We start from the raw sequence: 55,949 nt of genomic DNA, 5'->3' as shown, positions 1-55,949 counted from the left end.
ACCGCATCCGCCCGAGCGTCCGTCACACCGGTCGCTTCAGCAAGATCGACTACCCGCACTGGAAGACGGCGCCGCATGTGGCCGAGCATTCGCTGGCGCTCGGCCAGTTGCGCTGGAACCCGCTGCCGGTGCCGGCGGAGAAACTGAATTTCCTTCAGGGCATCCGCACGATGACGACGGCGGGCGACGCGCCGACGCAGACCGGCATGGCGGCACATGCCTATGCCTTCAACGCCGACATGGTGGACGACTACTTCTTCAATGCGGACGGCGAGCTCTTGATCGTTCCGGAAACGGGCGCGATCCAGGTCTTCACCGAACTCGGCAAGATGAATGTGGAGCCCTCGGAGATCTGCATCGTGCCGCGCGGCACCATGTTCAAGGTGACACGACGTGGTGAGGAGAAGGTCTGGCGCGGATACATCTGCGAAAATTACGGCGCCAAGTTTACGATGCCGGATCGCGGCCCGATCGGCGCCAACTGCCTTGCAAACCCGCGCGATTTCAAGACGCCGGTCGCCGCCTTCGAGGAGAAGGAAACGCCCTGCCGCGTGCATGTGAAATGGTGCGGCGGCTTCCACGTGACCGAGATCGGTCACTCGCCGCTCGACGTCGTTGCCTGGCATGGCAACTACGCGCCCTATAAATATGACCTCAAGACCTATTCGCCGGTCGGCGCCATTCTCTTCGACCATCCGGATCCGTCGATTTTCACGGTGCTGACGGCACCCTCTGGCGAGGAGGGCACGGCGAACATCGATTTCGTGATCTTCCCGCCGCGCTGGATGGTGGCGGAACACACCTTCCGGCCGCCCTGGTATCACCGCAACATCATGAGCGAATTCATGGGGCTGATCTATGGCCGCTATGATGCCAAGGAGGAAGGCTTCGTGCCTGGCGGCATGAGCCTGCACAACATGATGCTGGCGCACGGGCCGGATGCATCAGGGTACGACAAGGCAACGAATAGCGAGTTGAAACCGGTGAAGCTCGACCATACGATGGCCTTCATGTTCGAGACCCGCTTCCCGCAGCAGCTGACCCGCTTCGCCGCCGAACTGGAGACGTTGCAGGACAACTACATTGACTGCTGGAGCGATCTCAAGAAGCGGTTCAACGGGACGCCGGAAGGCGATTGGTCTTGAGTTCACGCCTGGTTTTGCTCGGCAGCAAGGGTGGTCCGGCGATCCGGCCGGGCGGCCCGTGGCCGACGTCGTCTCTGCTTCAAATCGGCGGCCGGACTGTTGTCGTCGATTGCGGTCTCGGCGTCACCCGCGGGCTGACCAATGCCAGTGTCGCGCTGAAGACGCTGGACCTGATCGTCATTACCCATCTGCATTCGGACCATGTGCTCGAGCTTGGGCCGCTCATTCACACGGCTTGGACCGCGGGGCTATCGCAGCCGGTGCGCGTCTTCGGCCCCGCCGGCACCCGCGCCTACTGGCAGGGCTTCCTGCAATCGATGGCCTTCGATATCGACATCCGCATCGTCGATGAGGGCCGGCCGGATCTGCGCGCGTTGGTCGAGGTCATAGAGTTCTCCGAAGGCGAAATCTTGTCGGAGAGTGGCCTGACGCTCTCGGCGCTGCGCGTCGACCATCCGCCGGTTACCGATTGTTTTGCGCTTCGGTTCGACCATGCGGAAGGTTCTGTCGTGTTCTCGTCCGATACCGCCTATTTCCCGCCGCTTGCCGATTTCGCCAAAGGGGCCGACATTCTCGTGCATGAGGCGATGCTTGCCGAAGGCGTCGACCGGCTGGTGGCGCGCACCGGCAATGGCGCACGGTTGAAGGAGCATCTGCTGGCGAGCCACAGCTTTGCCGGAGAAGCGGCCGCGATCGCAACGGCCGCGGGCGTCGGCCGGCTGGTGCTGCACCATCTGATCCCTGCCGACGATCCCGAGATTTCGGAAACGGACTGGATCGCGGCGACCCGCAAAAACTGGGCGGGCGCCTTGACGATCGCCGCCGACGGCCTTGTTGTGAAGATTGCGGACGATTCGTCCGCCTAAGCGCGGTTTCGTCCGAAACTGCGTGAACAATGAAAAGATTGAGAGGGAGGACTGCATGAAACTGGCGACACTCAAGGACAGTACGCGCGACGGAAAGCTCGTGGTCGTCTCTCGCGATCTTACCCGCTGCTCGGAAGTGGGGCACATCGCCCGCTCGCTGCAGGCAGCGCTCGACGATTGGGCGCATGCCGGTCCGCGGCTTGCGCGCGTGGCGGAGGGAATCGAGACCGGCTCGCAGCCGACGATCCGCTTTCACGAGCACGACGCCCTGTCGCCATTGCCACGCGCTTACCAATGGGCCGACGGTTCGGCCTACGTCAATCACGTCGAGCTGGTGCGCAAGGCCCGCAATGCCGAGATGCCTTCGAGCTTCTGGACCGATCCGCTGATGTACCAGGGCGGCTCCGACAGCTTCATCGCACCGCGCGATCCGATCCCGCTTGCCGACGAAAGCTGGGGCGTCGACATGGAGGGCGAGGTTGCCGTCATCGTCGACGATGTGCCGATGGCTGCAACGATCGAAGAGGCGCGGGCGGCAATTCGTTTCATCATGCTGGTCAACGACGTGTCGTTGCGCGGCCTGATCCCAGCCGAGCTCGCCAAGGGCTTCGGCTTCTTCCAGTCGAAGCCGTCGTCTGCCTTCTCGCCGGTCGCCGTTTCGCCGGATGAGCTGGGTGATGCCTGGGATGGCGGCAAGCTGCATCTGCCGCTTTGCGTCGACCTGAACGGCAAGCCCTTCGGCCGCGCCGATGCCGGCGTCGACATGACCTTCGATTTTGCGCAACTGGTTGCCCACGCGGCCAAGACCCGGCCGCTTTGCGCCGGCACGATCATCGGCTCGGGCACTGTTTCCAACAAGCTCGATGGCGGCCCGGGCAAGCCGGTTGCCGAGGGCGGTGCCGGTTACTCCTGCATCGCGGAAGTCCGGATGATCGAGACGATTGCCGGCGGCGCGCCGAAGACCCAGTTCCTCCGCGTCGGCGATGTCGTGCGCATCGAGATGAAGGACAAGACCGGTCATTCGATCTTCGGCGCGATCGAGCAGACCGTCGAAGCCTACAACCGGGCTTGATACGGCCGACCTACAAGAACGGGCAAAGGCATGAGCGAGATCGTCCTCTACGATTACTGGCGTTCGTCGGCGAGCTATCGGGTGCGCATCGCGCTCAACAGCCTCGGCGAAAGCTATCGTTCAGTGCCGGTCGACCTGCTTGCCAAGGCGCACAAGGCGCCGGAGCATCTGGCCCGCCACCCGCAGGGGCTCGTGCCTGCCCTCGACATCGATGGCGAGCGTTTCACGCAATCGCTCGCCATCATCGAATATCTTGCCGAGACGCGAGTGGCGTCCGGCTTCCTGCCGGTTGACGCCATCGGCCGTCAGCGGGTGCGCATGCTGTCCTATGCGGTTGCGATGGACATCCACCCGGTCTGCAATCTCGGCGTGGTTTCCTATGTCATGGCCAATGCGGAGGACGGCGAGGCGGCGCGGCGCAACTGGATGCGCAAGTTCATCGGCGAGGGGCTCGCTGCCTTCGAACGACTGCTCGATCATTCCGCGACCGGCCGTTTCTGTCATGGCGACAGCCCGACCATGGCGGATTTCTGCCTGGTGCCTCAGGTCTACAATGCCCGCCGCTGGGATGTGGATCTCAGCGCCTGCCCGCGGGTTGTGGCAATCGATCAGAATTGCGCGGAGATCGAGGCTTTCGCCCGCGCGCACCCGGACCGCACACCGCGCTAGAGCCGCGGGGCCTCCTGCCTGATCCTTTCTCCAGGCACCAGCGAGAGAACCCATATCGTGCCGCCGGCGCCGTCTGGCCAGTTCCGTCAAGCGAATGTCGCGAATGGATCGACGGCGGCGAAAAGGCCGCGCTAGTTTTTGTGTGACTGGCCGTATAAGGGGGGCCGGAAAAACCTCTGGAGCGAGAGACCTACCGATGAAAAGCTATGTGCTGAACGTCAGCTGCAAGACCACCCGTGGCATCGTCGCCGCCATCACCGGCTATCTCGCCGAAAAGGGCTGTTACATTTCAGACAGTTCGCAGTTCGATGACCTCGAAACCGGCCTGTTCTTCATGCGGCTTACCTTCATTAGCCAGGAAGGCGTGACGCTCGACGAGCTGAAGGCCGGCTTCGAACCGGTTGTCAAGCGCTTCGATATGAATGCTGAAATCCGCGACAGTGAAGAGCGCATGAAGGTGCTGCTGATGGTGTCGCGTTTCGGCCATTGCCTCAACGACCTGCTCTATCGCTGGAAGATCGGCGCGCTGCCGATCGACATCGTCGGCGTCGTCTCCAATCACTTCGACTACCAGAAGGTGGTCGTCAACCATGACATCCCCTTCTACTGCATCAAGGTGACGAAGGAGAACAAGCCGAAGGCCGAGGCCCAGCTGCTCGAGCTCGTCGACCAGACCGGCGCCGAACTGATCGTGCTTGCCCGCTACATGCAGGTCCTGTCGGATGCGCTCTGCAAGAAGATGTCGGGCCGGATCATCAACATCCACCACTCGTTCCTGCCGTCGTTCAAGGGCGCAAACCCCTACAAGCAGGCCTATGAGCGCGGCGTGAAGCTGATTGGTGCGACGGCGCACTACGTCACCGCAGACCTCGATGAAGGCCCGATCATCGAGCAGGACATTGCTCGCATCACCCACGCCCAGAGCGCGGAAGACTATGTGTCGATCGGCCGTGACGTTGAAAGCCAGGTGCTCGCCCGCGCCGTACACGCCCATATCCACAATCGCTGCTTCATCAACGGCAACCGCGTCGTCGTCTTCCCGCCGAGCCCGGGTTCCTACGCTTCCGAGCGCATGGGCTGAGGCGCGAGGCAAACTGCCTGCAAAAAACAGAGACGCCGCCGGTTCGACCGGCGGCGTTTTTCGTAGGTTGAAGCGCGAGGCGGCCGGAAGGCCGCGCTGCGCTATTGCAACAGCTCCAGCCCGACCGCCGTCGCCTCGCCGCCGCCAATGCAGAGCGAGGCAATGCCGCGCTTGACGCCCTTGGCGCGCATCGCGTGAAGCAGGGTCACGATGATGCGGGCGCCGGACGCACCGATCGGATGGCCGAGTGCGCAGGCGCCGCCATTGATGTTGACGATATCGTCTGACAGGCCGAGATCACGGATCGCCGCCATCGCCACCACGGCGAAGGCCTCGTTGATTTCGTAGAGGCCGACGCTGCCCTTCTCCCACGCGAGCTTGGCCATCAGCTTGTCGATCGCGCCGATCGGCGCGGTCGTGAACCAGGCCGGCTCCTGCGCATGGCCGGCATGGCCGGCGACGATCGCAAGCGGCGTCAGTCCGCGCCTTTCCGCTTCGCTGGCGCGCATCAGGATCAGCGCCGCTGCCCCGTCGGAGATTGACGACGAATTGGCTGCCGTCACGCTGCCGCCGTCGCGGAAGGCGGGTTTCAGCTTCGGGATCTTTGCCGGATCCGATTTGGTCGGCTGCTCGTCGCGATCGAGATTGGCGGTCTGTCGCTTTCCAGCGCCGCTGACCGCCACAGTCTCCTCGGCAAAGGAACCATCCTCGGCCGCCCGGTTGGCGCGATCGAGCGAGCGCAGCGCGAAGGCGTCCTGATCGGCGCGCGAGAACTGGTAATGTTCGGCCGTGTCCTCGGCATAGGTGCCCATCAGCCGGCCGGAATAGGCGTCTTCGAGGCCGTCGAGGAACATGTGGTCCTTGACCTCGCCATGCCCCAGGCGGAAGCCGCCGCGCGCCTTTGGCAGCAGATAGGGGGCGTTGGTCATCGACTCCATGCCACCGACCGCAAGCACCGACGCGCTGCCGGACAGGATGGCATCATGGCCAAGCATCAGCGCCTTCATGCCGGAGCCGCAGACCTTGGAGATGGTCGTCGACGGCGTTTCTTTGCCGAGGCCCGCGCCAAGGGCTGCCTGGCGCGCCGGGTTCTGGCCGATGCCGGCCGGCAGTACATTGCCCATCAGCACCTCGTCGACGGCATCAAGGCCAGCGCGATCGAGTGCTGCCTTCAGCGCGATGGCGCCGATTTCGGGCGCGGTCAGATCCTTGAGGCTGCCCTGAAAGGCGCCCATCGGGGTACGGGCTGCCGAAACGATGACGATCGGGTCAATTCTGTTCATGTCTTTCTCCCATACGGCAAAAGGCAATTGTTGAAGCGGGCGGGCGCCACATGTGTCCTTCTCCCCGCATGGCGGGGAGAAGGTGGCCGGCAGGCCGGATGAGGGGCCATTCTACAACGCGAGGCGTCAGATATGCAGTGCGTGCCCGAGCGCCTTCAGCGCCGACTCCTGGAAAGCTTCCGATTGCGTCGGATGCGCATGGATCGTGCCGGCGATGTCTTCGAGCCGCGCACCCATCTCGATCGCCAGGCTGAAGCTCGCCGACAGTTCCGAGACGCCGTGGCCGACCGCCTGGATGCCGAGCACCAGATGGTTGTCGGCGCGGGCGACGATGCGGACAAAGCCGTCCTCGGCAAGCGTCGTCATGGCGCGGCCGTTCGCCTGGAACGGGAACTGGCCGATCTTGATCTCGATGCCGCTGGCGCGGGCCTCGTCGGGCGACAAGCCGGCGGTGACGATCTCCGGATCGGTGAAGCAGACCGCTGGAATGCAGCGCTTGTCCCAGCTGCGCTTATGACCGGCGACGATCTCCGCCACCATTTCCCCTTGCGCCATAGCGCGGTGCGCCAGCATCGGCTCGCCGGTGACGTCGCCGATCGCGTAGATGCCGCGCATCGAAGTGCGGCACTGGTCGTCGACGCGGATGAAACGGCCGGTGCGGTCGAGGTCGATTTCTTCCAGGCCGAAGCCTTCGGTCACCGGCTTTCGGCCGACGGTGACGAGCACCTTTTCGGCAGCGACATTGATGGCGCGGCCGTTGTGTTCGGCTTGCAAGCTGCCGGTCTCGGCGGAGTAAGACTTGGCGACCGTCTGGGTGAAGACTTCAATACCGAGTTCGCCAAGGCGTTTGCTGATCGGCTTCGTCAGATCGGCGTCGTAGAGTGGCAGGATACGCGGCTGCGCCTCCAGCACGGTGACATGGCTGCCAAGCTTGGCAAAGGCGGTGCCGAGTTCGAGGCCGATATAACCGCCGCCGATAACGGCGAGGCTCTTCGGCACGCTCTTCAGCGACAGGGCCTCGGTCGAGGAAATGATCGGCCCGCCGAAGGGCAGGTCCGGCAGCTCGACAGGCGCGGAACCGGTGGCAATCACGATCGCTTCGGCGCGGATGCGCTGCAGCCCGGTTTCGGTTTCGACATCGACGGTCTTGCCATCGATGAAGCGGGCCGCGCCGACGACCGCTTTGACACCGGCCTTCTTCAGGAGGCCGATCACCCCGCCGTTAAGCCGACCGACGATACCGTCCTTCCAGGCGATGGTATGGGCGAGATCGATCGAGGGGTTGGCAAGCGACAGGCCGAGCGGGCTGCGGCCGGAAGCGGCCGCGCGCAGCTTGTGAAACTCTTCGGCCGCGTGGATCAGGGCCTTGGAGGGAATGCAGCCGACATTGAGGCAGGTGCCGCCGGCCTTGGCCTTTTCGACGATGACGGTGTCGATGCCGAGCTGGCCGGCGCGGATGGCTGCGATGTAACCGCCGGGGCCGGCGCCGATCACGAGCAGCTTGCAGGAGATTTCCTTCATGATCGCCTCAGGCCTCCACGAAAATAAGCGCCGGCGTTTCGAGCAGGGTCTTCAGCCGCTGCACGAACACGGCCGCATCCCAGCCGTCAACGACGCGGTGATCGAAGCTCGAGGACAGGTTCATGATCTTGCGCGGCACGAACTGCGTGCCGTCCCAGACCGGGCGGATCGCCAGCTTGTTGACGCCGATGATCGCGACCTCCGGATGGTTGATGACCGGCGTGGAAACGATGCCACCAAGCGCACCGAGAGACGATATCGTAATCGTCGAACCCGTGAGCTCGTCGCGGGTGGCCGTACCGGTGCGGGCGGCTTCCGCCAAGCGATTGAGCTCGTTGGCGCAATCCCAGATGCCGCGCGCTTCGGCATGGCGCACGACCGGAACGGTGAGACCGGCCGGCGTCTGCGTTGCGATGCCGATATGGACGGCGTGGTGGCGATGGATGATGCCGGGCCCGTCGTCGAATATCGCGTTGACGGCCGGCTGCTCGGCAATGGTGCGCACAAGCGCGCGCATCAGGTAGGGCAGGATCGTCAGCTTCGGCTGGTCCGGCTTGCGGTCGCGGTTCATGGTCGCGCGCAAGTCTTCCACCGCGGTCATGTCGACTTCCTCCACATAGGTGATGTGGGGAATGCGCGAGGTCGAAAGCGACATCTTCTCGGCGATGCGGCGGCGCAGGCCGGTCACCTTGATTTCGTCGACGGCGGTCTTGCGCTGCAGGCCTGCGGGCGCCAGCGCCGGCTGGGCGCCGCGGGCGATGAACTGGTCGAGATCGTCATGGGTGATGCGACCGGCCGGGCCGGTACCAGTCACCTGGCGGAGATCGACGCCGCTTTCCTTGGCGCGCAGACGCACGGCCGGCGAGGCCAATGCCTTCTCCAGCCGTTCGCCGGCGGCATGTGCGCCGTTGGCATGGACACCGTTCACGGCCGGTGCCTTGGCTTCGACCTTGGAGGGCTGGGCTGGCTTGGCAACGGGCACGGGCGCCTCGACCTTTGCCGCCGGCTTTTCATCCGCCTTGGCGTTCGGCTTTTCTTCCGCGGGAGCAGTCGCCCCGCCTTCGCCTGATATCTCGATGCGCACGAGCGGCGCCTTCACCGCGACGGTATCGCCCACCTCTGCGCCGAGCCAGAGCACCGTGCCGGTGACGGGCGAGGGGATTTCGACGGTCGCCTTGTCGGTCATCACGGCCGCGAGCACCATGTCCTCGCGCACGGGATCGCCGGGCTTCACATGCCATTCGACGAGTTCGGCCTCGGCCACACCTTCGCCGACATCGGGCATCTTGATTACGAATTCGCCCATGTCAGGCCTCCATCACTTCGACAAGCGCGCGTCCGACGCGCGCGGGGCCGGGGAAATAGTCCCATTCCTGGGCGTGCGGGTAGGGCGTGTCCCAGCCGGCGACACGCACGACGGGCGCTTCGAGATGGTAGAAACAATGCTCCTGGACGAGGGAAGCCACTTCGCCGCCAAACCCCGATGTCAGCGTCGCCTCGTGCACGACGACGCAGCGCCCTGTCTTTTCCACCGACTTGACGATGGTATCGAGATCGAGCGGCAACAGGCTGCGCAGATCGATCACCTCGGCGTCGATGCCGGTTTCCTCGGCTGCCGCGAGCGCTACATGTACCATGGTGCCATAGGCGACGACTGTGACGGCAGAACCCTCTCGGCGGACTTCCGCCTTGCCGATCGGGACGGTGTAGTGGCCTTCCGGCACCTCGCCGAGATCGTGTTTCGACCAAGGAATGACCGGCCGGTCATGATGGCCGTCGAACGGGCCGTTATAGAGCCGCTTCGGCTCCAGGAACATCACCGGATCCGGATCTTCGATCGAGGCGATCAACAGGCCCTTGGCGTCATAGGGATTGGAGGGCACGACGACTTTCAGGCCGCAGACATGGGTAAACAGCGCTTCCGGGCTCTGGCTATGCGTCTGGCCGCCGAAGATGCCGCCGCCAGTCGGCATGCGCAGCACGATCGGACAGGTGAAATCGCCGTTGGACCGGTAGCGGATGCGGGCGGCTTCCTGGGTGATCTGGTCGTAGGCCGGGTACATGTAGTCGGCGAACTGGATCTCGACGCAGGGCTTCAGGCCATAGGCGGCCATGCCAATTGCCGTGCCGACGATGCCGCTTTCGCTGATCGGCGCGTCGAAACAGCGGGTCTTGCCGTATTTCGCCTGGAGGCCTTGGGTGCAGCGGAAGACGCCGCCGAAATAGCCGACGTCCTCGCCGAAGACGACGACATTGTCGTCGCGCTCCATGGAAACGTCCATGGCGCTGCGCACGGCTTCGATCATTGTCATTCTGGCCATATCAGTAACCTGCCTTCTGCCGCTGGCGGCGAATGTGCGGCGGCATCTCGGCATAGACGCCCTCGAAGATATCGCGCACCGAGGGCTTGCCGCCGGCATGCAGCGTGCCGTGGCCTTCGGCCTGTTTCTGTGCCTGGATCACTTCGTCGAGGATCTCGGCTTCCGCCTGGGTGTGGCGCTCTTCCGACCATGCGCCGCGCAGGATCAGGTGCTTCTTCAACCGTAGGACCGGATCGCCGAGCGGCCAGGCCTCCGATTCCGTTTTCGGGCGGTAGGCGCTCGGATCGTCGGAGGTCGAATGGGCGCCGACGCGGTAGGTGACGTATTCGATCAGCGTCGGGCCGAGGTTGCGACGGGCGCGCTCGGCCGCCCATTTGGCAACGGCGTAGACGGCGAGATAGTCGTTGCCGTCGACGCGAAGCGCCGGGATGCCGAAGCCGAGGCCACGGGCGGCAAAGGTGCCGGAGCCGCCGCGGGCAATACCCTGGAAGGTGGAGATCGCCCACTGATTGTTGACGATGTTGAGGATGACAGGCGCCTTGTAGGTGGAGGCAAAGACGAGCGCCGAGTGGAAGTCCGATTCCGCCGTCGAGCCGTCGCCGATCCAGGCGGCAGCGATCTTGGTGTCGCGCTTGATCGCCGACGCCATCGCCCAGCCGACCGCCTGGACATATTGGGTGGCGAGGTTGCCGGAGATGGTGAAGAAGCCATGCTCCTTGGAGGAATACATGATCGGCAGTTGGCGGCCGCGCAAGGGGTCGCTCTCGTTCGAGAAGATCTGGTTCATCATCTCGACCATGGGGTAGCCGTCGGCGATCAGAAGACCGGCCTGTCGATAGGTCGGGAAGTTCATGTCGCCCTTCACCAGCGCCTTGCGGAAGGCGCAGCTGACGGCCTCTTCGCCCAGGTGCTGCATATAGAAGGAGGTCTTGCCCTGGCGCTGCGCCATGACCATGCGCGCGTCGAAGGCGCGCAGCAGCATCATATGCCTGAGGCCTGAGAGCAGTTCATCATCCGAAAGCAGCCCGGCCCAGGGACCGACCGCCTCGCCGTCGCGGTTAAGCACGCGGATGATCGAATAGGCGAGGTCGCGCATCTCTTCCGGCGCGACGTCCACTTCCGGGCGCGGCACGGAGCCGGCCTTCGGGATCTTGACGTTGGAGAAATCCGGCTGACCACCGGGCCGAACGGCAGGTTCGGGGACATGCAGACTAAGTCGATCGAGATCGCTCATGCGGTTTCCGGCCTCCTCCGGAGTGCGCAGTGCACCAAATCAAGAGTGGTTCCAGTCGAACCGCTCTTCATGTCTGTTCTCACGCATTTCCGGACGCAAGGCGCTAGGACCTATGCTGGAAACGCTCTGGGTCGGGATAATGATGGGCCTGAGGTGTACGAGGACGTGCAATGTGACCGGCAAGGCTCCTCCGCCTAAGGTCTGCACAGACTCCTCCTAAAAGCCCCCGCTCTCCCGACGGGAATGCTCACAGACTGCCACGAGTTCCGGGGCTTATGAAGGTCTTTCGGCGTTGCGGGGCAGGGGCAAGCAAAGAAAGATAGAATCCTGCCGGGAGTGCGCCCACGCGTTGTGTTGCGCATATTCCTGCCGGTCGTTGCTTGTAATTTTCTTTCGCGGCCGTTCGGCGCGGATGGCGTCAAACCGGCGGGGCAAGCGTGATCGGCGTGCCATCGAAGTAGCGCGAGAGCCGGAACGGCGCCGGATCGACGATCGGTTTTGCGCCGGTCACGAGGTCGGCGACGAGGTGTCCGGCGCCCGGCCCGATGCCGAAACCGTGGCCAGAAAAGCCCGTCGCGATGATGAGGCCCGGAAGGCTTTCGGCGGGCGAGATGACGGGGACGGCATCGGGCGTCACGTCGATCAGCCCGGCCCAGATCTGCTGCACCTTGGTTTCGCGCAGCAAGGGCAAGGCCTTTGCGGCGGCATCGAGCGCATGCAAGGCGCGGCGCGAATCCGGATTGGGATCGAGCACGCGATGGCGTTCGAAGGCGCCCGGCCGGTCGAGCGGTACGGCGCCGATCTCGAACAGTTCGTTCCAGCTCTGGGCGCTGATGCCGAGTTGAACAGCGTCGCCCTCCGCCTTTCGCGCCGGCTGGAAATCACGGAAGAAGGCGAAGCTGTCAGGCACGATCGCGTGCAGATTGGCAGCGCCATCGGCGATGGTGTAGCCGCCGTCGAGGCGTTTGCGATAGGCATAGGTCGCGGTTGCGCCGGCCCCTTCCGGCCCGCCGGAGACTGGCCCGGTTCTCAACACCGTGTTGCGCACCTTCAGCTGCGGCAGCCTTATGCCGAGGCCTTTGAGGAAGAGCCTCGACCAGGCGCCGCCGGCAACGATGACCGTCGATGCCTCGATGCGGCCTCTTTCGGTCACGACGGCGGAAATCCGCCCGGCCGCCTTCTCGACGCCGCGCACGGCGCTGCCGGTGAGGATACGGGCACCGGCGCGGCGGGCACCGGCGACGATCGCGGGCACGGCCTTCTGCGGTTCGGCCCGGCCGTCGCTCGGCGTGAAGAGCCCGCCTTCGTAGCGGACGGCGGCGCCCGGCATCATCGCTTCTGTCGTGTCGGAGCTGAGTTGCACGCTATCCACGCCGTAGGGTTTTGCCATGGCGAGCCAGGCGTCGCGGTTGGCGACGTCGCGCTCGTTCTCGGAGATGTAGAGGATGCCGCTGCGGCGAAAGCCGGTCTCGCCATCGACGCGGGCGTCGAGCGTGTCCCAGATCTTCAGCGCCTCGATCGCCAGCGGAATCTCGCGCTCGTCGCGGCCCATGACCCGCACCCAGCCCCAGTTGCGGCTCGACTGTTCCGCTCCGGGCGTGCCCTTCTCGCAGAGCACGACATCGACGCCGCGTTCGGCCAGAAAGAGAGCGGTGCTCACGCCGATGATGCCACCGCCGACGATGACGACGTCGGCCTTGGAGGGCAGGGCGGTATCGGTGGCGATGGGATCGAGTGTCGGACCTGGCATGGGAAGGTGCTTTCGGGCAAGGGCTTGTCGGGACCATCGGTACATGTCGAAGGCGCGAGATCAAGACCTGCAATCTGGCAGTCGGCGGCAGGCGCCCGGTTGCGAGCAATCTTTTATCGTGAACCGGTCCGGTTCGCCGCGAGGCGGCCTTTCGGATTCCTGCGCGTACTTCTATGCTCTCCCGCATGAGTGAGAGCCGCCCCGATCTTCGCCCCGTCCTGCGCATCGATTTTCCGCCCGCCGACCGGCTCGGTCGCGGCAAGATCCTGCTGCTCGAACTGATACGCGACACCGGTTCCATCTCCGCCGCGGGGCGGGCGATGGACATGTCCTATCGCCGTGCCTGGCTGCTGGTCGATGCCCTGAACCGGATGTTCAGCGAACCTTCGGTAGAATCACAGCGCGGCGGCAAACAGGGTGGCGGCGCATTGGTGACGCCGTTCGGCGAGGAGCTGATCCGTCGCTACCGGCAGATGGAAGAACGGGTACAGGCCGCGATCGCCGAAGATCTCGCCTGGCTCGAGTCCGTGCGCGGCAGCGATGCACCGTTCGGCACGGACGAGGTCGTTTCGGACGACGCCTAGTGCATGTCCCCTTTGAGGGGGGAAATGCAGGGTGGCGCTCTAGTGATCGATCGCCACCGACTTGATGACGGCATAGACGGTCCTGCCGGGAACGAGCTGCAACGCGTCGCGGGAAAAGCGGGTGATGCGGGCGGCAATCGTCGCATCACCGCAATTGACCCGGACATCGACGCTGCCGTCTTCCTCCGTCGCGATCGTCAGGATGCGCCCTTCGAGCACGTTGAGTGCGCTGATCTCCACCGGTCTTGCTGTCGCCAGCATGACGTCACGCGCGGCGATGTGCAGGCGAAGCTTGCTGCCGGGGGTGGCGCTGACGCCAGCAATGCGCAGCCGTTGGCGCCCGACCCGCACGGTCGTCAGCTCGTGGGACGGATCGGTTCCCTCGGCCTCGCCTTCCAGCAGAACACCGGCCTCGCGCCGGCCGGTGGCAAGTGTCGCTGCAGGCGCGCTCAACACTTCGGCTGCCGCACCCGATGCGGTGACCCTGCCGTTTTCGAGGACCACGACGCGCCGGGCGAGCCGGGCGACCTCGCCGACGGAATGGCTGACATAGACGATCGGAATCCCGGCATCATCGCGCAGCCGTTCGAGATAGGGCAGGATCTCAGCCTTGCGCGCCTCGTCGAGGGCGGCGAGCGGTTCATCCATCAGCAACAGGCGCGGTGCCGCGAGCAAGGCCCGGCCGATCGCGACGCGCTGCCTTTCGCCGCCTGACAGAGCCGAGGAGTTGCGTTCAAGCAGGTGGCCGATGCCGAGCATCTCGACGATGCGTGCGAAGTCGCCACCAGTGCCGCTCTTGCCGGAAAACCAGCGGCCATAGGCGAGGTTGCGGCGCACGCTCAAATGCGGGAAGAGCCGCGCCTCCTGAAAGACATAGCCGAAGCGGCGGCGGTGCACCGGTGTGAAGACCCGGTTCTCGCTGTCGGCGATGACGTCGCCATCGAGCAGGACGCGGCCGCTTTGCGGTTTCAGCAGGCCGGCGATGATATTGATGAGCGAGGTTTTGCCCGAGCCGGATCGGCCGAACAGTGCCGTCACGCCGCCATCCGAGGTGAAGGCGGCGTCGAGCGAGAAATTGCCGAGTTGATGATGGGTTTCGACGGTGAGGCTCATTGGGCGGCCACCCGGCGTGCGGCGAAGGCGGCCAGCAATTCGGAGAAAATGAGCGCGGCCATGGAGATGACGATCGAAATGATCGTCAGCCGCATGGCGCCGGCATCGCCGCCGGGCACCTGGGTGAAGGTGTAGATGGCGGCCGACAGCGTTTGCGTTTCGCCGGGGATATTGGAGACGAAGGTGATCGTCGCGCCGAACTCGCCCATGGCCTTGGCGAAGGCGAGGATCATGCCGGCGATGATGCCGGGAATGATCAGCGGCAGCGTGATCGTGGCGAAGACCCAGACCGGACTGGCGCCGAGCGTGGTCGCTGCATCTTCGAGCTTGCGGTCGACCGCCTCGATCGACAGGCGGATGCTGCGCACCATCAGCGGAAAGGCCATGACGCCACAGGCAAGTGCTGCACCCGTCCACCGGAAGGAAAAGACGAGGCCGAAATAATCGGCGAAGAAGGCGCCGAGCGGTCCGCGGCGGCCGAAGAGCAGGAGAAGCAGAAAGCCGGTAACGACGGGCGGCAGGATGAGCGGCATGTGTACCAGACCGTTCAGGATAGTCTTGCCCCAGAAACGCCCGCGGGCGAGCAGCATGGCAACCGCGAGCGCAAAGGGCAGGCTGCAGATCATCGCGACGGTTGCGACGCGCAGGCTCAGCAGGATCGCCGTCCATTCCGCATCGCTCACTGCAAGCCAGTCCAACGGATATCGCTCCCCCGGTACGAGGCCCACCGGATATGGCTGTCCGCCTACTCCGCCGCTGTGCCTCTGACAAATGATAACGTCGCCCGCGTTTGGGCGCGGGCGACGCGTGACGATAGATGCTTCGCCTGTCTCTGGACAGCCGAGATCTGCCGTCTTTTCAGGTCAATTATTTCAGGACCGTGAAGCCCTGCTTTTCAAAGAGTTCCGCAGCCTTGGCCGACTTGACGAAGTCGACATAAGCGGCGGCATCGGGGCTCTTGCTCTCGGTGGTGATCGCGATCGGATAGATGATCGGCGGGTGGCTGTCTTCCGGGAAGGTGCCGACGACTTTCACGCCCGGGTCTGCCGCAGCGTCGGTCTGGTAGACGACGCCGTAGGGCGCTTCACCGCGCGAGACGAGCAGGAGGGCGGCGCGAACGCTTTCGGCGCCGGCGACCTTGGGTTCTACGGCCTTCCATGCGTCGAGCTTTTCGAGTGCAGCCTTGCCGTATTTGCCGGCCGGAACGGAATCGACGGCACCCATGGCGAGGCGACCGTCACCGAGGATGGCTGCGAGATCGAAGCCCTTCTTGATCTCGACCGGGGCAGCGTCCTTTTTGCCGGAGACGAGCACGATGCGGTTGCCGAGCAGGTTTGCGCGGGTGTCGTCCTTGATCAGCTTCTTCTCGGCGAGATAGTCCATCCAGGCGAGGTCAGCAGAGATGAAGACATCGGCAGGTGCGCCCTGTTCCACCTGCTTGGCGAGTGCAGAGCTGGCCGCGTAGGAGACGGTCGTTTCCTTGCCGCTTTCCTTCTGCCACTCGGCATTGATTGCATCGAGCGCGTTCTTCAGGCTCGCGGCGGCAAAGACCGTTACCTTCTCTTCAGCCTGCGCGGCTGTCGGCAGAACGTTTGCGCCGACCCAGGCGAGGCCGAGTGTCAGCACCAGGCCCTTCAGCCAGTCTCTTCTCTTGATCATCGATTTCCCTCCAACGATGCGTGATATCTCTCAGGATACAACGATATCGCCTCCTGATTACCGTTGTATCTGTTGAAATACAATGCTGTTGAGTGAGGCTAGCGCATTGCCCGCAAAGTCGCAGCGATACGGCAAAACCCGTGTAACATTCGGTGGAAGCGGGTGACAGGTCTTGCGATGGCGGTCGGCGGGCCTAGATTGCGGGCCTCGAAGACAACAGATGGACCGGAGGTGCAATGGAAACGGCGGTAAAGCTCGAGGAGAGCTGGAAGGCAGCGCTGGCGCCGGAGTTTTCCAGCGCCTACATGGCAGAGCTCAAGCAGTTCCTGCTGGTCCAGAAGAATGAAGGCCGCCAGATCTTCCCGCGCGGGCCTGAATATTTCCGCGCCCTCGACCTGACGCCGCTCGACAAGGTTCGCGTCGTCATTCTTGGCCAGGATCCCTACCACGGCGATGGCCAAGCGCACGGGCTTTGCTTCAGCGTGCGCCCCGGTGTCCGGACGCCGCCATCGCTCGTAAATATCTACAAGGAACTGAACACCGACCTTGGCATCCCGCCGGCGCGCCACGGTTTTCTCGAAAGCTGGGCGAAGCAGGGCGTGCTGCTCCTGAACAGCGTGCTGACGGTGGAGCGCGGCTTGGCCGCCTCGCACCAGGGGCGGGGCTGGGAGCGGTTTACCGATGCGATCATTCGCGCGGTCAACGAAGCTGAGCATCCGGTCGCCTTCATGCTCTGGGGTTCCTACGCACAGAAGAAGGCGGCCTTCGTCGATCGCTCGCGCCATCTGGTGCTCCGCGCGCCGCATCCCTCGCCGCTCTCGGCCCATTCCGGCTTCCTCGGTTGCCGGCATTTCTCCCAGGCCAACGCCTTCCTGGAATCGAAGGGTTTCGACCCGATCGACTGGCGCTTGCCCGACAATCCGGTTGCCGCGGAGATCAACTGAGGTTGCGTTGACGCTGCTGGCGGTTTCGCTGTCGCGCGAAGAGCTTGCGCCGACGGCAGCGATGCGCCTAAGACGCCAAGATAAGGATGGCGGAGACGGACATGCGCAAAATTCTGATCATCGGCATCGGTTCGGGTAATCCGGAGCATATAACGGTGCAGGCGATCAACGCACTGAACCGAGCCGACGTGCTCTTCATCCCAACCAAGGGCTCAAAGAAGACCGAGCTTGCGGAAGTGCGCCGCGACATCTGCGCGCGCTATGTGACGCGCCCCGACAGCCGCACTGTCGAATTTGCGGTGCCTGTGCGCCGCACCGAGGGCGTCAGCTATGACGGCAGCGTCGATGACTGGCACGCCCGGATCGCTGAAATCTACGAAGGGCTTCTGACCAAAGAAGTGGGCGAAGCGGGAACCGGCGCGTTCCTCGTCTGGGGCGACCCGATGCTCTATGACAGCACCATCCGCATCATCGAGCGCGTCAGGGCGCGCGGGAAAGTCGCCTTCGACTATGACGTCCTCCCGGGGATCACCAGCCTGCAGGCGCTCTGCGCCAGCCATCGCATCCCGCTGAACCTCGTCGGCAAGCCGGTGGAGATCACCACCGGGCGCCGGTTGCACGAAAGCTTCCCCGAGAAGAGCCAGACCTCCGTCGTCATGCTCGACGGCGAGCAGGCATTCCAGCGGGTCGACGATCCGGACGCCGAGATCTTCTGGGGCGCCTATCTCGGTACGCCGGATGAGATCGTCATTTCCGGTCGCGTGGCTGAGGTGAAGGACCGGATCCTCGAAACGCGGGCGGCAGCGCGGGCGAAGATGGGGTGGATCATGGATATCTACTTGCTGCGCAAGGGCGCTGATTTCGAGGAGTGACGGCGCGGCTGTAGCCGTCTCTTGATTGATCTCACTCAAGGATCGCCGCTGTGTTATAGCGTCTCTGGAACGGGATGAGGAAAGTGGCGCGGTTTTCGGCTCGCCCCGCGCTTGATGTTTGATCGAGGCGCCCTCAGGGAGGAGGGCCTTTGATGACGGATTTGATGACCAGTTGTGCCATTCCATCGACCGGAGAAGCCGGCGCCAGCGCCTCGATGCGGCGCGGCGCCTGCCCGTCGCTGGCGGCACCCATGCAGACCGGCGATGGCCTGCTCGTGCGGCTAAGGCCAACGGATGACAGCCTGACGCTGTCGAAGGTTATCGCACTTGCCGCCGCTGCGGAGCGTTTCGGCAATGGCATCATCGAGATCACGGCGCGGGGAAACCTGCAGCTTCGTGGGCTGACCGAAGCGTCCGTGCCGGCGCTGGCGCAGGCCATCGGTGATGCCGAAATCACGATCATCGAAGGCCTGGCGATCGAGATGCCGCCATTGGCCGGGATCGACCCGGCGGAAATCGCCGATCCGCGACCGATCTCCGCTGAGCTTCGTGAAGCGTTGGGAGCGCTGCGCGTGCCCTTCAAGCTCGCTCCCAAGCTTTCCGTCGTCATCGACGGTGGCGGCCGCTTCGGTCTTGGTGCCGTAGTTGCCGACATTCGATTGCAGGCGCTTTCGACGCCTGCTGGCGCCCTGTGGCTGCTGTCGCTTGGCGGCACCGCGGCGAAGGGAGCTGTTGTCGGAGCGCTGACCGGCGATGCGGTCGTACCGGCCGTGATTACCGTTCTCGAGAAACTGGCGAGCCTCGGCACGACGGCGCGAGGGCGCGATCTGGATCCTGTGGAAATCCGCTCCCTCTGTCGCGCCGAAGCATTCTCCGACTGCCTGGTGGTTCCGAGTTCCGTCCCGATACCCGGCATTCATGAGCTGGATAACGCCGGCACCGTTCTTGGTCTCGGCCTTGCCTTTGCCCAGGTGGATGCCGCCGCACTGGCGACCTTCGCCCACCAGGCGCAGGAGTTGGGCGCTCATGCGATCCGCCTTGCGCCGGGGCATGCCTTTTTCGTGCTCGGCCTGGCGTGTGAAGCCGCGGTGGAGGCGCAGAGCCTGGCAGCGCCGCACGGCCTTCGCATTGCGGAACAGGATCCGCGCAACGCGATCGCCACCTGTGCGGGCAGCAAGGGCTGTGCGTCGGGGCGGATGGAAACCAAGGCCATGGCAGGGCGCGTCGTTCAGACGGCGCCTGAGTTGCTTGATGGATCGCTAGTCGTACATCTCTCCGGCTGCGCCAAAGGTTGTGCGCGACCGAGGCTGTCGGAGTTGACACTCGTCGGTGCGCCATCAGGATACGGGCTTGTCGTAAATGGGGCTGCCAGCGGCGCTCCAAGCGCCTACACCGATGAGAATGAAATAGAATCCGCGCTTGCCCGGCTCGACCGGCTGGTGCGGCAAAACAAAGACGCTGGCGAATCGGCGCAGTCCTGTCTTACACGGCTCGGAGCTGCGCGCGTCTCGGCAGCGTTCGAACAGGGATAGACATGCCTGAGTATGATTACATTCGCGATGGCAACGCCATCTACGAGCGTTCCTTCGCCATCATCCGCGCCGAGGCCGATCTTTCGCGCTTCTCCGAAGAGGAAGCGGATCTGGCGGTGCGCATGGTGCATGCCTGCGGTTCCGTTGAGGCGACCAGGCAGTTCGTCTTCTCTCCCGATTTCGTAAGCTCGGCCCGCGCGGCGCTGAAAGCCGGTGCGCCGATCCTCTGCGATGCCGAGATGGTTGCGCACGGTATCACCCGTGCACGGCTGCCGGCCGGCAACGAGGTGATCTGCACGCTGCGCGATCCGCGCACGCCCGAGATTGCCGCCGAGATCGGCAACACCCGCTCCGCCGCCGCCCTGAAGCTCTGGAGCGAGCGTCTGGCCGGTTCGGTGGTCGCGATCGGCAACGCGCCGACGGCGCTGTTCTTCCTGCTCGAAATGCTGCGTGACGGCGCGCCGAAGCCGGCGGCGATCCTCGGCATGCCTGTCGGTTTTGTCGGCGCGGCGGAATCGAAGGATGCCTTGGCCGAGAATTCCTACGGCGTTCCCTTCGCCATCGTGCGCGGCCGCCTCGGTGGCAGCGCCATGACGGCGGCGGCGCTCAACTCGCTCGCGAGGCCGGGCCTGTGAGCGGCGCAGGTGTGGGACGTCTGATCGGCGTTGGAACCGGCCCGGGCGACCCGGAGCTTTTGACGGTCAAGGCGGTGAAGGCGCTCGGGCAAGCCGATGTGCTTGCCTATTTCGCCAAGGCCGGGCGCAGCGGCAATGGACGCGCCGTGGTCGAAGGTTTGCTGAAGCCCGATCTCGTCGAACTGCCGCTCTACTATCCGGTGACGACCGAGATCGACAAGGACGACGGCGCCTACAAGAGCCAGATCACCGATTTCTACAACGCGTCGGCCGAGGCCGTGGCGGCGCATCTTGCCGCCGGTCGCACGGTCGCGGTGCTCAGCGAAGGCGATCCGCTATTTTACGGCTCCTACATGCATCTGCATGTGCGGCTCGCCAACCGCTTCCCGGTCGAGGTGATCCCGGGCATTACCGCCATGTCCGGGTGCTGGTCGCTTGCCGGCCTGCCGCTGGTGCAGGGCGATGACGTGCTCTCCGTGCTTCCCGGCACCATGGCCGAGGCCGAGCTTGGCCGCAGGCTTGCGGATACCGAAGCGGCCGTCATCATGAAGGTCGGGCGCAACCTGCCGAAGATCCGCCGGGCGCTTGCCACATCCGGTCGCCTCGCTCAGGCCGTCTATGTCGAGCGCGGCACGATGAAGAACGCGGCGATGACCGCGCTCGCCGAGAAGGCAGACGACGATGCGCCCTATTTCTCGCTGGTGCTCGTTCCCGGCTGGAAGGACCGGCCATGACCGGTACGCTCTATGTGGTCGGCACTGGACCGGGCGGCGCCAAGCAGATGACGCCGGAAACGGCGGAAGCCGTTGCCGCCGCTCAGGAATTCTACGGCTACTTTCCCTATCTCGACCGGCTGAACCTCCGTCCTGATCAGGTGCGCATCGCCTCCGACAACCGTGAGGAACTCGATCGGGCTCAGGTCGCACTGACGCGGGCGGCGGCAGGTGTGAAGGTCTGCATGGTCTCGGGCGGCGATCCCGGCGTCTTTGCCATGGCGGCCGCTGTCTGCGAGGCGATCGACAAGGGGCCGGCGGAATGGAAGTCGGTTGAACTGGTGATCACGCCCGGTGTGACCGCGATGCTCGCCGTTGCCGCCCGTATCGGCGCGCCGCTTGGCCATGATTTCTGCGCGATCTCGCTTTCGGACAATCTAAAGCCCTGGGAAGTGATCACCCGGCGGCTCAGGCTGGCGGCGGAAGCGGGCTTCGTCATTGCGCTCTACAATCCGATCAGCAAGTCGCGGCCGTGGCAACTGGGCGAAGCCTTTGAGCTTCTGCGCGGCGTTTTGCCGGCAACGGTGCCGGTCATTTTCGGCCGGGCGGCCGGACGGCCGGACGAACGGATCGCCGTGATGCCGCTCGGCGAGGCCGATGCCAACCGCGCCGACATGGCGACCTGCGTCATCATCGGTTCGCCCGAGACGCGCATCGTCGAGCGCGACGGCCAGCCCGATCTCGTCTACACGCCGCGTTTCTATTCAGGGGCGAGCCAGTGAGCGATGCGGTCGAGCGCCTCGTCGCAATTGCCCACCGTCGGCACGTCCGCGGGCTTGCGCCGCTCGACCATGATTACCTCGATGCCGAGCCGGCGCGCTGCGGCGATCTTGCCGTAGGTGGCGCTGCCGCCGCTGTTCTTGGCAACGATCACGTTGATCTGTCGGCCCTTGAGCAGCTCGGCTTCGTCGGCCTCCGCAAAGGGGCCGGTCGCCAGGATCGCTTCCTGGTCGGGCAGATCGAGCGGTGGAGTGACCGGATCGACGCTGCGGATAATGTAGCTGTGCTGCGGCGCGGCTTCGAAATGAAAAGCCTCCTGCCTGCCGATGGCGAGGAAGACGCGGCGTGGACGATCGCCAAGTGCGTTCACTGCCTCGACAACGCTGTCGACCGCGTTCCAGCGATCGCCGGGCAGCGGCTGCCATTCCGGTCGGCGGAGGGCAAGCAGCGGAACGCCGGTTCTTTGCGCCGCGTCCGCGGCATTGTGCGAAATGCGCGCGGCAAAGGGGTGCGTCGCATCGACCAGCAGCGCGATGTTCTCATCTTGCAGGAAATGCGCCAGCCCATCGGCGCCGCCGAAACCGCCGATGCGGGTCTTGACCGGCTGCGGGCGCGGGTCCGCGGTGCGACCGGCCAGCGAGATCGCGGTGTCGTAGCGGACATCTTCGGCCAACCGGCGCGCGAGCTCGCGCGCCTCGGTGGTGCCACCCAAAATCAGAATGCGAGGTTTTTCCATGGCTGACGTGTCGAACAGCGAACCCGCCATCGTCTCCCCCTGGCTGACCGTCATCGGTATCGGTGAAGATGGTGTAGCGGGTCTCGGCGACGAGGCCAAGCGGCTGATCGCCGAAGCACCCGTCGTCTATGGCGGCCATCGCCACCTGGAGCTCGCCGCTTCTCTCATCACCGGCGAAGCGCACAATTGGCTAAGCCCACTCGAACGTTCGGTCGTGGAGATCGTCGCACGCCGCGGCACGCCGGTCGTGGTGCTCGCCTCCGGCGACCCGTTCTTCTTCGGCGTCGGCGTGACGCTGGCGCGACGGATCGCCTCGGCCGAAATCCGCACGCTTCCGGCACCCTCGTCGATCAGCCTTGCCGCCTCGCGTCTCGGCTGGGCGCTGCAGGATGCGACGCTTGTTTCCGTCCACGGCCGTCCGCTCGATCTGGTGCGGCCGCATCTGCATCCGGGCGCGCGTGTGCTGACGCTGACATCGGACGGGGCGGGTCCGCGGGATCTTGCCGAGCTTCTGGTCGCAAGCGGCTTCGGTCAGTCGCGACTGACCGTGCTCGAAGCGCTCGGCGGCGCGGGCGAACGGGTGACGACGCAGATTGCCGCGCGCTTCATGCTCGGCCTCGTGCATCCTTTAAACGTCTGCGCCATCGAGGTCGCGGCCGACGAGGGCGCGCGCATCCTGCCGCTGGCGGCCGGCCGCGACGACGCGCTGTTTGAACATGACGGGCAGATCACCAAGCGGGAGGTACGGGCGCTGACGCTTTCGGCACTTGCGCCGCGCAAGGGTGAGCTGCTCTGGGATATCGGTGGTGGCTCAGGCTCGATCGGCATCGAATGGATGCTGGCCGACCCGACCATGCAGGCGATCTCCATCGAAGTGTCAGCGGAGCGGGCGGCGCGTATCGGCCGGAACGCGACGATGTTCGGCGTGCCCGGGCTGACGGTGGTCGAGGGCGAAGCGCCGGCGGCCCTTGCCGGCCTGCCGCAGCCGGATGCGATCTTCGTCGGCGGCGGCGGCAGCGAAGACGGCGTGATGGCAGCGGCAATCGCCGCACTTGGCCCCGGCGGACGATTGGTCGCCAATGCGGTGACGACGGACATGGAAGTGGTGCTGCTCGATCATCACGCGCGGCTTGGCGGTTCGCTGATCCGCATCGATATCGCGCGGGCCGGCCCGGTGGGTGCGATGACCGGCTGGAAGCCGGCCATGCCGGTCACTCAATGGGCGTGGACGAAGCACTAAATTCTTGGAGTAATCTTCTATGACGGTACATTTCATCGGAGCAGGCCCGGGCGCGGCGGATCTGATTACGGTGCGCGGGCGCGACCTGATCGGGCGCTGCCCGGTCTGCCTCTATGCCGGATCGATCGTTTCGCCTGAGCTCCTGCAGTACTGCCCGCCGGGCGCCCGGATCGTCGACACGGCACCGATGTCGCTCGACGAGATCGAGGCGGAATATCTGAGGGCGGAGGCTGACGGACTGGATGTGGCGCGGCTGCATTCCGGCGACCTCTCGGTCTGGAGCGCTGTGGCCGAGCAGATCCGTCGGCTGGAGAAGCACGGCATCGCCTATACGATGACGCCGGGCGTTCCGTCCTTTGCGGCGGCCGCCGCGGCGCTTGGGCGTGAGCTCACCATTCCAGCGGTTGCCCAGAGCCTGGTGCTGACCCGTGTTTCGGGCCGCGCCTCGCCGATGCCGAACAGCGAAACGCTTTCGGCCTTCGGCGCCACGGGATCGACGCTGGCGATCCATCTCGCCATACACGCGCTCCAGCAGGTGGTCGAGGAACTGACGCCGCTCTACGGCGCCGACTGCCCGGTCGCCATCGTCGTCAAGGCTTCCTGGCCGGACGAGCGGGTGGTGCGCGGCACGCTTGCCGATATCGGCGCCAAGGTGGCCGAAGAGCCGATCGAGCGCACGGCGCTGATCTTCGTCGGCCCCGGGCTCGAAGCTTCCGACTTCCGTGAAAGCTCGCTTTATGATCCCGCCTATCAGCGGCGCTTCAGAGGGCGCGGCGAATAGGCCGCGCTCCCATGGGATGCAGCCCTGAGTTTCCTGGCTGGAAGTGGTCTGAAACCTATTCCGCCGGTTCTTCGCGGGACGGCCGCTGTTTCAGCGGGACGCCCCGCTTTTCTTCGACACGGTCGCGGTAGAGCGCTGCCTGCCCGAGCAGCATCAACGTCACAGGTGTGGTGACGACGACGAAGACGATGATCAGGATCTCGTGGAACACCCAACGGCTTTGCAGCACTGCGAAGCAGACGATCGAGGCGGTGCAGATCATCAGCACGCCGCCGCTGGTCGCCAGTGTCGGCGCATGCAGGCGTTCGTAGAAGCTGGTGAACCTGAGCAGGCCAACCGAGCCGATCAGCGCCACTGCGGCGCCGAGAACGGTAAGCCCGCAGACGAGAACGGCCGCCCAGACAGGGAGGTCGGTGAGATGGTTCATTCGATGATCTCCCCACGCATGAGGAACTTGCCGAAGGCGATCGACGAGACGAAGCCGATCAGCGCGACGATCAGTGCCGATTCGAAATAGATCGAGTTCGCGGTGCGGATGCCGAAGGTGAGCAGCATCAGCATGGCGTTGATGTAGAGCGTGTCGAGGCCGAGGATGCGATCCTGGGCGCGCGGCCCTCGCACCATGCGGTAAAAGGCGAAGGCCATCGCCAGGCCGAGCATGATCTGGGCAATCAGGATCGACCAGATGATCGTAAGTTCCATCATCCGAATATCTCCTTCAATGCGGCTTCGTAGCGCTTGACCGTATCGAGCCAGACGTCCTCGTTCTCCATGTCGAGCACGTGGAAGAGCAGAGACTTGCGTCCTCGATCGTATTCGAGCCAGGCCGTCCCGGGCGTTGCCGTCATGACGCAGGCGAGCAGCGCCAGGGCATTTTCGTCTTCGAGATCGATGTCGACCGTCAGGAAGCCGGAGCTCGGTGGACGGTGCCGGCCACGCAGGATGACTCCAATGACGGCAAGATTGGATCGGATGACGTCGAGTGCCACGGCAAAGCCGAAGCGCAGTATCAACAGGATCCGGCGCGGGTGCGAGCGGACCGGGCTGAGCTTCAGCGTCACCCAGCTGAGGCCGGTCGCCAGGATCGTGCCCATGACCAGGGTGCCAGGGGCGACCGATTGATTGAGCAGCACCCAGATGATGAGCAGGGCAATCGACAGCAAGGGATAGGGGAGCCAGATGCGCATCGTTAGTGCCCTCCCGCCCGGGGTGCGGTGAGCACACGTTCCGTATAGCCGGCGGGATCGAAGAGCGAATCCGCCGTTGCCTGCATGTAACGCATCGTCGGGCCGGCCTGCACGCTCAGGAAGATGCAGGTGGCGAGCAGCACGACGACGGGGGTGATCTCGATGACGACCACCCGCGGCACGGTGTTTTCGATCGACGCCCAGAACGTGCGGATGCCGACGCGGTTCATGGCGATCATCGCTGCGAGACCGGAGACGATCAGCAGCGTGACATAGGTCCAGTCGGCCGCGGAAATCGCCGGGGCGGCTTCCGTTCCCGACAGGCCGAAGAGACCGCTGAGGATCGCGAACTTGGCGACGAAGCCCGAGAGCGGCGGCAGGCCGGCAAGCAGCAGCGCGCAAAGGCAGAAGCAGAGGCCGAGGATCGCCATGGTGCCTGGGATTGCGGCGCCGACCTCTTCTTCCTCCTCGTCCTCGTCGGCGTCGCCATAGGCCTCCATCGTCACCGCAAGAACGTCGGCGCCGGCGTCACGGCCGCGCTCGACCAGTTCGATCAGGAGGAAGAAGGCGGCGATCGTCAGTGTCGAGCTGACGAGGTAGAAGAGCGCCCCGGCAATCATGCTCGGATGGCCGAGGCCGATGGCTGCGAGCAAGGTGCCGGAGGAAACGAGTACCGAATAGGCCGCAAGGCGACCCATTGCCTGTGAAGCGAGCACGCCGATCGCGCCAAAGGCGATTGTCAGCAGTCCGCCTGCAATAAGGATCGGCTGGCCGAAGCCTGCGGAGGCCCCGGCGCTTGTGCCGAAGACCAGCAGCGAAAGCCTGAGGATGACGTAGATGCCGACCTTGGTCAGGATCGCAAATACGGCGGCGACGGGAGGCGTTGCGGCCGAATAGGCCGTCGGCAGCCAGAAGCTCAAGGGCCACATGCCGGCTTTGACCAGGAAGGCGACACCGAGCACGCCGGCGCCGACCTCGACCATCTGGCGATCGTCCGGCGAGAGCGTCGCCAGCTTCATCGAGAGATCGGCCATGTTGAGCGTACCGGTCGCACCGTAGATCAGGCTGACGCCGATGAGGAAGAGCGACGAGGCGGCGAGGTTGATCGCGACGTAGTGCAGACCTGCCTTGACGCGTAGCGGCCCGGAACCATGCAGGAGCAGGCCGTAGGACGCCGCCAGCATCATCTCGAAGAAGACGAAGAGGTTGAACAGGTCACCGGTGAGGAATGAACCGTTGAGACCGGCGATCAGCAGCTGGAACAGCGAATGGAAGTGATGACCCGACGTGTGCCAGCGGGCGATGGAATAGGCCTGGGCGGCAAGCGCCAGTCCGCTCGTGAGGCAGAGCATCAGCGCCGACAGACGATCGAGCACCAGAACGATGCCGAAGGGTGCCGGCCAGTTGCCGAGCTGGTAGACGCCGTTGCCGGCCGGCGCCCCTTCCATCGAGGCAATGCGCATCAGCACCATCGAAAGCACGAAAAGCGCGAGCGTCGAGACGAAGCCCATCACGCCCTTCATCATGCGGTTGCGCTCGTCGATCGGGATCATCGCGGCGCCGACCATCAGCGGCAGCAGGATCGGCAGGATCAGCAGGTGGTGCATCCAGTTAGTCATGGCGCTGCTCCCTGCCGTCGACATGGTCGGTGCCGGTAAAGCCGCGCGAGGCGAGCAGCACGACGAGGAAGAGCGCGGTCATGGCGAAGCCGATGACGATCGCAGTCAGCACGAGCGCCTGTGGCACCGGATCGGTGAAGCGGCTGAGATCGCCCACGCCACCGGGCTCTAGCACCGGCGGCGCGTTCACGCGAACGCGCCCCATGCCGAAGATGAAGAGGTTGACCGCATAGGAGAGCAGAGAAAGGCCGATGATCACCTGATAGGTGCGCGGGCGCAGCAGCAGGTAGACGCCGGAAGCCGTCAGCACGCCGATAGCAACAGAGAGAATGATCTCCATCAGCGTGCCTCCTTTCGCATGGCGCGTGCATGAGCACGCGGCGCGCGGATCGACTGGTGGGCCAGCGCGATGAGGATCAGCACCGTTGCGCCGAGCACCAGCGAGAAGACGCCGAGATCGAAGAATAACGCGCTCGCCAGCGGAAACTTCCCGACGATCGGCAGTGTGACGTATTGCGCATGCGAGGTCAGGAACGGATAGCCGAAGAGCCATGAACCGATGCCGGTGGTCGCGGCGACCAGCAGCCCGATGCTCATCCAGCGCAGCGGGTGGATGCGCAGCCGTTCTTCGACCCAGCGGGTGCCGCCGGACATGTACTGCAGGATGAAGCCGATGGACATGGCGATACCGGCCGCAAAGCCGCCACCCGGCAGGTCATGGCCGCGCAGGAACAGGTAGGCCGCCAGCATGCCGATGACCGGGAACATCCAGCGCATGATGACCGACGGTACGAACAGGTACTCGGCAACGCTGTCGCCCTTGCTGCGATCCGGATGATCGTCGTCGAAGGCGTTCTGGACGCGCTGCTGTTCCGGCGCCTCCAGGCTGTCGGCCTGCGGGCGGAAGCGCAGGAGCAGGGCGAAGACCGTGAGCGCGACGATCGCCAGAACGGCGATTTCGCCGAGCGTGTCGAAGCCGCGGAAATCGACGAGGATGACGTTGACGACGTTGGTGCCGCCGCCTTCCTTGTAGGCGCGCTCGAGGAAGTAGCTGGCGATCGTGTCCGGTAGCGGACGGGTCATCATCGTATAGGCGATGAGCGCCACGCCGCCGCCGGCGGTGACCGCCAGCAGGAAGTCGCGCAGGCGGCGGAAGCGGACCCTGAGCGAAAGCAGTTCGGATTCCTGCGTGTCTTCGATGCGCTTCGGCAGCCAGCGAAGGCCGAGCAGGATGAGGACGGTCGTGACGATCTCGACCAGCAACTGGGTCACGGCAAGGTCGGGCGCCGAAAGCCAGACGAAGGTCAGGCAGGTGGTGAGACCGGCGCCGCCGAGCAGCACGAGTGCAGCCAGACGGTGGAATTTTGCGAGGATCGCCGCACCGATCGCGCAGGCGATGCCGACGGCCCAGAGCAGGGCGAAGGCTGGATCGATGCTGCGAACGAGAAGCGGCGGCAGCTCGTATTGGGAAAGAAGCAGCGGCAGGGCGCCGGCCGCAACGGCGATGAAGACCAGGAAACGCATCTGCGGCTGGAGGCGCCGGGTGCCGAGGCGCTGCTCGAGCGAACGCGCCCATTTCCAGGAGAGCGTCACCAGCACGCGCTCGAAGATGCGCTGGCCGTGCAGGAGGCGGAAGATCGGCGGTCCTTCGACGCTGGTCGCGAGGTAGTTGCGCATCAGGAAGTAGAGGCCGACGCCTCCCGCAAGCGCGACGAAGCTCATGATCAGCGGCAGGTTCCAGCCATGCCAGACGGCAAGGCTGTAGGAGGGGGTGCTGGCGCCGAGGATGGCGACGACCGCCGTATGCAGGAACGGAGCGATGGTAATCGCCGGGATGACGCCGACGACGAGGCAGGCGAGCACCAGGAACTCGATCGGCACGCGCATCCAGCGCGGGGGCTCGTGCGGCACCTTCGGCAGGTCCTCCGGCGTCTTGCCGAAGAAGACGCTGTGGATGAAGCGCAGCGAATAGGTAACCGCAAACATGCCGGCGAGCGTAGCGACATAGGGCGTGATCGAATCGAGGATGTTGGCCTGATGCGTCTCGATCGCTTCGGCGAAGAACATTTCCTTCGAGATGAAGCCGTTGAGCAGCGGCACGCCGGCCATGGCCGCGCTCGCGACCATGGCGAGCACCGCCGTTCCAGGCATGTACCGTATCAGCCCTCCGAGCTTGCGCATGTCGCGCGTTCCGGTCTCGTGGTCGATGATGCCGGCCGCCATGAACAGCGATGCCTTGAAGGTGGCATGGTTGACGATGTGGAAGACCGCGGCGACGGCGGCAAGCGGGCTGCCGAGGCTGAGCAGGACAGTGATCAGGCCGAGATGGCTGATGGTGGAATAGGCGAGCAGGCCTTTGAGGTCCTGCTGGAAGATGGCGAAATAGGCGCCGAGCAGCAGGGTGGAAAGCCCGGCGAGGCCGACGATCCAGAACCACGCCTCGGTGCCGGCCATGACCGGCCAGAGGCGCGCCAACAGGAAGACGCCGGCCTTCACCATGGTGGCCGAATGCAGGTAGGCGGAGACCGGGGTTGGCGCTGCCATGGCCTGCGGCAGCCAGAAGTGGAACGGGAACTGCGCACTCTTCGTCAGCGCGCCGAGCAGCACCAGGATCAGCACCGGCATATAGAGCGACGAGTTGCGGATCATGTCGCCGKAGGCGAGCACGACATCGAGGTCGTAGCTGCCCACGATGCGGCCCATCAGCAGGAGCCCGACGAGCATGCAGAGACCACCGGTACCGGTAACCGTCAGCGCCATGCGCGCGCCATCGCGCGCATGGGCATTGTGATGCCAGTAGCCGATCAAGAGGAAGGAGACGATGCTCGTCAGCTCCCAGAAGACCGCAAGCAGGATGAGATTGCCTGAAAGTACGACGCCGAGCATCGAGCCCATGAAGGCGAGAAACAGCGCCAGGAAGCGCGGCACCGGATCCTCTGCTGCCATGTAATAGCGCGCATAGAGCACGACGAGCACGCCGATCGCCGTCACCAGCACCGTGAATAGCCAGGCGAAGCCATCCATCCGGAGGGTGAAATTGAGGCCGAGTTCAGGGAGCCAGGCGATATCGTAGCGCAGTACGCCGCCTGAGGTGACGAAGGGATAGAGGCCGGCTGCGACGAGGAAACACAGGAGCGCGATCGCTCCGGCGAACCAGGCTGTCGCACCGCGCTGATCGGGCGGAAAGAAGATTGCAAGGAGGCTTCCCGCAAATGGGGCGAGAATGAAGACAGAAAGCAATTTTCCCGCGTATTCGATCGTACCGTTCCCTTCGTTCGGGTTTCATGGAGAGCGGGCACCGGAGCGCCGTGCTTTCAAACGAATGCACAAGGGACGCACCAGGATTTTGATTCTAGAGCATCTTTTCCGCTTTCAGTGGTTCCACTTGAAGCGGGACACTCTAGAGGCCCGAAAGGGCGGTCGCATCAGCGACTGCCGCAGGTGATGCCGCCGATCTCACGAAGTGGAGGCGGGCAATTGTTTTTATGGCGATTCGCGGCAAGGCTGCCAAGCCTTGCGGGTGCGAAAAATGCACGCAACGTGATTTTTGCTGCGGGCTGGCGCGCTTCTCAGGCTGCGAGCCAGCGGCGCTCGAAGGCGAAGGTCGCGAGGTCGTTGGCGTTCATCGGCCGCGCGAAGGCATAACCCTGCAACCCGTGGCAGCCGAGTTCCTTCAGGATATGGGCGTGTTCCAGCGTCTCGACGCCTTCGGCGATGACTTCGATGCCGAGCGATGTGCCGATATCGATGATCGATTCGACGAGGCGTTTTTCGGCGGGCGACTCGAGGATTGGCAGAACGAGCTGGCGGTCGATCTTCAGCCGCCGCGGGGTCAGCTTCAGAAGGCTCAGGATCGAGGCATAGCCGGTGCCGAAGTCGTCGATCTCGATGTCGATGCCGAGCTCCTTGATCCGGCGGATATTGGAAAGCACGGTCACGTCGCTCTCGTCGAAGGAGATCGACTCCAGGAGTTCGAACGACAGGCGGCCCGCCGGTATCTTCAACTGTTCGAGGCGGTCGATCAGGTTCTCATCGTGGAGCCGGGCGTAGGAGAGGTTGACCGAGACCTTGGGAATGTGGATGCCATTGGCCTCCCAGCGGTAGATCTGGAACAGTGCCTGCTCAAGGATCGCCTGGTCGATCGAAGCGACGACGTTGATGTCTTCGGCCGTCTTCAGGAACGTATGGGGACCGAGCAGTCCCTTGGACGGATGGTCCCAGCGCGCCAGCGCCTCGACACCGATGATATCAAGTGAGCGCGGGCAGAACTGCGGCTGGAAATGGGCGATGAACTCGTTGTGCTCCAGCCCGCGAAGAATCTCGTCGGCCGTCTGCTTGGTCTTGAAAACGGCTGTCTTCAGCTCGCCGGTGAAAGTTTCGTGCCGGTTGCGGCCGCGACGCTTGGCCTCGTAGAGCGCAATATCGGCATTGACGAGCACGTGTGTCAGGTCGTCCGCCGCCTTGGCCTGGGCAGCTATGCCGATGCTGACACCGATGCGGCACTCCTGGTCCTTGTAGCGGACGGGAACGCTCATCGCCTCGATGATGCGAGATGCAAGGGCGGCGTCCGGCTCCTGTCCGCCATCCTGGCGCACGATGACGAATTCGTCGCCGCCGATGCGGGCGACGAAGTCCCTGCCATCCGCATTGGCGCGGAGCAGCTCTGCGGCGTGGCGCAGGATCTCGTCGCCGGCGGCGTGGCCGAGCGTATCGTTGATCTGCTTGAACCGGTCGAGATCCATGTGGAAGATGCTGAGCCGGGCCTCCGGCGCGAAATGCCTGTGGCGCTCGGCGAGCACCTGGTCGAGGAAACGGCGGTTCGGCAGGCCGGTCAGCGGATCATGCAGGGCATTGAATTCCATGCGATGGCGCGCCGCCTCGAGCTCCACGCTGTGCGCCTCGGCCATGCGCTTGGCTTCGAACAGGGTCTCGCGGGTCTCGAAGTCGGCGGTGACGTCCCAGTTGACACCGACGACCTTCCGCATGCCATCGGCGCCGATATAGGCGGAGCCGATGGCACGTATGTGGCGCAGACTGCCGTCTGCGAGACAGATGCGGAAGTCCGAGTTGTAGGCGTCGCCCGTTTCCAGCGCTTCTCTGAACTCGGCCTCGGCGCGCTGGACATCTTCGGAATAGAGCGCACTTCTCCAGTCCTCGTAGGTCTCGCGTGCGGAGCCCAAGCGACCATAGAGTTCCCGCATCCGGTCGTCCCAGAGCAGCTTGCCGCTCGCGATGTCCAGCTCCCAAATGCCGATCTGCGAGGAGTCGAGTGCGATCTTCAGGCGGTGGGAAAGTTCCTGCAGCTGTGCCTTGCTGTGCCTCAGTGCGCGGATGTTCATCTGCCGCTCGCTCATCAGGCGACCGGTCAAAATCATCGGCAGGAGGATCATCAGGCCACCGAGTACGATCAGCCCGCGGATGAGCCACGCGTTGCCGGCCGTCGTCGGCCAGCCACCCTTGGGAACGGCTGCGATGTGCCAGGAGCCGCCCGGCAGCAGCACGGTCATCTCGACCGGCGAACGTTTGAAGATCGCGGGGTCGCCGAAGAAGACCTGTCCTGCCGCGCCAGTGCCGTCGCGCCCGGCTATGGCGATATCGATGCCGGGCTGTTCGGAAAGGAGACCGCTGTCACGATAGAGGCGGTCGATGTCGATGATGGCGGAGACGATGCCCCAGAAGCGATTGCTGCCGCCGCCGCCGTCGATCGATACCGGGAAACGGCCGATCAGCCCGCGACCGCCCTGGACGAGGTCCACCGGGCCGGCAAGAACCATCTGGCCGGTGTCCTTGACGCGCATGACGGCCGCGCGCTGCAATTCGTTCTTGCGGTAATCGAGCCCGACTGCCTTCTCATTTCCTTTGACGGGGTAGACGAGAGAAACGATGAGGTTCGGTGCGCCGGCGATGCTGCGCAATTGAGAGCGCTCGTTGAAAATGCCGCGCGAGAGGGCGGCGAAGCGCTTCTGATCCATGCCCGGCTCGGTGACGAGCGTGCCGATCAGGCCGCGCACGAGCTGGACATTGCCGTTGACGTTGGCTTCGAGCTTGGAACGGATCGGGTTGAGCTCTTCGGCGACCCGCGCACGCAGGYGCGCCTCGGCCACCACCTGGTTCTGATTGTCCGCAAGGATGCCGGCGACCAGGACGACGAAAGCCGCAATGACCGCCGGAAGGTAGCTTGGCGTTAAAATCCTGGAGAGCCTCTTCATTCCGAGGTTGAAAGCATGTCTGGCAGGCACAGATCACCCCGGCGGCACGCGAATGGCTTCGTATCGACGGGATAATCCCAAAAGGGTCTTAATAATTCTTGTTTTAGGCGGCTCTTTTATTCGAGGTTCTGCACTCAGTCGCCCTTGTGCTCGGGCAGCTTCTTGCGCTTGGTCTCGGCGAGTTCCTTGAGTTCGCCTTCGGTCATGGATTTCTCCATCCCGCGGGATGCGCCCTTTAGGCTGGACTTCTTGATCTCGCCGCGTTTTGCGGCAAGAGCCGCACCGGCCGCCTGTTGCTGAGCCTTCGACTTGGCTGGCATGGAACACCACCTTTCGGTTGATAGCCTGCTCCCAACGCGCAGCCATCGCCGGTGTTCCCAATATTTCCACCCGAAGGTCGCGATGCTACGTGCCTTCGCGCGCCTCGATCATGGCCTGCAGCGTCTCCAGTCGGTCGGCGTCCCGCGGCAGCTTGTCCTGTCTGAGGCGGGCAATGCGCGGGAAGCGCATGGCGACGCCCGATTTGTGCCGGGTCGAGCGGTTGATACCCTCGAAGGCGACCTCGACGACGAAACCGAAATCGGGCTCGGCCCGCACGGCCCGGACCGGTCCGAAGCGCTCGGTCGTGTTGTCCCGGACGAAGCGGTCGAGGATTTCCAGTTCGGCGTCGGTAAAGCCGAAATAGGCTTTGCCGACCGGAACGAGCGTTTCCTTCCCGTCGATCACGGTCCAGACGCCGAAGGTGAAATCGGAATAGTAGCTGGAGCGCTTGCCGTGGCCGCGCTGCGCGTACATCAGCACCGCGTCGATGTTGAAGGGCGCACGCTTCCACTTGAACCAAGGGCCTTTGACGCGGCCCGGCGTATAGGGTGAATCGAGCCGCTTCAGCATGATGCCTTCGATGACCGGATCGGGCGGGTCGGCGCGCAGCCGATCAAGTTCCTCCCAGGACGAGAACGGCACCAGCGGCGACAGGTCGAAATGCTGCGGTGAGGCGTGTTCGACGAGATCGGCGAGCATTGCTCTTCTTGCGACGAAGCCCTGAGGACGGACGTCTTCTTCGCCTGAAAAGAGAATGTCATAGGCGCGAATGAAGGCGGGGTAGGCGTCGATGAGCTTGTGGCTGACGGTCTTGCGGTTCAGGCGCTGTTGCAGGTCCGCAAAGGTTCGGGTTGCGCGGTTGGTGCGTGCGGTGCCGCCGACGAGCAGTTCGCCGTCGATGACGCCGGTGAAGTCGGCTGCTTCCAGCACGTCGGGAAAGGTGCCGGAGATCTCGTCGCCGCTGCGGGAATAGAGGCGCCGGACGCCGCCGATATTGGCAAGCTGCACGCGGATGCCATCCCACTTCCATTCGGCCGCGAAATCCCTGGGGTCGAGTGCGTCGAGATCGCCGTCACCGACGGGGTTGGCGAGCATGACCGAATGAAAGACCGCCGGGGTCGAGAGTTCGGGTTTCTCCGCTTCTCCCGAAAGCCAGCGGAAGAGCGGCAGATAGGGTGGCGACAGGCCGTGCCAGAGCGTCTCGATCTCGGCCACCTCCTTGCCGCCCATGTCGGCAAGCGCCTGCTTGGCAAGCTTCGCCGAAACGCCGATGCGCAGACCTCCGGTCACCAGTTTGAGGAAGGCGAAACGCGCCGACGTGTCCAAGTGGTCCAGCATGTCGCGCACCACGCTGCGCACGTCGGCGCGTCCGGTCATCTGCAGGCGCTCGATGGCGGCACCCAGCGGGATGTCCGATTGAACGGTACCGACGGGTGGCTCCCAGACGAGCGATACCGTCTCGGCGAGGTCGCCGACATAGTCGTAGGAATACTGGAAGAGCACGGCGTCCATGCGTTCGAGCAGCAGGTCGCGGATCATCGCCGGCTTGACCGTGTTCAGCGACAGCGTGCCGGCGATGGCCGCTAGCGCGTAGCCGCGGCTCGGATCCGGCGTCGTGCGGAAGTAATCGGCGAGCAGCCGGATCTTGGCGTTGCGTTGCGGGCTCAGAACGAGACGATCAAGCAGTTCGGCGAAGGCGCGCATCCCGTCACTCTCCCTCGTCGTCGTAGCCGACGAGATGCAGCGGACGCGCGGCGATGCCCTGAAGCTCGCACCAGCGCACCAGCGCTTCTTCGCGCCCGTGGGTGACCCAGACTTCGCCCGGCGCGATCTCTTTGATCGTCGCCGTCAGCTCGGCCCAATCGCAGTGATCGGAAATGACGAGCGGCAGTTCCACACCGCGCTGCTTCGCCCTTTGCCGGATCAGCATCCAGCCGGAGGCGAAGACGGCGATCGGATCGGCGAAGCGGCGCGACCAGCGGTCGGCGAAGGCGGCGGGCGGACCGATCACGATCGTGTCCCTGAAATCCTGCTTCTCGTCGACGGCAAGCGTTGCCGGGCGCAGTTCGCCGAGGTCTATGCCCTGGCTCTCGTAGTAGTCGCAGAGCCGTTGCAGGGCGCCATGGATGAAGATCGGCTGGTGGTAGCCCTCTTCGCGCAGGAGCGCGATGACCCGCTGCGCCTTGCCGAGCGCATAGGCGCCGACGACGTGGGTCCGCTCGGGAAACTGGGCAAGCGAAGTGAGCAGCTTGCGGGTCTCGGCCCGATCGTCCGGGTGGTGGAAGACCGGCAGGCCGAAGGTGGCTTCGGTGATGAAGACATCGCAGGCGACGGGTTCGAAGCCGGCGCAGGTCGGATCCCACCGCCGCTTGTAGTCGCCGGAGACGACGATACGGGTGCCGTTGGCATGGACCGAGATCTGCGCCGAGCCGAGCACGTGGCCCGCAGGATGAAAGCCCACCTCGACGCCATTCAGCGTCAGCCTTTCCCCGAGTTCGACCGCCTGGCTCGTGCCGCAGAAATCATCGCCGTAGCGAATGCGCATGATGTCGAGGGTTTCGCGGGTGGCGAGCACCTGGCCGTGGCCGGCGCGGGCATGGTCGGAATGGCCATGGGTAATGAGCGCCCTTTCGACCGGCTGCACCGGGTCGATGTAGAAATCGCCAATCTGGCAATAGAGACCTTTGGGGGCGGGATAGAGCAGGGCGTCCGGTTTCATGGACACAAAGATAGCCGGCGAACGCGCGTCCGCCAGCCGTCTTGTTCAAGTTTTTCAAGGCGCAGCATTTGCTGCGCCTCGATCGGGATCAGCCGTTCAGGACCAGCGTGTCGCTGATGAGCTTCAGCGTGCGCGCGGCATCGATGTCGACGCAGGCCTTCTGGCTCGGCAGATCGTCCCATGGGCTCGGCGGGAAGAGCCTGTTGTCGGGGCTTTGGATCGTCTGGCCGTCGGCGATGCCGCCGCAGACGACGCGGATCGATCCGCTCCTGACGGTGAAGAGGTCGGGTGCAACGACATAGGCGCAGGCGCAGCTGTCATGCACGACCATGCCGTCGGGCACGTGCTGCTCGTAGAAGGTCACGTAGAACTTCGAGATATCGGCGAGCAGCTTGCCGGCTTCGCCGCCGCGCTCGGCGATGTCGGCGATCATCGCCTTGGTCATCACGGTCTTGGTGGTGACGTCGAGGCCGACGACGGTGACCGGCCATGGGCCCGCCATCACCACGTCGGCGGCTTCCGGGTCACCGTGGATGTTGGCTTCCGCCGCCGGCGTGATGTTGCCGTTGACGTCGAAAGCGCCACCCATGATGACGACTTCGCGCACCAGTGCGGCAAAATCCGGATCCTCGCGCAGCGCCAGCGCCAGGTTGGTCATGCGGCCAACAGCGATGAGCGTCACTTCGCCGGGATGGGCGCGGACCGTATCGATGATGAAGCGGTGTGCGGGGCGCGGGTCGACCGGCAAGTCGATCGTCTCGGGCACGTCGATGTTGCCGAGGCCGTCATCGCCGTGAATGAAGGTCGGCCAGCCGACATGCGGGCGGTCGGGATTGAGGGTCTTGTCGAGCCCCTTGGCGACGGGCGCATCGATACCCCACTGCTGCTTCAGGAACAGCGCATTGCGGGTGGTGGTTTCGACCGAGGCATTGCCGAAGACGGTGGTGATGCCGATCAGGTCGATAGCCGGGTGACGATGCAGGAAAAGCAGCGCCATCGCATCGTCGATGCCCGGGTCCGTATCAAATATGACTTTGTGCATTTTCGTTCTTCTTTTCTTGTTCTTGTGTTTGACGGCCCGCAATGGAGGCAAGATGGCTGCGAAAGTCAATCTCCCTCCCGGGCGCCCGGGCGGAGACCGAGCGGGTTCGCAGCAGGTTTCCGTGGGAACATCGTGGCGCCGGCGGACATGGCAAGCTCCCTCACATGGATGGGAACGGCTCATCCAGTGTCAACCGGGAGGTAATGTCATGCATAGGCTGGTATTCGTTTCCATGATCGTCATCACCGCGGCGACCTCGTTTGCCGCGCCCTCCCTTGCGCAAAGCGCCGGCGGCAAGGGCCGCGGTGGCGGCAGTGGGCACGGCTCTTCTGATAGCAGCGACTGGTATCCCGGCATCGGCGCCTTCACGCATGGCAATGACAACTACAACCGCCGCCGTCCGAAGGTGATCCTCACGAAATCCGGAGCCTATTGCGTTGAAAACCGGCGGTGGGTGGATGCGTCCGGTATCGCGCACGTCTCGCCCTACCGCGAGTGCCGCAACCGGGTGGACATTGCGATCGATTGATCTGGCCAACCGGCAGCAGTGGCGTGCAGGCGGTAAATGTGTGCACGCCACACTGCCATTTTCGGCGGCCGTACCGGCCGTTTCCGACCGTCTTCTCCGCAGCAGCTTAAACTTTCCGAAAGGTGGCGGGCCTAATGTCAAGGCGCCCCCTTCGGGCTTTTCTGCAATTTCTGGATATGACGGCGGAGTCCCCTCGTGAAGGCTATTCTCGGCAAGTTTCGGCCATCGAAGAGACTGCTCGTCATCCTCGCCGCCGCCTTCGGTGTTTCGGCCGCATCCGGCGGAGCCGCTGTCTATGTCAGCCGGGACGCACTGATGGCGGGGCTTTCCAAGCCGAACACATCCGGTCTCGAATGCACGATGCTGCGCACCCTCAAGCTCAGCCATAACGGCCAGCGCTGGATCCGCATGCACGTCAAGACCGATCGCGCCGATGGCGAGACACGCATGCGCACAGCGCTCCGCGTCGTCGGAGCGCTGGCAAAGTCCGAGAGGGCCGATCTCTATCAGGTCGTCGTGCTCGACGCGGCCGGACCTGAAGATCGGGCGCAGGTCCGCGGTGCTGCAATCGGGGCGGAAGTGCTCTTCGCGCCCGGTCCGCAGAGCGTGCCTGGAATGAGCGAAACATTCCGTGCTTCTTACAATGCCGGCGCGGCCAATTCCGCCGGTGTCTTCCATGGCAAGACGGTCGATCTGTCGTTGGACGATATCCGCACGATGATGGCGGCGATGGACGACCACTCGTCGTGCATCGATCCATCAGCGGATCCGGCCGAGGCCAAGACGGCCGAAGCCGGTGGCGCCGAGCACGAGGCCAAGCCGGAAGAGACCGCCGAGGCGCCGGCGGGTCACTGAGATCGCGCTGCGTCCGGAACTTCGGACATCTTTAGAAAATCAAAAAGGCCCGTCGCGGGTGCGACGGGCCTTCGTATTCGTGGGCGTATGTGACCTTGATCAGTCAGCTTTCTGCCGGCGTGCCGGGAACAGGATGACGTCGCGGATCGACGGCGCGTTGGTGAGCAGCATGATCAGGCGATCGACGCCGATGCCGAGGCCACCGGCCGGCGGCATGCCCTGGTCGATGGCATCAAGGAACTCGTCGTCGAGCTGCTTGGCCTTTTCGCCGCGGGCGTGGGCCTGCTCCAGCTGCTCGACCATGCGGGCGCGCTGTTCTTCCGGATCGTTGAGTTCGGAGAAGGCGTTGCCGAGTTCCCAGGCGTTGCAATAGGTCTCGAAACGTTCGACGAGGCGCGGCTCGCCCGGCACTTCCTTGGCAAACGGCGAGATGTCCTTCGGGAAATGCGTGACGTGCGCCGGCTGGATCAGCGTGCCTTCGACCTTCTCTTCGAAGATGAAGGCAAGGCATTCACCCCAGGTCCAGTCCTTCTCGACCTCGAAGCCGGCAGCCTTGGCGGCAGCGCGGGCCTCTTCGTCGGTCTTCATCGCCAGGAAGTCGATGCCGGTCGCTTCCTTGACGGCGTCAGGCATCGGCACGCGGCGGAACGGACCCTTGAAGGAGATTTCCTTGTCGCCATAGGCGAACTCGGTCGAGCCGTGGATCGCCATGGCCAGCTCACCGAACAGCCGCTCGACGAGGTCCATGATGTCCTCGTAGTCGGCATAGGCCCAGTAGCACTCCATCATGGTGAATTCCGGATTGTGCCGGGTGGAGACGCCTTCGTTGCGGAAGTTGCGGTTGATCTCGAACACCTTGTCGGTGAGGCCCGAGACCAGCGTGCGCTTCAGGTACAGTTCCGGCGCGATGCGCAGGAACATGTCGAGCTTCAGCGTGTTGTGATGCGTCTTGAACGGCTCGGCGGTGGCGCCGCCATAGACCGAATGCAGCATCGGCGTCTCGACTTCCATGAAGCCGTCGTTTTCCATGAAGCGACGGATGCCGGAAACGATCTTGCTGCGTTGCTGGAAGCGCAGCTTCGATTCCTCGTTGGTCATGATGTCGAGGTGACGCTTGCGATAACGCAGCTCGATGTCGGACAGGCCGTGCCACTTCTCGGGCATCGGCAGCAGCGACTTCGTCAGCATGATGATCGATTGCGCGTTGATCGTCAGCTCGCCGCGCTTGGTGCGGCGAACGACGCCGGTGACGCCGATGATGTCGCCGATGTCGATCATCGGCAGCAGCCCGCGGGCTTCCTCGCTCGACACGTCCTTGTGGCTGAAGATCTGGATCTTGCCGGAGGCGTCATGGATGTCCATGAACATGCCGGAGTTGCGCGAGGAATAGACGCGGCCGGCGACGGTCACGACGTCCTGCGTCTCGGTGTCCGGTTCCAGGCCCTCGTACTTGGCGATGAGTTCGGCATTGGTCATCGTCCGGTGGAAATGCGCCGGATAGACGTCGCCGATCTGCTCGCGCAGCAGCTTCAGCTTCTGTGCGCGCACTTCCGTTGCGTCGGAGGAGAGGCCAGTGGTCTCGGTCTTGTCGTTCATCGTGCTCTCCTTACTTTCCGCTGCCGACCATGGAGGCGACCACCTGAGACGCGACCTTCAGGCGCTGGCGTACCACGGCGCGGCCCAGGATTTCCATGCTGTCGAACAGCGGCAGCGAGCGCTGCGATCCGGAAACCGCGACGAACAGCGGCGCCACGATGACCTTCAGCTTCTTGCCCATGCGCTCGGCGACCGCACGCAGTTCCGCTTCGATCGACTCCTTGTTCCATTCGAGGATCTTTTCGAGATCCGGCTGAACGGTGTTGAGGACCTCGAGCAGTTCCTCGGGCGTCGACTTGACGCCGGCGAAGGCTGCCGGCTGTAGGCCGAGGTCGGACTTGAACAGGAAGCTCGCGAGATCCGGCAGTTCGCCGAACTTCGAAATGCGCGACTGGCTGAGCTTCAGGCCCTGGTTCAGACGATCGTTTTCCATGGCCCAGGCAAGAACGCGGGCGGCGAACTCTTCTTCCGAAAGCTTCTCGCGGATCCAGCGGGCGTTCAGCCAGTCGAGCTTCTGGATGTCGAAGATCGCGCCGGCCTTGGACAGGTTCTCCGGATCGAACTTGGCTGCCAGTTCGTCGATCGTCAGAAGTTCCTCGCCTTCTGCGATCTGAATGAAGAACAGGCCGAGGAAGTTCATCAGGGCTTCCGGCAGGTAGCCGAGCGCCGTGTAGTAGGAGATCGAGGTCGGGTTCTTGCGCTTCGACAGCTTCGACTTGTCGGCATTGCGCATCAGCGACAGGTGCATGAACTTCGGCGGCTCGAGGCCGAGATACTGATAGATCAGGATGTGCTTCGGCACGGAAGCCAGCCACTCCTCGCCGCGGGCGACGTGGGTGATCTTCATCAGGTGGTCGTCGACGACGTTTGCCATGTGGTATGTCGGCATGCCGTCGGCCTTCAAGAGAACCTGCATGTCGACGGCATCCCACGGAATTTCGACGTCGCCGTAGACGCCGTCGTTAAACTTGCACGAGCCCTCGGTCGGGATCTTCATGCGCACGACGTGCGACTCGCCGGCTGCAACGCGCGACGTCACTTCCTCGGCCGAAAGGTTGAGGCACAGGCCGTCATACTTCGAAGGCTTGCCGGCGGCGCGCTGGCTCTCGCGCATCTGCTCGAGCCGTTCGGGCGTGCAGAAGCAGCGGAAGCCGTGACCGTTCTCGACGATCTTCTCGACGTAGGGGCGGTACACGTCCTTGCGGTCGCTCTGCCGGTACGGGCCATAGGGACCGCCGATATCAGGACCTTCCGACCATTCGAGCCCGCACCATTTCAGCGCGTCCAGCACCTTCTGTTCGAACTCCGGCGTCGAGCGGGTCGCATCGGTATCTTCGATGCGCAGGATGAACTCGCCACCGTGCTTCTTTGCGAAGAGGTAGTTGAACAGAGCGATGTAGGCGGTGCCGACATGCGGCTCGCCGGTGGGGGAGGGTGCGATGCGTACCCGGACTGCTGAATTTGCCATGGTCTTTGCCCGTCTGACGTGCTTCTCGCCCCTTGCCGGAGAAGAAATCCGGCCGTCGGGCGCGCATTTTATGGGAAGGAAAGGCCCGCAAGGGTGCCGCAACAACGGTATCGGCAGGCTATTCCAATAGGCTCGCGTGAGACCATAGAACGCCTGTCATGTCAACGGAAACCGGATCACGCCGGTTTTTGTTGACACCGTCTGCCCTGAGCGGTAATGAACCAGAAGGTTATTTAACTGAAAGGTTTTTTAGAAAATGCCGGAAGATCGCTTGTCGACAACGCTCTCCGCCCTGGCCGACCCAACGCGAAGGGCGATCCTCGCCCGCCTCGCTCTCGGAGAGGCCTCGGTCGGYGAACTGGCAGAACCCTTCGAAATGAGCCTGCCGGCAGTCTCCAAGCATCTCAAGGTTCTCGAACGCGCCGGGCTGATCAGCCGCGGCCGCGAAGCGCAGTGGCGCCCGTGCCGGCTCGAGGCTGCCCCGCTGAAGGACGTCAACAGCTGGCTCGACGGCTACCGTCGCTTCTGGGAGCAGAAGTTTGATCGTCTCGACGCCTATCTGCAGGAGCTCCAGCACATCGACCCGGGCGCCGGGAAGAACTGATCCCGCCCCATCTTCCGTCGGCAACCAATCTCCTATATGCAGGTCCGGTCGAAAAAGGCAGGACCGGATAAGGTAAGCCCGGTCCCTTCGCAGCGCTTAACGGCTCGCGAAGCTCTGCTCGAACGTCCCGTTCGAACCCGCGACGTGGTTCCGATGCAATCGCATCGGTCCGCGGCGGGTGCATCGACGCAGTCCGCCGCGTTTCTCGAGCACGGAGACTGTGAACATGCGACTGAACCATATCGACCTCTATAGCCCCGTCGTTGTCGAAACGGCTTCCTTCCTCATCAATCACTTCGACCTGACACTGGTCGAAAAGCGCGGCAAGGACGCCTTCTACCGATTGTCGGACGGCTCCGGCCTGGTCCTCGTCATCAGCCCGCCGATCACGGCGCTCGGCGGCGGCGATCAGGTGAACCTCGGCGCCCAGACCTACCACATCGGCTTCCTTTTGCCGGCGCGGTCCGAGGTGGACGACGCCTACCGGCGGGTGCTTGCATCCGGTGGTCAGGTGACCGTGCCAGGGGAGCGGCACGGCGCCTACGTCTTCTACGTGGTCATTCCAGGCAACATCCTGGTCGAGGTCGGCCACCGCGCCGACATCTGAGCAGGATCGGAAGCCGACGGAACGTTTCCCGAGGAGGTGCGTTGTCCAACCAGAAGGCGTGGGGCCAGGCGGCCGGCATGGCTCAGCGAAAGAGGAGGAGCGATCCTGTTTTTCGTTGAAGGCTCGCGGTTGACGGCCGGTCGGTTCGGCTCCGCGCCTTCGTGAACTCCCGCAAGCAAAGAGGCCCGCATCGCCGATGCGGGCCTCTTTGTGATTGGACCGAGGTGGGCTCAGCTCGTCAGTCGAGCTTGCCTGCTTTCCTCAGCCGCGCATTGCGCGCGACCATGTTGAGGATTTCGACGAGGGCCGAGAAGGCCATGGCGGCGTAGATGTAGCCCTTCGGCACATGCAGGCCCATGCCTTCGGCAATCAGTGTCGTGCCGATCATCAGGAGGAAGGCGAGCGCCAGCATAACGATCGTCGGGTTCTTCTCGATGAAGTTGGCAAGCGGATTGGCGGCTACGAGCATGACCGTGACGGCGGCAACCACGGCGATGACCATGATCGGCAGGTGCGGCGTCATGCCGACGGCGGTGATGATGCTGTCGACGGAGAAGACGAGGTCGAGCAGCAGGATCTGGGCGATCGCGGCGCCGAAGCTGTTGATCGCCGAAGAGGCGATGAAGTCCTCGCCATGATCGGCCGGATCGACATTGTGGTGGATTTCCTTGGTCGCCTTCCAGACGAGGAACAGGCCGCCGGCAATCAGGATCATGTCCTTCCAGGAGAAGCCTTGGCCGAAGGTCTCGAAGACCGGCGTCGTCAGCTTGACGATCCAGGCGACGGTGCCGAGCAGGGCAAGGCGCATGACGAGCGCGAGACCGATGCCGATGCGGCGCGCCTTTTCGCGATGCTCCGGTGGCAGCTTGTTGGTGAGGATCGAGATGAAGATCAGGTTGTCGATGCCGAGAACCACCTCCATGACCACGAGGGTGATAAGGGCGACCCAGGCGGCGGGGTCTTGGGCAAGCAACAGGAGGTCCTGCATCGGCGATCTTTCTCTTTCAGTACTTCAAAAGTTCCACAGCGGCCTTGGCGCGTCTGACGGACGTGCGGCGCTGTGGGGATGGCGCGTCGTCGCGCAAGAATCGCCGAAAGTATTTAAGAAACATTGCGGACGTGACAAGCGCCGCCGCCCGTTTGCGGCGGCGCTTTACCGTTTACGATTTGACCGGAATCCACAATTCGACGACGCCCATGCCGGAATGCGGGTCGAAGCGCTCGTCGTAGCGTTCGATGAGATCCGGCGTCTCCCCCTGCTGAAGTCCGGATTCCGGCAGCCAGGTGCCGAAGACATAGTTGGCGGTCTTGGCGATCGCCGAGATGTGGCCGCGATGCAGGAAGACGGCATAGCGCTGCTTCGGAAGCTTCAGCGTCGTAAACCCCTCGGGCAATTCGTCGGTTTCGCTGACTTCTGCCGCTGCCATGTAGAGGAAAGTGCCGGCCTCGCCATTGCTTTGCGAGCAGACGCCGTAGGCAACGTTGCCCTTCTGCCCGGGTATGTTGCCGAAGTGGCGGTTGAACCGCTGCCAGAGCGACGGAATGCCCTCGGTGCGGCTATAGGCATAGGTTTCCGCCAGTCCCGCCAAAAGCAGGGGCGGGCTGTCTTCGAAGCGTGGCGGGTCGATCTTGAGAAGGCGGGTATCGTCCATCCTTAAAGGCTCCATCAGTTCGATGTTTCGAACGTGCCTTTGCTTGCGCACCGTTTCTGGCGTCACGCCGAACTGGTCGCGAAAGGCGCGGGTGAAAGCCTCGTGCGAGTTGTAGCCCGCTTCGAGGGCCACCGAAAGAATGCTGAGGGAACCATCGGCCAGGGCGCGGGCGGCATCGCTCAGCCGCCGGCCGCGAATATAGGCGCTGATCGAGCGGCCGGTAACCAGCCCGAAAACGCGCGACAGATGAAAGCGCGAAAGTCCTGCGGCCCCGGCGATTTCATCCAGCGATATGTCCTTTGCGAAGTGGCTCTCGATGAACCAGACCGCTCGTCCGATGGCACTCATCATCACTCCTTTGGCAGCGCCCTGGTGATAGGGTGTTGCCTCAAGGCGCGCTTGATCGCAATTGCTGGATTGTAACGCCCGGACGGTCGGGAGGGTTCGACCGCAGCCGGTCTATTTCTTGGGTCCGTAGGCGGCCATGAAGACGCGCACGGCAGCGGTCACCGTCGCCTCGATCTGTTCCTTGGGCGGTGCGGAGCACATGCCGCCGAACAGGCGGTGCTTGAAGAGCCCGGCCTGCGCCATCTCGATGAACTGGCGGGCGGCCATCTCGGTGTTCTCGATATCGAGCGCGCCGGTGGGGACCTGGCGGTCGAGATAGGACTTGAGCACGGTGTAGCCGTTTTCCGGCGCCTCGCTGAAGAAGCGCTCGGCCAGGTGCGGCATGCGGTCGATCACGCCGATCACCATGCGCATGGAGCGGATCGTTTCCTCGGCCGTCATGCTGGTCGTCAGCGTCACGCCGAAATCGTAGAGCGATTCCTCGACATCGTCGTGATCGTTGAGCGCGTGTTTGGCGGTCTGGACCACCCGGGTCTTGCCCTTGATGATCAGCGCCTTGAAAAGGTCTTCCTTGTTTTCGAAATAGACGTAGAGCGTGCCCTTGGAGACCCCGGCTTCGCGGGTAATGTCGTTCATGCTGGCGGCGTCGAAGCCCTGGCTCAGGAAGGCACGCCTCGCGCCTTCGAGGATCTGCTCGCGCTTGGCCGGGTCCTCGCCAGCGGCGTGGCGACCGCCACCCAAACAGAGATCTTCTTCCATGCCGGCCATCGGCTGCACGATGTCCTGTTTCCCGGTCTTCGCCGTACTCATGATGGTCGCTTGTTTCCGTCCTGCTCGTATTAAATTTGATTCATCGAACCGCGTGGTTCGATTTCCTCTTGATATGCGACCAGAAAGGGCTTATGTCAAGCTCCGATCGAACCGAACGGTTCAGTTCGTTCAGTAATCTTTAACCAGGCCGGTGCCCAATGTCCGCATCCAACACATCCAGCGCTGCTCGCGTCCGTCCCGTCGACGAGAATTTTGAAGTGCAGCAGGAAACCGCGCTTGAGGCAAAGGCGCCTGCTGCGGAGCAGACCGCTGTCCAGGCTCCCGCTGAAGCGGTGCAGCCGCCGAAGAAGACGCGCAAGCCCATCCTTCCCGTACTCGGTCTGGCGCTTCTGGCTGCCGGCGCCTGGTTTGGCTACGACTGGTGGACCAACGGCCGCTTCATGGTCTCGACCGATGACGCCTACATCGAAGGCGACATCGCGACGATCTCGCCCAAGGTTTCCGGCTATGTCGCCAAGGTCGACGTCGTTGCCAACCAGAAGATAAAGGCCGGCGATCCGCTCGTTACCCTCGACGACGGCGACTACCGCATTGCCGCCGAGCAGGCCGAAGCTAAGATCGCCACCCAGAAGCTGGCGCTCAGCCGTTTCGATGCGCAGATCGCCGGGGCCAAGGCGAGCCTTGCCCAGACCGAAGCGCAGAAGAAAGCTCTCGAAGCGACGGTGCGCGGCGCCGAACTCGCGCAGAAGCGCGCGAGCGACCTCCAGTCCAAGGCCGTTGGCACCGTCGCTTCGCTTGACAACGCCGATGTGGCGCTCGACCAGGCGCGGGCAAATCTTGCCGGTGCCGATGCCAATATCGCCGCTGCCAATGCCAGCATCACCGTTCTCGATGCCCAGCGCACGGAAGCCGAAAGCGAGATCCGCTCGCTGGAGCTTGCGCGCGACAAGGCCAACCGCGACCTCGGCTTCACCGTGCTGAAGGCGCCCTATGACGGCATCGTCGGCAACGTCGCCGTCCAGGTCGGTGACCTCGTCTCGGCCGGCCAGCGGCTCGCAGCCCTCGTACCGGTCGACCAGCTCTATATCGACGCCAACTTCAAGGAGACCCAGATCGCCCATCTGGTGCCGGGCTCCAAGGTAAAGGTCCATGTCGACGCCTATGAGGATCACGCGATCGAAGGCACGGTCGCCTCGATCTCACCGGCCTCGGGTTCGGTCTTCTCATTGCTACCGGCCGAAAACGCCACCGGCAACTTCACCAAGGTGATCCAGCGCGTGCCGGTTCGCATCACCTTGCCGGCCGACGTGCTGGCCGAAGGACACCTGCGTGCGGGCTTGAGCGTCGTCGTCGATGTCGACACACGCACGGCGCCGGATGCGACCAAGATCGCCGCTACAAAGTAATCGGGCCGGACTCGGCGCGCCTTCGGGCGCGCCCGTGCCCCTAGAACGCCGGCGCGCTGCTGCGCGCATCCACGCAAGGAGTGGCTGAGATGGCCGCAACGGCAACAGCAGGTTCGGTGGCGGCCGCCGCACCGAAGGTCGAGGAACATATGGATCCAAGGAGGCTGATCGCCTTCTTCGCCATGGTCGTCGGCATGTTCATGGCGATCCTCGACATCCAGATCGTTTCGGCCTCGCTTGCCGAAATCCAGGCCGGCCTGTCCGCCGGTTCGGACGAGATCGGCTGGGTGCAGACCTCCTACCTCATTGCCGAAGTCATCATGATCCCGCTGTCGGGTACTCTGGCGCGCATCGTCTCGACGCGCGTGCTGTTCTCGGTGTCGGCCGCCGGTTTCACGGCGGCGAGCGCGCTTGCGGCAACCGCGACGAACATCGACCAGATGATCGTCTATCGCGCGATCCAAGGCTTCATCGGCGGCGGCATGATCCCGTCGGTGTTTGCCGCTGCCTTCACCATCTTCCCGCCGTCGAAGCGCAACATCGTCTCGCCGATCATCGGACTGATTGCCACACTTGCGCCGACCATCGGTCCGACGGTTGGCGGCTATCTCAGCCATGCCTTCTCCTGGCACTGGCTGTTCCTCGTCAACGTCATTCCCGGCATCATCGTCGCGACGCTGACCTGGACCTTCATCGATTTCGACAAGCCGGAACTGAGCCTCTTCAAGAAGTTCGACTGGTGGGGTCTGGCCTCGATGGCGATCTTCCTCGGCTCGCTCGAGTATGTGCTGGAAGAGGGGAACGCCAACGACTGGTTCAACGACGATCATATCGTCATTGGTGCCATTGCGGCCGTGATTGCTGCGGTGATCTTCTTCTATCGGGCCTTCAAGGTGGAATTCCCGGTGGTCGACTTGAGGGCGTTCTCCAACCGGAACTTCGCTTTCGGCTCGATGTTCTCCTTCGTGATGGGCATCGGCCTCTACGGCCTCACCTATCTCTATCCGCTCTATCTCGGGCGCATCCGCGGCTACGATTCGCTGATGATCGGCGAGACGATGTTCGTCTCGGGTCTTGCCATGTTCTTCACGGCGCCGGTTGCCGGCTTCCTCTCGGGCAAGCTCGATCCGCGTGTGCTGATGACGATCGGCTTCACCAGCTTCGCCGGCGGCACCTGGATCATGGGGCACCTGACGGCCGACTGGGACTTCTACGAGCTGTTTATCCCGCAGATCCTGCGTGGCGTCGGGTTGATGCTCTGCATGGTTCCGATCAACAACATTGCGCTCGGCACGATGCCGCCGGCGCGCATGCGCGGCGCCTCTGGTCTGTTCAACCTGACCCGAAACCTTGGCGGTGCGGTAGGGCTCGCGATCATCAACACGATCCTGACCCAACGCCAGGACTTCCACTATGCGCGTCTTGCCGAGCACGTGCAGTGGGGCAATCCGGAAGCGATGGAGCGGTTCAACAACATGGCCGCCAACTTCAACGCTCATGGTCTGGACGGCACGACGATCGCCATCAAGCAGCTTGCCGCCCTGGCGCAGAGGCAGGCGATCATCCTGTCCTTCAGCGATATCTTCGTGCTGCTGACGGTGCTGTTCCTGTCGCTGATCCTCGGCGTGATGATGATCAGCAAGCCCAAGGGCGTCGGTCCGAGCGGCGGCGGCCACTAAAACAATATGGAGGATGGGGCGAGCCGGCCCGTCCTCCTCTCCCAAAGAGAAAGCCAGGCGGGCGTCTGCCCGCCTTCTTCATTTCCGTTCCGAGACAGCGTGCACGGTTTACGCGAGGCGGGCGTTGCGGCACACTTCCGCCCACGACTATCGAGGGCGGCGGTATGCAGGGACTGGTTTCGGCGGCCATCTCACGGCGAACTTTCATGTCCGGTCTTGCCGGACTGGGGCTAGGACTTGCGGCCTCCCGCAGCCGCGCGGCCGCTCCCGCCATCGATGCGACGTTCCTGTTCTCAAACGACGTCCATGCCTGTCTCGTCTCGATCGAAGGGCTTGCGCCGAACTGCGCGGGCGAAGGCAAGACCGACGCCAACCTGCTGCGTCACGTGGCGGCGCTCAATGCGGTGCATGCCATGCGCTGGCCGGAAACGGTTGCGGACAAGCCGAGCGGTCTCGCGAGCGCCGGACGGCAGATCGGCAAGCCGCTCGGCCTGGTGCTTGGCGGCGACCTTACCGACGACGGCGGCGGTCAGGTGCGCCAGCCGCGCGAAGGCCGGCAGCTGCAGCAGTTCTCCAGTCGTTATCAGGAAGGGGCCGGGAGCGACCGTGTTCACATGCCGGTCTTTGTCGGGCTCGGCAATCACGACCTCGACCAGGATGGGCCGCCGCCGCACGTCGACTGGTATCGCCGCGAACTGCGCGACTATGTCGAACTCAATCACCGCCAGACGGTGTTCTACAAGCCGCCGGTGCCGGTGACCAACTACGACCCGCTCTCGGATTGCTATTCCTGGGACTGGGGCGGACTGCATCTCGTGCAATTGCAGCGCTTCGGTGGCGACGAGTCCAAGGGAGCCGTGAACGCACTTCCGTGGCTGAAGCAGGATCTTGCGACCTATGCCGGCGACGGCCGGCCGGTTATCCTGTTCCAGCACTATGGCTGGGACGCCTTCTCGACCGAGGTCTGGGATACCAAGTTGAAGACCTTCGACGACAACGGCGACGGCAGCGCGCACTGGTGGAGCATCGCTCAACGCCAGGCGCTGCTCGACACCATCAAGGGCAGCAACGTCATCGGCCTGTTCCACGGGCATCAGCACGAAACGGCGATGATCTATCGGCAGAACGGGCTCGACCTCATCAAGCCGAAAGCGGCCTATATGGGCGGCTTTGCCATCGTGCGTGTCACCGACGGCTTCATGGATGTCGTGCTGGCCGAGGCTGGTCAGCTCCATGGAGAGGTCACCTTCACCGCGGCCTTCAGTAAGCGTCTCGGATAGGTCTTGAAAATCAATATAAATCAATAGTTTCAGTCTCGTGTTTCGCGGTCTGCAGGCGGCGGTGCGGGCACCTGTTTTTCGCGTCCTGCAGATTCTTGATTTACGTACATCAAAAATTCCTCTAAATGCAGAGCCCGGAGGAAAACATGCGCCCGACCGTTCACGATATCGCTGCCGAAGCGGGGGTCAGCCTCGCGACCGTCGACCGGGTTTTGAACAATCGCCCGGGCGTGCGCGGTGTCACCCGAGCGAAGGTCGAGCGCGCGATCACGACGCTCGGCTATGTGCGCGACGTCGCTGCCGCCAATCTCGCCAAGAGCCGCACCTACCCGCTGATCTTCATCCTGCCCGAGGGCGACAACACCTTCATGCGCGGCCTCGTGGCCGAGGTGGAGGCGGCAAAGTTGCGCTCTGCGGTCGAACGCACTGCCATTACCGTGCTCTCCGTGCCGGCCTTCGACAAAGCGGCCCTCGCTGCGGCGCTGGAAAAGGTGCGGGCACTGGCGCCTGCCGGGGTCGCCGTGGTTGCAATCGATGCGCCGGAGGTCGTTGCGGCGGTCGATAGGCTCCGTGAAGACGGCATTGCCGTGGTGACGCTGGTTTCCGATCTGCCGGGATCGTCGCGCGATCACTTTGCCGGCGTCGACAACGTTGCCGCCGGCCGCACCGCTGGCACCCTGATGGGGCGTTTCCTCAGCGGTCGCGTAGGGCCGGTTGCGATCGTCGCCGGCTCGATGCTGGTGCGCGACCACAGCGATCGTCTTGAGGGCTTCACTGCGGCGATGGCCGAAAGCGCCCCGGGGCGTCGGCTTCTGCCCGTCGTCGAAGGCCATGACGATCCCGCCGAGGTCGAGCAACTCGTGTCTGGTCTCATTGCCGATCATACGGATCTTGCCGGCATCTACAGCCTCGGTGCCGGCAATCGCGGCCTGATCACGGCACTCGAAAAGGCCGGGCGTCAGGCCGATGTCTGCGCCATCGCGCATGAGTTGACGCCGCACAGCCGCGCGGCACTCTCGTCCGGTACCCTGGACGCGCTCTTGAACCAGGATGCCGGCCATGAGGTTCGCAGTGCCATCCGCGTGCTGAAGGCCCGTGCCGATGGCCTCGCGGTGATCGGGGCGCAGGAGCGCATCCGCATCGAGATTTTCCTGAAAGACAACCTGCCGGTCGATCCGGCGTAACGATTTGGAGCTGCGCGGTTCCAGACGGCATGCCGGCTGGAATTGCTCAATGGAGGCAATCATGTATCTCGGACTGGATCTCGGCACCTCGGGCGTCAAGGCAATGCTCATCGATGGCGACCAGCGCATCATCGGTTCGGCCTCCGGCGCGCTCGACGTTTCGCGGCCGCATCCCGGCTGGTCGGAACAGGACCCGGCCGATTGGGTGCGCGCCACCGAAGAGGCGATTGCCGGGCTGAAGGCGGCGCATCCCAAGGAACTTGCGGCCGTCAGAGGCATCGGGCTCTCGGGCCAGATGCACGGCGCGACGCTGCTCGACGCCGAAGACCGGGTGCTTCGGCCCTGCATTCTCTGGAACGACACCCGGAGTTTCCGCGAGGCGGCGGCCCTCGATGCGGACCCGCAGTTTCGCGCGATCACCGGCAATATCGTGTTCCCAGGCTTCACGGCGCCGAAGCTTGCCTGGGTGCGGGCCAACGAGCCCGAGATTTTTGCGAAGGTGCGCTGGGTGCTGTTGCCGAAGGACTATCTGCGCCTGTGGCTGACCGGCGAGCACCTGTCGGAAATGTCCGACAGCGCCGGCACTGCCTGGCTCGACACCGGAAGGAGGCGCTGGTCGGAAAGCCTGCTTGCCGCCACCGACATGGACGAAAAGCAGATGCCCAGCCTGGTCGAGGGAACCGATGCGGCCGGGAAGCTGCGTTCGGAATTGGGCGCGCGCTGGGGCATTTCCGGTGACGTCGTGGTTGCTGGCGGTGCCGGCGACAATGCGGCCTCGGCCTGCGGCATGGGGACGGTCGGCGAGGGGCATGCCTTCGTCTCGCTTGGCACTTCGGGCGTGCTCTTCGCAGCGAATGCGAGCTATTTGCCCAACCCGGAAAGTGCCGTGCATGCCTTCTGCCACGCGCTGCCGAATACCTGGCACCAGATGGGCGTGATCCTGTCGGCGACCGATGCGCTGAACTGGTATTCGGGCATCGCCGGCCGCAGCGCCGCGGAGTTGAGCGCCGAACTCGGCGACACCATCAAGGCACCCTCGGGCGTCACCTTCCTGCCCTATCTCTCGGGCGAGCGCACGCCGCACAATGACGCGGCGATCCGTGGCGCATTTGTCGGGCTCGGTCATGAAAGCAGCCGTGTGGTTCTGACCCAGGCGGTGATGGAAGGCGTGTCCTTCGCCATCCGCGACAGCCTGGAAGCGCTTCGCGCCGCCGGCACGGCGCTCTCGCGGGTGACCGCGATCGGCGGCGGTTCGCGCTCGCGCTATTGGCTGAAATCGATCGCGACGGCGCTCAACCTTCCCGTAGATCTGCCCGCCGACGGCGATTTCGGTGCTGCCTTCGGGGCGGCCCGCCTGGGGCTGATCGCGGCAACCGGCGCCGATCCCGTTGCCACCTGCTACGCCCCGCGCACGGCCGAGACGATCGCGCCGGAAACGTCTCTGGTTTCGGCCTATGAGGAGAGCTATCAGCGCTATCGCCGTCTCTATCCGGCGATCAAGGGCGCCGCGTCGTGATGATACGGCGCCTAATGCCTCATTCGGGTGCTGTGCGTTCAGCGGGCCGGAACCTTGTCGAGAAAGCCGGTGACCGTCTTCAGGCGGCCGTTCTCGATCTCGCAGACATCGGTGCCTTCGATAACCGAGGGAACGCCCTCCGGACCGAGCGCCCAGGAAAAGCGGATCGTGTCGGCATAGCCGTCCGCCGCACCCTTCAGGGTGAAGCGGAAGCCGGGAAACTGTCCCTGCACACCGGTAATGAGCGCATCGATGCCGGCATGACTGTCGCCCTGCATGATCGGGTCACGATAGGCGACATCGGCGGCGAAGGCCTTCTCGATCAAGGCCGCGCGCTCAGCAGCGTCGGTGGCGTTCCAGGCGGTCATGTAGGCGTCGGCGATGGCGTTGAAGTCGTGCATCGAAGTGTTCCTTCCGTTTGGCGTTTCGATGCTTCCGGTATCGCCGGACGAGGGAATGAAACCAATTACCTTCCAGGTAATGGCCGCGCCTATCGCATGGGCCATGTCGGCCGAAACCATCCATATCCATCCCATCTTTCAGAGGAGCCAAACCCGTGAGTAAAGGATTTTTCGGCGATATCGCCAAGATTAGATATGAGGGACCGGAGAGCACCAATCCGCTCGCTTTCCGCCACTACAACAAGGACGAGGTCGTGCTCGGCAAGCGCATGGAAGACCACCTGCGCTTCGCGGTCGCCTATTGGCACACCTTCGTCTGGCCGGGCGGCGACCCCTTCGGCGGCCAGACTTTCGAGCGCCCCTGGTTCAAGGACAGCATGGACGCGGCCAAGCTGAAGGCCGATGTCGCCTTCGAATTCTTCGATCTGCTCGGCGTGCCCTTCTATTGCTTCCACGATGCCGACGTGCGCCCGGAAGGCAAGAGCTTTGTTGAGAACACGAAGAACCTGAACGAAATCGTCGATCACTTCGAGAAGAAACAGGCCGAGACCGGCGTCAACCTGCTCTGGGGCACGGCAAACCTCTTCTCCAACCGGCGCTACATGTCGGGTGCGGCGACCAATCCGGATCCGGATGTCTTCGCTTTCGCGGCGGCAACGGTGAAGACCTGCCTCGATGCCACCAAGCGCCTCGGCGGCCAGAACTATGTGCTCTGGGGCGGTCGTGAAGGCTATGAGACGCTGCTCAACACTGACATGAAGCGCGAACTCGACCAGCTCGGCCGTTTCGTCAATCTCGTCGTCGAGTACAAGCACAAGACCGGTTTCAAGGGCGCGATCCTGATCGAGCCGAAGCCGCAGGAGCCGACCAAGCACCAGTACGACTACGATGTCGCGACGGTCTATGGCTTCCTCAAGAACTACGGCCTCGAGAATGAGGTCAAGGTCAATATCGAGCAGGGCCACGCGATCCTTGCCGGCCACTCCTTCGAGCACGAGCTGGCGCTTGCCAACGCGCTCGGCATCTTCGGTTCGATCGACATGAACCGCAACGACTACCAGTCCGGCTGGGATACCGACCAGTTCCCCAACAACGTGCCGGAAATGGCGCTGGCCTATTACCAGGTTCTCGCAGGCGGCGGCTTTACGACCGGCGGCACCAACTTCGACGCCAAGCTGCGCCGTCAGTCGATCGACCCGGAAGACCTGCTGATCGGCCATATCGGCGGCATGGATTGCTGCGCCCGCGGCCTCAAGGCGGCAGCCAAGATGATCGAGGACAAGGCGCTCTCCGCACCGCTCGAAAGCCGCTATGCCGGCTGGCAGGTGCCGGAAGCCAAGAAGATGCTCGACGGCGGTTTCTCGCTCGAAGAGATCGAAGCCTGGGTGCTGAAATCGGACCTCAACCCGCAGCCGAAATCGGGCAAGCAGGAGCTGCTCGAAAACGTCGTCAACCGTTACGTCTAAACCGTGTGATCCGAAGGCGGCCGGGAAGTTTCCCGGCCGCCTTTGTTCCTTGGTCGCAAGTCGTCGGGTTCGCATTCCTGGGCAGAAATCCACCGCCCGTCCGAGCTCATGAGACTGAAAATGAAATCGATTACAGTCCCGAGCTGGGACGCACGGCTGATCGATCTGAAGAAGGCCGCAACCTCGAAGACCTATTGCGACGAGTTTGCCGGCAAGGCCCGCGACAACGGCGTCGAGGTGACGGAGCTTTCGACCCATCTGCAAGGCCAGCTGGTCGCCGTGCATCCGGCCTATGACGAAGCCTTCGACGGGTTTGCAGCACCCGAAGTGCGCGGCAACCCGAAGGCGCGCCAGGCCTGGGCGGTGGAACAGGTCAAGCTGGCGCTGACCGCCTCGAAGAACCTCGGCCTGAATGCCATGGCCAGCTTCTCCGGCGCGCTCGCCTGGCCCTTCGTCTATCCCTGGCCGCAGCGGCCGGCCGGTCTCGTCGAGGCCGCCTTTGATGAACTGGCGAGGCGCTGGAAGCCGATCCTCGACCATGCCGAGGAGAACGGCGTCGACATCTGCTACGAGATCCATCCGGGCGAGGACCTGCACGACGGTATCACCTACGAGATGTTCCTGGAGCGCACCGGCAACCATGCCCGCGCCTGCATGCTCTACGATCCCTCGCACTACGTGCTGCAGTGCCTCGACTATCTCGACAACATCGACATCTACAAGGACCGCATCCGCATGTTCCACGTCAAGGATGCGGAGTTCAACCCGACCGGGCGCCAGGGCGTCTATGGCGGCTACCAGGGCTGGATCAACCGCGCCGGCCGCTTCCGTTCGCTCGGCGATGGCCAGGTGGATTTCGGCGCGGTGTTTTCGAAGATGGCCGCCAATGATTTCGCCGGTTGGGCGGTGGTCGAATGGGAGTGCGCGCTGAAGCATCCCGAAGACGGTGCGCGCGAGGG

51 protein-coding genes and 1 pseudogene (1 of these 52 running past the window's edge) are annotated in these 55,949 nt (G+C 64.0%); 25 read left to right on the top strand and 27 right to left on the bottom strand.

Annotated features, from left to right (window positions below; translation table 11 throughout):
* The 5 genes from hmgA to purU form a co-directional block, all read left to right on the top strand.
* Positions 1-1,145 carry the 3' portion of a homogentisate 1,2-dioxygenase gene (hmgA, locus tag AB4Z53_RS29970; protein WP_441599068.1) on the top strand. Its footprint begins 223 nt before the window's first position, so only the last 1,145 of its 1,368 coding nucleotides appear in the window; its start codon lies beyond the left edge, outside the window; its stop codon occupies positions 1,143-1,145.
* Complete coding sequence (locus AB4Z53_RS29965) at positions 1,142-2,011, top strand: MBL fold metallo-hydrolase (RefSeq protein WP_441599067.1); 870 nt, start codon at positions 1,142-1,144, stop codon at positions 2,009-2,011. The genes hmgA and AB4Z53_RS29965 overlap by 4 nt, the downstream gene beginning before the upstream one ends.
* 55 nt (positions 2,012-2,066) lie before the next feature.
* Positions 2,067-3,083 carry a fumarylacetoacetate hydrolase family protein gene (locus tag AB4Z53_RS29960; RefSeq protein ID WP_441599066.1) on the top strand — a complete coding sequence of 339 codons (1,017 nt, stop codon included), beginning with the start codon at positions 2,067-2,069 and terminating at the stop codon, positions 3,081-3,083.
* A gap of 30 nt (positions 3,084-3,113) precedes the next feature.
* Positions 3,114-3,752 (top strand): maleylacetoacetate isomerase, encoded by a 639-nt coding sequence (maiA, locus tag AB4Z53_RS29955; protein ID WP_441599065.1) that lies wholly within the window; start codon positions 3,114-3,116, stop codon positions 3,750-3,752.
* A gap of 196 nt (positions 3,753-3,948) precedes the next feature.
* Positions 3,949-4,833: a formyltetrahydrofolate deformylase gene (purU, locus tag AB4Z53_RS29950; protein WP_223725679.1), complete on the top strand. Its 885-nt coding sequence runs from the start codon at positions 3,949-3,951 to the stop codon at positions 4,831-4,833.
* Between the two features lie 101 nt (positions 4,834-4,934).
* On the opposite strand, the gene AB4Z53_RS29945 is transcribed toward purU, so the two are convergent.
* The 6 genes from AB4Z53_RS29945 to AB4Z53_RS29920 form a co-directional block, all read right to left on the bottom strand.
* Positions 4,935-6,116 (bottom strand): acetyl-CoA C-acyltransferase, encoded by a 1,182-nt coding sequence (locus AB4Z53_RS29945; RefSeq protein WP_113535963.1) that lies wholly within the window; start codon positions 6,114-6,116, stop codon positions 4,935-4,937.
* 126 nt (positions 6,117-6,242) lie between these two features.
* Positions 6,243-7,637, bottom strand: coding sequence for a dihydrolipoyl dehydrogenase (lpdA, locus tag AB4Z53_RS29940; protein WP_113535964.1), 1,395 nt, complete (start codon positions 7,635-7,637; stop codon positions 6,243-6,245).
* 7 nt (positions 7,638-7,644) lie between these two features.
* Positions 7,645-8,943 carry a dihydrolipoamide acetyltransferase family protein gene (locus AB4Z53_RS29935; protein ID WP_113535965.1) on the bottom strand — a complete coding sequence of 433 codons (1,299 nt, stop codon included), beginning with the start codon at positions 8,941-8,943 and terminating at the stop codon, positions 7,645-7,647.
* Between the two features lies 1 nt (position 8,944).
* Positions 8,945-9,958: an alpha-ketoacid dehydrogenase subunit beta gene (locus tag AB4Z53_RS29930; RefSeq protein WP_043618552.1), complete on the bottom strand. Its 1,014-nt coding sequence runs from the start codon at positions 9,956-9,958 to the stop codon at positions 8,945-8,947.
* Between the two features lies 1 nt (position 9,959).
* Positions 9,960-11,192, bottom strand: a complete 1,233-nt coding sequence (locus tag AB4Z53_RS29925; protein ID WP_113535966.1) for a 3-methyl-2-oxobutanoate dehydrogenase (2-methylpropanoyl-transferring) subunit alpha — start codon at positions 11,190-11,192, stop codon at positions 9,960-9,962.
* Positions 11,193-11,610: 418 nt separating this feature from the next.
* Positions 11,611-12,942: an NAD(P)/FAD-dependent oxidoreductase gene (locus AB4Z53_RS29920; protein WP_441599064.1), complete on the bottom strand. Its 1,332-nt coding sequence runs from the start codon at positions 12,940-12,942 to the stop codon at positions 11,611-11,613.
* A 185-nt stretch (positions 12,943-13,127) separates the two neighbouring features.
* Here AB4Z53_RS29920 and AB4Z53_RS29915 point away from each other — a divergent pair, with 185 nt between their 5' ends.
* A complete protein-coding gene (locus tag AB4Z53_RS29915; RefSeq protein ID WP_113536001.1) occupies positions 13,128-13,526 on the top strand; it encodes a winged helix-turn-helix domain-containing protein in 399 nt (132 codons plus the stop codon).
* 39 nt (positions 13,527-13,565) lie between these two features.
* On the opposite strand, the gene modC is transcribed toward AB4Z53_RS29915, so the two are convergent.
* The 3 genes from modC to modA form a co-directional block, all read right to left on the bottom strand.
* Positions 13,566-14,639 carry a molybdenum ABC transporter ATP-binding protein gene (gene modC, locus AB4Z53_RS29910; protein ID WP_441599063.1) on the bottom strand — a complete coding sequence of 358 codons (1,074 nt, stop codon included), beginning with the start codon at positions 14,637-14,639 and terminating at the stop codon, positions 13,566-13,568.
* Positions 14,636-15,337 carry a molybdate ABC transporter permease subunit gene (gene modB, locus AB4Z53_RS29905; protein WP_113535969.1) on the bottom strand — a complete coding sequence of 234 codons (702 nt, stop codon included), beginning with the start codon at positions 15,335-15,337 and terminating at the stop codon, positions 14,636-14,638. Before modB ends, modC begins: the two co-directional genes overlap by 4 nt.
* 169 nt (positions 15,338-15,506) lie before the next feature.
* Entirely contained in the window at positions 15,507-16,298 is a 792-nt protein-coding gene (modA, locus tag AB4Z53_RS29900) for a molybdate ABC transporter substrate-binding protein (RefSeq protein WP_441599062.1), read from the bottom strand.
* Between the two features lie 236 nt (positions 16,299-16,534).
* Between modA and ung the strand changes: the two genes are divergently transcribed.
* The 6 genes from ung (at position 16,535) to AB4Z53_RS29870 (ending at position 21,776) form a co-directional block, all read left to right on the top strand.
* The gene (ung, locus tag AB4Z53_RS29895) at positions 16,535-17,242 is read left to right on the top strand and encodes a uracil-DNA glycosylase (protein ID WP_441599061.1); all 708 of its coding nucleotides are present in this window, start codon (positions 16,535-16,537) and stop codon (positions 17,240-17,242) included.
* A gap of 101 nt (positions 17,243-17,343) precedes the next feature.
* On the top strand, positions 17,344-18,114 hold the full coding sequence (gene cobF, locus AB4Z53_RS29890) for a precorrin-6A synthase (deacetylating) (protein WP_441599060.1): 771 nt from the start codon (positions 17,344-17,346) through the stop codon (positions 18,112-18,114).
* 164 nt (positions 18,115-18,278) lie between these two features.
* Positions 18,279-19,646: a precorrin-3B synthase gene (gene cobG, locus AB4Z53_RS29885; RefSeq protein WP_441599085.1), complete on the top strand. Its 1,368-nt coding sequence runs from the start codon at positions 18,279-18,281 to the stop codon at positions 19,644-19,646.
* A gap of 2 nt (positions 19,647-19,648) precedes the next feature.
* On the top strand, positions 19,649-20,281 hold the full coding sequence (locus tag AB4Z53_RS29880; RefSeq protein WP_113535973.1) for a precorrin-8X methylmutase: 633 nt from the start codon (positions 19,649-19,651) through the stop codon (positions 20,279-20,281).
* A complete protein-coding gene (locus AB4Z53_RS29875) occupies positions 20,278-21,015 on the top strand; it encodes a precorrin-2 C(20)-methyltransferase (RefSeq protein ID WP_441599059.1) in 738 nt (245 codons plus the stop codon). The genes AB4Z53_RS29880 and AB4Z53_RS29875 overlap by 4 nt, the downstream gene beginning before the upstream one ends.
* The gene (locus AB4Z53_RS29870) at positions 21,012-21,776 is read left to right on the top strand and encodes a precorrin-3B C(17)-methyltransferase (protein WP_441599058.1); all 765 of its coding nucleotides are present in this window, start codon (positions 21,012-21,014) and stop codon (positions 21,774-21,776) included. The genes AB4Z53_RS29875 and AB4Z53_RS29870 overlap by 4 nt, the downstream gene beginning before the upstream one ends.
* Here the strand turns inward: AB4Z53_RS29870 and AB4Z53_RS29865 are convergent.
* A complete protein-coding gene (locus AB4Z53_RS29865) occupies positions 21,755-22,540 on the bottom strand; it encodes a cobalt-precorrin-6A reductase (RefSeq protein ID WP_441599084.1) in 786 nt (261 codons plus the stop codon). The two genes, AB4Z53_RS29870 and AB4Z53_RS29865, sit on opposite strands and share 22 nt — an antisense overlap.
* On the opposite strand from AB4Z53_RS29865, the gene cbiE reads away from it, so the two are divergent.
* Together cbiE and cobM are read left to right on the top strand one after the other, a co-directional pair.
* Positions 22,509-23,750 carry a precorrin-6y C5,15-methyltransferase (decarboxylating) subunit CbiE gene (gene cbiE, locus AB4Z53_RS29860; protein ID WP_441599057.1) on the top strand — a complete coding sequence of 414 codons (1,242 nt, stop codon included), beginning with the start codon at positions 22,509-22,511 and terminating at the stop codon, positions 23,748-23,750. The genes AB4Z53_RS29865 and cbiE overlap by 32 nt on opposite strands.
* 19 nt (positions 23,751-23,769) lie before the next feature.
* Complete coding sequence (gene cobM / locus AB4Z53_RS29855; RefSeq protein WP_223725663.1) at positions 23,770-24,531, top strand: precorrin-4 C(11)-methyltransferase; 762 nt, start codon at positions 23,770-23,772, stop codon at positions 24,529-24,531.
* Positions 24,532-24,586: 55 nt separating this feature from the next.
* Here cobM and mnhG read toward each other — a convergent pair whose 3' ends face one another.
* The 11 genes from mnhG to AB4Z53_RS29800 all read right to left on the bottom strand — a co-directional run bounded on the left by mnhG (position 24,587) and on the right by AB4Z53_RS29800 (position 37,628).
* The gene (gene mnhG, locus AB4Z53_RS29850) at positions 24,587-24,958 is read right to left on the bottom strand and encodes a monovalent cation/H(+) antiporter subunit G (RefSeq protein ID WP_113535978.1); all 372 of its coding nucleotides are present in this window, start codon (positions 24,956-24,958) and stop codon (positions 24,587-24,589) included.
* Entirely contained in the window at positions 24,955-25,236 is a 282-nt protein-coding gene (locus AB4Z53_RS29845; RefSeq protein ID WP_057254530.1) for a K+/H+ antiporter subunit F, read from the bottom strand. The genes mnhG and AB4Z53_RS29845 overlap by 4 nt, the downstream gene beginning before the upstream one ends.
* Positions 25,233-25,718, bottom strand: a complete 486-nt coding sequence (locus AB4Z53_RS29840; RefSeq protein WP_441599056.1) for a Na+/H+ antiporter subunit E — start codon at positions 25,716-25,718, stop codon at positions 25,233-25,235. Before AB4Z53_RS29840 ends, AB4Z53_RS29845 begins: the two co-directional genes overlap by 4 nt.
* A gap of 2 nt (positions 25,719-25,720) precedes the next feature.
* Entirely contained in the window at positions 25,721-27,337 is a 1,617-nt protein-coding gene (locus AB4Z53_RS29835; RefSeq protein WP_441599055.1) for a monovalent cation/H+ antiporter subunit D, read from the bottom strand.
* Positions 27,330-27,677 (bottom strand): Na+/H+ antiporter subunit C, encoded by a 348-nt coding sequence (locus AB4Z53_RS29830; protein ID WP_441599054.1) that lies wholly within the window; start codon positions 27,675-27,677, stop codon positions 27,330-27,332. Before AB4Z53_RS29830 ends, AB4Z53_RS29835 begins: the two co-directional genes overlap by 8 nt.
* Positions 27,677-30,577, bottom strand: coding sequence for a monovalent cation/H+ antiporter subunit A (locus tag AB4Z53_RS29825; protein ID WP_441599053.1), 2,901 nt, complete (start codon positions 30,575-30,577; stop codon positions 27,677-27,679). The genes AB4Z53_RS29830 and AB4Z53_RS29825 overlap by 1 nt, the downstream gene beginning before the upstream one ends.
* 329 nt (positions 30,578-30,906) lie before the next feature.
* Positions 30,907-33,546, bottom strand: coding sequence for a bifunctional diguanylate cyclase/phosphodiesterase (locus AB4Z53_RS29820; RefSeq protein ID WP_441599083.1), 2,640 nt, complete (start codon positions 33,544-33,546; stop codon positions 30,907-30,909).
* Positions 33,547-33,680: 134 nt separating this feature from the next.
* The gene (locus AB4Z53_RS29815; RefSeq protein ID WP_223725657.1) at positions 33,681-33,866 is read right to left on the bottom strand and encodes a DUF3008 family protein; all 186 of its coding nucleotides are present in this window, start codon (positions 33,864-33,866) and stop codon (positions 33,681-33,683) included.
* Between the two features lie 85 nt (positions 33,867-33,951).
* Positions 33,952-35,571, bottom strand: a complete 1,620-nt coding sequence (locus AB4Z53_RS29810) for a cisplatin damage response ATP-dependent DNA ligase (RefSeq protein ID WP_441599052.1) — start codon at positions 35,569-35,571, stop codon at positions 33,952-33,954.
* Positions 35,572-35,575: 4 nt separating this feature from the next.
* Positions 35,576-36,586, bottom strand: coding sequence for a ligase-associated DNA damage response exonuclease (locus tag AB4Z53_RS29805; RefSeq protein WP_441599051.1), 1,011 nt, complete (start codon positions 36,584-36,586; stop codon positions 35,576-35,578).
* An 88-nt stretch (positions 36,587-36,674) separates the two neighbouring features.
* Positions 36,675-37,628, bottom strand: coding sequence for a nucleoside hydrolase (locus tag AB4Z53_RS29800; RefSeq protein ID WP_441599050.1), 954 nt, complete (start codon positions 37,626-37,628; stop codon positions 36,675-36,677).
* 232 nt (positions 37,629-37,860) lie between these two features.
* Here AB4Z53_RS29800 and AB4Z53_RS29795 point away from each other — a divergent pair, with 232 nt between their 5' ends.
* The gene (locus AB4Z53_RS29795; RefSeq protein ID WP_441599049.1) at positions 37,861-38,157 is read left to right on the top strand and encodes a hypothetical protein; all 297 of its coding nucleotides are present in this window, start codon (positions 37,861-37,863) and stop codon (positions 38,155-38,157) included.
* Positions 38,158-38,352: 195 nt separating this feature from the next.
* Positions 38,353-39,012 (top strand): hypothetical protein, encoded by a 660-nt coding sequence (locus tag AB4Z53_RS29790; RefSeq protein ID WP_113535988.1) that lies wholly within the window; start codon positions 38,353-38,355, stop codon positions 39,010-39,012.
* 99 nt (positions 39,013-39,111) lie between these two features.
* Here AB4Z53_RS29790 and lysS read toward each other — a convergent pair whose 3' ends face one another.
* The gene (gene lysS, locus AB4Z53_RS29785; protein ID WP_441599048.1) at positions 39,112-40,608 is read right to left on the bottom strand and encodes a lysine--tRNA ligase; all 1,497 of its coding nucleotides are present in this window, start codon (positions 40,606-40,608) and stop codon (positions 39,112-39,114) included.
* A gap of 10 nt (positions 40,609-40,618) precedes the next feature.
* Complete coding sequence (gltX, locus tag AB4Z53_RS29780) at positions 40,619-42,076, bottom strand: glutamate--tRNA ligase (protein ID WP_441599047.1); 1,458 nt, start codon at positions 42,074-42,076, stop codon at positions 40,619-40,621.
* A 256-nt stretch (positions 42,077-42,332) separates the two neighbouring features.
* Here gltX and AB4Z53_RS29775 point away from each other — a divergent pair, with 256 nt between their 5' ends.
* Positions 42,333-42,680, top strand: coding sequence for an ArsR/SmtB family transcription factor (locus AB4Z53_RS29775; protein WP_113535991.1), 348 nt, complete (start codon positions 42,333-42,335; stop codon positions 42,678-42,680).
* A 226-nt stretch (positions 42,681-42,906) separates the two neighbouring features.
* Positions 42,907-43,287: a VOC family protein gene (locus AB4Z53_RS29770; protein ID WP_441599046.1), complete on the top strand. Its 381-nt coding sequence runs from the start codon at positions 42,907-42,909 to the stop codon at positions 43,285-43,287.
* A gap of 238 nt (positions 43,288-43,525) precedes the next feature.
* On the opposite strand, the gene AB4Z53_RS29765 is transcribed toward AB4Z53_RS29770, so the two are convergent.
* The 3 genes from AB4Z53_RS29765 to AB4Z53_RS29755 form a co-directional block, all read right to left on the bottom strand.
* Positions 43,526-44,275: a TerC family protein gene (locus AB4Z53_RS29765; protein ID WP_113535993.1), complete on the bottom strand. Its 750-nt coding sequence runs from the start codon at positions 44,273-44,275 to the stop codon at positions 43,526-43,528.
* A 172-nt stretch (positions 44,276-44,447) separates the two neighbouring features.
* Entirely contained in the window at positions 44,448-45,287 is an 840-nt protein-coding gene (locus tag AB4Z53_RS29760; protein WP_441599045.1) for an AraC family transcriptional regulator, read from the bottom strand.
* A gap of 111 nt (positions 45,288-45,398) precedes the next feature.
* Positions 45,399-46,097 (bottom strand): TetR/AcrR family transcriptional regulator, encoded by a 699-nt coding sequence (locus tag AB4Z53_RS29755; RefSeq protein ID WP_113535994.1) that lies wholly within the window; start codon positions 46,095-46,097, stop codon positions 45,399-45,401.
* A 158-nt stretch (positions 46,098-46,255) separates the two neighbouring features.
* On the opposite strand from AB4Z53_RS29755, the gene AB4Z53_RS29750 reads away from it, so the two are divergent.
* The 5 genes from AB4Z53_RS29750 to xylB all read left to right on the top strand — a co-directional run bounded on the left by AB4Z53_RS29750 (position 46,256) and on the right by xylB (position 53,123).
* Positions 46,256-47,464 carry an HlyD family secretion protein gene (locus AB4Z53_RS29750; protein WP_441599044.1) on the top strand — a complete coding sequence of 403 codons (1,209 nt, stop codon included), beginning with the start codon at positions 46,256-46,258 and terminating at the stop codon, positions 47,462-47,464.
* Positions 47,465-47,553: 89 nt separating this feature from the next.
* The gene (locus tag AB4Z53_RS29745) at positions 47,554-49,143 is read left to right on the top strand and encodes a DHA2 family efflux MFS transporter permease subunit (protein ID WP_113535996.1); all 1,590 of its coding nucleotides are present in this window, start codon (positions 47,554-47,556) and stop codon (positions 49,141-49,143) included.
* A 206-nt stretch (positions 49,144-49,349) separates the two neighbouring features.
* Positions 49,350-50,423, top strand: a complete 1,074-nt coding sequence (locus AB4Z53_RS29740) for a metallophosphoesterase (protein WP_441599043.1) — start codon at positions 49,350-49,352, stop codon at positions 50,421-50,423.
* A gap of 146 nt (positions 50,424-50,569) precedes the next feature.
* Positions 50,570-51,607 carry a LacI family DNA-binding transcriptional regulator gene (locus tag AB4Z53_RS29735; RefSeq protein WP_441599042.1) on the top strand — a complete coding sequence of 346 codons (1,038 nt, stop codon included), beginning with the start codon at positions 50,570-50,572 and terminating at the stop codon, positions 51,605-51,607.
* A gap of 61 nt (positions 51,608-51,668) precedes the next feature.
* Positions 51,669-53,123, top strand: a complete 1,455-nt coding sequence (gene xylB, locus AB4Z53_RS29730; protein WP_441599041.1) for a xylulokinase — start codon at positions 51,669-51,671, stop codon at positions 53,121-53,123.
* A 38-nt stretch (positions 53,124-53,161) separates the two neighbouring features.
* On the opposite strand, the gene AB4Z53_RS29725 is transcribed toward xylB, so the two are convergent.
* Entirely contained in the window at positions 53,162-53,524 is a 363-nt protein-coding gene (locus AB4Z53_RS29725) for a nuclear transport factor 2 family protein (RefSeq protein ID WP_441599040.1), read from the bottom strand.
* A gap of 155 nt (positions 53,525-53,679) precedes the next feature.
* Here AB4Z53_RS29725 and xylA point away from each other — a divergent pair, with 155 nt between their 5' ends.
* Together xylA and AB4Z53_RS29715 are read left to right on the top strand one after the other, a co-directional pair.
* Positions 53,680-54,990: a xylose isomerase gene (xylA, locus tag AB4Z53_RS29720; RefSeq protein ID WP_441599039.1), complete on the top strand. Its 1,311-nt coding sequence runs from the start codon at positions 53,680-53,682 to the stop codon at positions 54,988-54,990.
* 129 nt (positions 54,991-55,119) lie between these two features.
* Positions 55,120-55,949: pseudogene (locus tag AB4Z53_RS29715) on the top strand (sugar phosphate isomerase/epimerase family protein); the annotation flags it as partial.

The organism is Ensifer sp. 2TAB8 (assembly GCF_052115125.1).
GTDB lineage: Bacteria > Pseudomonadota > Alphaproteobacteria > Rhizobiales > Rhizobiaceae > Ensifer.
This window is presented reverse-complemented; position numbering and strand designations above follow the sequence as displayed.

What these genes read in the sequence shown, in the direction of transcription:
- modA (WP_441599062.1), bottom strand. Translation starts at nt 16,298, where the DNA reads ATGATCAAGAGAAGAGACTGGCTGAAGGGCCTGGTGCTGACACTCGGC.
- AB4Z53_RS29800 (WP_441599050.1), bottom strand. Translation starts at nt 37,628, where the DNA reads ATGCACAAAGTCATATTTGATACGGACCCGGGCATCGACGATGCGATG.
- maiA (WP_441599065.1), top strand. Translation starts at nt 3,114, where the DNA reads ATGAGCGAGATCGTCCTCTACGATTACTGGCGTTCGTCGGCGAGCTAT.
- AB4Z53_RS29945 (WP_113535963.1), bottom strand. Translation starts at nt 6,116, where the DNA reads ATGAACAGAATTGACCCGATCGTCATCGTTTCGGCAGCCCGTACCCCG.
- AB4Z53_RS29830 (WP_441599054.1), bottom strand. Translation starts at nt 27,677, where the DNA reads ATGGAGATCATTCTCTCTGTTGCTATCGGCGTGCTGACGGCTTCCGGC.
- AB4Z53_RS29935 (WP_113535965.1), bottom strand. Translation starts at nt 8,943, where the DNA reads ATGGGCGAATTCGTAATCAAGATGCCCGATGTCGGCGAAGGTGTGGCC.
- AB4Z53_RS29915 (WP_113536001.1), top strand. Translation starts at nt 13,128, where the DNA reads ATGAGTGAGAGCCGCCCCGATCTTCGCCCCGTCCTGCGCATCGATTTT.
- purU (WP_223725679.1), top strand. Translation starts at nt 3,949, where the DNA reads ATGAAAAGCTATGTGCTGAACGTCAGCTGCAAGACCACCCGTGGCATC.
- AB4Z53_RS29870 (WP_441599058.1), top strand. Translation starts at nt 21,012, where the DNA reads ATGACCGGTACGCTCTATGTGGTCGGCACTGGACCGGGCGGCGCCAAG.
- cobM (WP_223725663.1), top strand. Translation starts at nt 23,770, where the DNA reads ATGACGGTACATTTCATCGGAGCAGGCCCGGGCGCGGCGGATCTGATT.
- cobG (WP_441599085.1), top strand. Translation starts at nt 18,279, where the DNA reads ATGACCAGTTGTGCCATTCCATCGACCGGAGAAGCCGGCGCCAGCGCC.
- lysS (WP_441599048.1), bottom strand. Translation starts at nt 40,608, where the DNA reads ATGAACGACAAGACCGAGACCACTGGCCTCTCCTCCGACGCAACGGAA.
- AB4Z53_RS29880 (WP_113535973.1), top strand. Translation starts at nt 19,649, where the DNA reads ATGCCTGAGTATGATTACATTCGCGATGGCAACGCCATCTACGAGCGT.
- AB4Z53_RS29925 (WP_113535966.1), bottom strand. Translation starts at nt 11,192, where the DNA reads ATGAGCGATCTCGATCGACTTAGTCTGCATGTCCCCGAACCTGCCGTT.
- AB4Z53_RS29840 (WP_441599056.1), bottom strand. Translation starts at nt 25,718, where the DNA reads ATGCGCATCTGGCTCCCCTATCCCTTGCTGTCGATTGCCCTGCTCATC.
- AB4Z53_RS29960 (WP_441599066.1), top strand. Translation starts at nt 2,067, where the DNA reads ATGAAACTGGCGACACTCAAGGACAGTACGCGCGACGGAAAGCTCGTG.
- AB4Z53_RS29735 (WP_441599042.1), top strand. Translation starts at nt 50,570, where the DNA reads ATGCGCCCGACCGTTCACGATATCGCTGCCGAAGCGGGGGTCAGCCTC.
- AB4Z53_RS29750 (WP_441599044.1), top strand. Translation starts at nt 46,256, where the DNA reads ATGTCCGCATCCAACACATCCAGCGCTGCTCGCGTCCGTCCCGTCGAC.
- ung (WP_441599061.1), top strand. Translation starts at nt 16,535, where the DNA reads ATGGAAACGGCGGTAAAGCTCGAGGAGAGCTGGAAGGCAGCGCTGGCG.
- gltX (WP_441599047.1), bottom strand. Translation starts at nt 42,076, where the DNA reads ATGGCAAATTCAGCAGTCCGGGTACGCATCGCACCCTCCCCCACCGGC.
- modC (WP_441599063.1), bottom strand. Translation starts at nt 14,639, where the DNA reads ATGAGCCTCACCGTCGAAACCCATCATCAACTCGGCAATTTCTCGCTC.
- AB4Z53_RS29795 (WP_441599049.1), top strand. Translation starts at nt 37,861, where the DNA reads ATGATCGTCATCACCGCGGCGACCTCGTTTGCCGCGCCCTCCCTTGCG.
- AB4Z53_RS29760 (WP_441599045.1), bottom strand. Translation starts at nt 45,287, where the DNA reads ATGAGTGCCATCGGACGAGCGGTCTGGTTCATCGAGAGCCACTTCGCA.
- AB4Z53_RS29805 (WP_441599051.1), bottom strand. Translation starts at nt 36,586, where the DNA reads ATGAAACCGGACGCCCTGCTCTATCCCGCCCCCAAAGGTCTCTATTGC.
- AB4Z53_RS29725 (WP_441599040.1), bottom strand. Translation starts at nt 53,524, where the DNA reads ATGCACGACTTCAACGCCATCGCCGACGCCTACATGACCGCCTGGAAC.
- AB4Z53_RS29765 (WP_113535993.1), bottom strand. Translation starts at nt 44,275, where the DNA reads ATGCAGGACCTCCTGTTGCTTGCCCAAGACCCCGCCGCCTGGGTCGCC.
- AB4Z53_RS29835 (WP_441599055.1), bottom strand. Translation starts at nt 27,337, where the DNA reads ATGACTAACTGGATGCACCACCTGCTGATCCTGCCGATCCTGCTGCCG.
- AB4Z53_RS29810 (WP_441599052.1), bottom strand. Translation starts at nt 35,571, where the DNA reads ATGCGCGCCTTCGCCGAACTGCTTGATCGTCTCGTTCTGAGCCCGCAA.
- AB4Z53_RS29770 (WP_441599046.1), top strand. Translation starts at nt 42,907, where the DNA reads ATGCGACTGAACCATATCGACCTCTATAGCCCCGTCGTTGTCGAAACG.
- lpdA (WP_113535964.1), bottom strand. Translation starts at nt 7,637, where the DNA reads ATGAAGGAAATCTCCTGCAAGCTGCTCGTGATCGGCGCCGGCCCCGGC.
- mnhG (WP_113535978.1), bottom strand. Translation starts at nt 24,958, where the DNA reads ATGAACCATCTCACCGACCTCCCTGTCTGGGCGGCCGTTCTCGTCTGC.
- xylB (WP_441599041.1), top strand. Translation starts at nt 51,669, where the DNA reads ATGTATCTCGGACTGGATCTCGGCACCTCGGGCGTCAAGGCAATGCTC.
- AB4Z53_RS29865 (WP_441599084.1), bottom strand. Translation starts at nt 22,540, where the DNA reads ATGGCGGGTTCGCTGTTCGACACGTCAGCCATGGAAAAACCTCGCATT.
- AB4Z53_RS29755 (WP_113535994.1), bottom strand. Translation starts at nt 46,097, where the DNA reads ATGAGTACGGCGAAGACCGGGAAACAGGACATCGTGCAGCCGATGGCC.
- AB4Z53_RS29815 (WP_223725657.1), bottom strand. Translation starts at nt 33,866, where the DNA reads ATGCCAGCCAAGTCGAAGGCTCAGCAACAGGCGGCCGGTGCGGCTCTT.
- cbiE (WP_441599057.1), top strand. Translation starts at nt 22,509, where the DNA reads ATGGCTGACGTGTCGAACAGCGAACCCGCCATCGTCTCCCCCTGGCTG.
- AB4Z53_RS29745 (WP_113535996.1), top strand. Translation starts at nt 47,554, where the DNA reads ATGGCCGCAACGGCAACAGCAGGTTCGGTGGCGGCCGCCGCACCGAAG.
- cobF (WP_441599060.1), top strand. Translation starts at nt 17,344, where the DNA reads ATGCGCAAAATTCTGATCATCGGCATCGGTTCGGGTAATCCGGAGCAT.
- AB4Z53_RS29845 (WP_057254530.1), bottom strand. Translation starts at nt 25,236, where the DNA reads ATGATGGAACTTACGATCATCTGGTCGATCCTGATTGCCCAGATCATG.
- AB4Z53_RS29740 (WP_441599043.1), top strand. Translation starts at nt 49,350, where the DNA reads ATGTCCGGTCTTGCCGGACTGGGGCTAGGACTTGCGGCCTCCCGCAGC.
- AB4Z53_RS29920 (WP_441599064.1), bottom strand. Translation starts at nt 12,942, where the DNA reads ATGCCAGGTCCGACACTCGATCCCATCGCCACCGATACCGCCCTGCCC.
- AB4Z53_RS29930 (WP_043618552.1), bottom strand. Translation starts at nt 9,958, where the DNA reads ATGGCCAGAATGACAATGATCGAAGCCGTGCGCAGCGCCATGGACGTT.